The sequence below is a fragment of the Methylocystis sp. genome (genome assembly GCF_050251305.1).
In the GTDB taxonomy this organism is placed as follows: Bacteria; Pseudomonadota; Alphaproteobacteria; order Rhizobiales; family Beijerinckiaceae; genus Methylocystis.
The window spans coordinates 1-56,789 of record NZ_JBFWNB010000018.1; the positions used below are offsets into that span (position 1 = coordinate 1).

General features: G+C 65.2%; 52 protein-coding genes (1 of these 52 running past the window's edge). 34 read left to right on the forward strand and 18 right to left on the reverse strand.

What is annotated here, in order from left to right; all coding sequences use genetic code 11:
• Positions 1-491: 491 nt before the first annotated feature.
• A complete protein-coding gene (locus tag AB7F41_RS08160) occupies positions 492-1,460 on the forward strand; it encodes a glycosyltransferase family 4 protein (protein ID WP_428380625.1) in 969 nt (322 codons plus the stop codon).
• 37 nt (positions 1,461-1,497) lie between these two features.
• Here AB7F41_RS08160 and pnp read toward each other — a convergent pair whose 3' ends face one another.
• From pnp to AB7F41_RS08180, 4 genes are all read right to left on the reverse strand, one after another.
• The gene (pnp, locus tag AB7F41_RS08165) at positions 1,498-3,654 is read right to left on the reverse strand and encodes a polyribonucleotide nucleotidyltransferase (RefSeq protein ID WP_428380627.1); all 2,157 of its coding nucleotides are present in this window, start codon (positions 3,652-3,654) and stop codon (positions 1,498-1,500) included.
• A gap of 197 nt (positions 3,655-3,851) precedes the next feature.
• A complete protein-coding gene (gene rpsO / locus AB7F41_RS08170) occupies positions 3,852-4,121 on the reverse strand; it encodes a 30S ribosomal protein S15 (RefSeq protein ID WP_428380629.1) in 270 nt (89 codons plus the stop codon).
• A gap of 146 nt (positions 4,122-4,267) precedes the next feature.
• Complete coding sequence (locus tag AB7F41_RS08175; RefSeq protein WP_428380631.1) at positions 4,268-4,720, reverse strand: PAS domain-containing protein; 453 nt, start codon at positions 4,718-4,720, stop codon at positions 4,268-4,270.
• A gap of 16 nt (positions 4,721-4,736) precedes the next feature.
• Entirely contained in the window at positions 4,737-5,258 is a 522-nt protein-coding gene (locus AB7F41_RS08180) for an SRPBCC family protein (RefSeq protein ID WP_428380633.1), read from the reverse strand.
• A 213-nt stretch (positions 5,259-5,471) separates the two neighbouring features.
• Here AB7F41_RS08180 and AB7F41_RS08185 point away from each other — a divergent pair, with 213 nt between their 5' ends.
• Both AB7F41_RS08185 and AB7F41_RS08190 read left to right on the forward strand, forming a co-directional pair.
• The gene (locus AB7F41_RS08185; RefSeq protein ID WP_428380634.1) at positions 5,472-6,287 is read left to right on the forward strand and encodes a sterol desaturase family protein; all 816 of its coding nucleotides are present in this window, start codon (positions 5,472-5,474) and stop codon (positions 6,285-6,287) included.
• 96 nt (positions 6,288-6,383) lie between these two features.
• On the forward strand, positions 6,384-6,977 hold the full coding sequence (locus tag AB7F41_RS08190; protein ID WP_428380636.1) for a hypothetical protein: 594 nt from the start codon (positions 6,384-6,386) through the stop codon (positions 6,975-6,977).
• Between the two features lie 3 nt (positions 6,978-6,980).
• On the opposite strand, the gene AB7F41_RS08195 is transcribed toward AB7F41_RS08190, so the two are convergent.
• The 3 genes from AB7F41_RS08195 to AB7F41_RS08205 form a co-directional block, all read right to left on the reverse strand.
• On the reverse strand, positions 6,981-8,759 hold the full coding sequence (locus AB7F41_RS08195; RefSeq protein WP_428380637.1) for a sodium:solute symporter: 1,779 nt from the start codon (positions 8,757-8,759) through the stop codon (positions 6,981-6,983).
• 78 nt (positions 8,760-8,837) lie between these two features.
• The gene (locus tag AB7F41_RS08200; protein WP_428380638.1) at positions 8,838-9,440 is read right to left on the reverse strand and encodes a MotA/TolQ/ExbB proton channel family protein; all 603 of its coding nucleotides are present in this window, start codon (positions 9,438-9,440) and stop codon (positions 8,838-8,840) included.
• 42 nt (positions 9,441-9,482) lie between these two features.
• The gene (locus tag AB7F41_RS08205) at positions 9,483-10,304 is read right to left on the reverse strand and encodes a hypothetical protein (RefSeq protein WP_428380640.1); all 822 of its coding nucleotides are present in this window, start codon (positions 10,302-10,304) and stop codon (positions 9,483-9,485) included.
• Positions 10,305-10,467: 163 nt separating this feature from the next.
• Between AB7F41_RS08205 and AB7F41_RS08210 the strand changes: the two genes are divergently transcribed.
• The 20 genes from AB7F41_RS08210 to AB7F41_RS08305 all read left to right on the forward strand — a co-directional run bounded on the left by AB7F41_RS08210 (position 10,468) and on the right by AB7F41_RS08305 (position 31,497).
• Positions 10,468-11,541, forward strand: coding sequence for a pseudouridine synthase (locus AB7F41_RS08210; RefSeq protein ID WP_428380800.1), 1,074 nt, complete (start codon positions 10,468-10,470; stop codon positions 11,539-11,541).
• A 159-nt stretch (positions 11,542-11,700) separates the two neighbouring features.
• Entirely contained in the window at positions 11,701-12,513 is an 813-nt protein-coding gene (locus AB7F41_RS08215; protein WP_428380642.1) for an ATP12 family chaperone protein, read from the forward strand.
• A gap of 185 nt (positions 12,514-12,698) precedes the next feature.
• Entirely contained in the window at positions 12,699-13,064 is a 366-nt protein-coding gene (locus AB7F41_RS08220) for an NADH-quinone oxidoreductase subunit A (protein WP_428380643.1), read from the forward strand.
• Positions 13,055-13,645 carry a NuoB/complex I 20 kDa subunit family protein gene (locus AB7F41_RS08225; protein ID WP_428380644.1) on the forward strand — a complete coding sequence of 197 codons (591 nt, stop codon included), beginning with the start codon at positions 13,055-13,057 and terminating at the stop codon, positions 13,643-13,645. Before AB7F41_RS08220 ends, AB7F41_RS08225 begins: the two co-directional genes overlap by 10 nt.
• 168 nt (positions 13,646-13,813) lie before the next feature.
• Complete coding sequence (locus AB7F41_RS08230; protein WP_428380646.1) at positions 13,814-14,416, forward strand: NADH-quinone oxidoreductase subunit C; 603 nt, start codon at positions 13,814-13,816, stop codon at positions 14,414-14,416.
• Between the two features lie 11 nt (positions 14,417-14,427).
• Positions 14,428-15,648 (forward strand): NADH-quinone oxidoreductase subunit D, encoded by a 1,221-nt coding sequence (locus AB7F41_RS08235; protein ID WP_428380648.1) that lies wholly within the window; start codon positions 14,428-14,430, stop codon positions 15,646-15,648.
• Complete coding sequence (gene nuoE, locus AB7F41_RS08240) at positions 15,648-16,262, forward strand: NADH-quinone oxidoreductase subunit NuoE (protein ID WP_428380650.1); 615 nt, start codon at positions 15,648-15,650, stop codon at positions 16,260-16,262. Before AB7F41_RS08235 ends, nuoE begins: the two co-directional genes overlap by 1 nt.
• A gap of 20 nt (positions 16,263-16,282) precedes the next feature.
• Positions 16,283-17,587, forward strand: a complete 1,305-nt coding sequence (gene nuoF / locus AB7F41_RS08245; protein WP_428380652.1) for an NADH-quinone oxidoreductase subunit NuoF — start codon at positions 16,283-16,285, stop codon at positions 17,585-17,587.
• A gap of 34 nt (positions 17,588-17,621) precedes the next feature.
• Positions 17,622-19,682, forward strand: coding sequence for an NADH-quinone oxidoreductase subunit NuoG (gene nuoG, locus AB7F41_RS08250; protein ID WP_428380654.1), 2,061 nt, complete (start codon positions 17,622-17,624; stop codon positions 19,680-19,682).
• A gap of 35 nt (positions 19,683-19,717) precedes the next feature.
• Entirely contained in the window at positions 19,718-20,743 is a 1,026-nt protein-coding gene (nuoH, locus tag AB7F41_RS08255) for an NADH-quinone oxidoreductase subunit NuoH (RefSeq protein WP_428380802.1), read from the forward strand.
• Between the two features lie 7 nt (positions 20,744-20,750).
• Positions 20,751-21,239, forward strand: a complete 489-nt coding sequence (nuoI, locus tag AB7F41_RS08260; protein ID WP_428380656.1) for an NADH-quinone oxidoreductase subunit NuoI — start codon at positions 20,751-20,753, stop codon at positions 21,237-21,239.
• Positions 21,240-21,294: 55 nt separating this feature from the next.
• Complete coding sequence (locus AB7F41_RS08265; protein WP_428380658.1) at positions 21,295-21,897, forward strand: NADH-quinone oxidoreductase subunit J; 603 nt, start codon at positions 21,295-21,297, stop codon at positions 21,895-21,897.
• Positions 21,898-21,912: 15 nt separating this feature from the next.
• Positions 21,913-22,221 carry an NADH-quinone oxidoreductase subunit NuoK gene (gene nuoK, locus AB7F41_RS08270; RefSeq protein WP_428380804.1) on the forward strand — a complete coding sequence of 103 codons (309 nt, stop codon included), beginning with the start codon at positions 21,913-21,915 and terminating at the stop codon, positions 22,219-22,221.
• Positions 22,222-22,228: 7 nt separating this feature from the next.
• Positions 22,229-24,265, forward strand: a complete 2,037-nt coding sequence (gene nuoL, locus AB7F41_RS08275) for an NADH-quinone oxidoreductase subunit L (protein ID WP_428380659.1) — start codon at positions 22,229-22,231, stop codon at positions 24,263-24,265.
• Positions 24,265-25,773 (forward strand): NADH-quinone oxidoreductase subunit M, encoded by a 1,509-nt coding sequence (locus tag AB7F41_RS08280; RefSeq protein ID WP_428380661.1) that lies wholly within the window; start codon positions 24,265-24,267, stop codon positions 25,771-25,773. Before nuoL ends, AB7F41_RS08280 begins: the two co-directional genes overlap by 1 nt.
• 13 nt (positions 25,774-25,786) lie before the next feature.
• Positions 25,787-27,220: an NADH-quinone oxidoreductase subunit NuoN gene (gene nuoN / locus AB7F41_RS08285; RefSeq protein ID WP_428380663.1), complete on the forward strand. Its 1,434-nt coding sequence runs from the start codon at positions 25,787-25,789 to the stop codon at positions 27,218-27,220.
• Between the two features lie 15 nt (positions 27,221-27,235).
• Positions 27,236-28,039, forward strand: a complete 804-nt coding sequence (locus AB7F41_RS08290; protein ID WP_428380665.1) for a biotin--[acetyl-CoA-carboxylase] ligase — start codon at positions 27,236-27,238, stop codon at positions 28,037-28,039.
• On the forward strand, positions 28,036-29,706 hold the full coding sequence (locus AB7F41_RS08295) for a ribonuclease J (RefSeq protein WP_428380667.1): 1,671 nt from the start codon (positions 28,036-28,038) through the stop codon (positions 29,704-29,706). Before AB7F41_RS08290 ends, AB7F41_RS08295 begins: the two co-directional genes overlap by 4 nt.
• A gap of 132 nt (positions 29,707-29,838) precedes the next feature.
• Complete coding sequence (locus AB7F41_RS08300) at positions 29,839-31,032, forward strand: DNA cytosine methyltransferase (RefSeq protein ID WP_428380669.1); 1,194 nt, start codon at positions 29,839-29,841, stop codon at positions 31,030-31,032.
• A 57-nt stretch (positions 31,033-31,089) separates the two neighbouring features.
• Positions 31,090-31,497, forward strand: a complete 408-nt coding sequence (locus AB7F41_RS08305) for a very short patch repair endonuclease (protein WP_428380671.1) — start codon at positions 31,090-31,092, stop codon at positions 31,495-31,497.
• Positions 31,498-31,586: 89 nt separating this feature from the next.
• On the opposite strand, the gene efp is transcribed toward AB7F41_RS08305, so the two are convergent.
• Entirely contained in the window at positions 31,587-32,156 is a 570-nt protein-coding gene (gene efp / locus AB7F41_RS08310; RefSeq protein ID WP_428380673.1) for an elongation factor P, read from the reverse strand.
• A gap of 97 nt (positions 32,157-32,253) precedes the next feature.
• On the opposite strand from efp, the gene epmA reads away from it, so the two are divergent.
• The 4 genes from epmA to AB7F41_RS08330 all read left to right on the forward strand — a co-directional run bounded on the left by epmA (position 32,254) and on the right by AB7F41_RS08330 (position 37,217).
• Complete coding sequence (gene epmA / locus AB7F41_RS08315; protein ID WP_428380675.1) at positions 32,254-33,297, forward strand: EF-P lysine aminoacylase EpmA; 1,044 nt, start codon at positions 32,254-32,256, stop codon at positions 33,295-33,297.
• Positions 33,298-33,430: 133 nt separating this feature from the next.
• A complete protein-coding gene (locus AB7F41_RS08320) occupies positions 33,431-34,906 on the forward strand; it encodes a hypothetical protein (RefSeq protein WP_428380677.1) in 1,476 nt (491 codons plus the stop codon).
• 181 nt (positions 34,907-35,087) lie between these two features.
• Positions 35,088-36,908: a translational GTPase TypA gene (gene typA / locus AB7F41_RS08325; protein WP_428380806.1), complete on the forward strand. Its 1,821-nt coding sequence runs from the start codon at positions 35,088-35,090 to the stop codon at positions 36,906-36,908.
• Between the two features lie 27 nt (positions 36,909-36,935).
• Positions 36,936-37,217: a hypothetical protein gene (locus tag AB7F41_RS08330; protein WP_428406503.1), complete on the forward strand. Its 282-nt coding sequence runs from the start codon at positions 36,936-36,938 to the stop codon at positions 37,215-37,217.
• A 124-nt stretch (positions 37,218-37,341) separates the two neighbouring features.
• On the opposite strand, the gene AB7F41_RS08335 is transcribed toward AB7F41_RS08330, so the two are convergent.
• Positions 37,342-38,355 (reverse strand): ribonuclease T2 family protein, encoded by a 1,014-nt coding sequence (locus AB7F41_RS08335; protein WP_428380681.1) that lies wholly within the window; start codon positions 38,353-38,355, stop codon positions 37,342-37,344.
• Positions 38,356-38,526: 171 nt separating this feature from the next.
• Positions 38,527-39,549 (reverse strand): RluA family pseudouridine synthase, encoded by a 1,023-nt coding sequence (locus AB7F41_RS08340; RefSeq protein WP_428380682.1) that lies wholly within the window; start codon positions 39,547-39,549, stop codon positions 38,527-38,529.
• Between the two features lie 102 nt (positions 39,550-39,651).
• Here AB7F41_RS08340 and AB7F41_RS08345 point away from each other — a divergent pair, with 102 nt between their 5' ends.
• The gene (locus AB7F41_RS08345) at positions 39,652-41,007 is read left to right on the forward strand and encodes a TIGR03862 family flavoprotein (protein WP_428380808.1); all 1,356 of its coding nucleotides are present in this window, start codon (positions 39,652-39,654) and stop codon (positions 41,005-41,007) included.
• On the opposite strand, the gene AB7F41_RS08350 is transcribed toward AB7F41_RS08345, so the two are convergent.
• Positions 40,935-41,414: a DUF411 domain-containing protein gene (locus AB7F41_RS08350; protein ID WP_428380683.1), complete on the reverse strand. Its 480-nt coding sequence runs from the start codon at positions 41,412-41,414 to the stop codon at positions 40,935-40,937. The genes AB7F41_RS08345 and AB7F41_RS08350 overlap by 73 nt on opposite strands.
• Before the next feature lie 76 nt (positions 41,415-41,490).
• Here AB7F41_RS08350 and AB7F41_RS08355 point away from each other — a divergent pair, with 76 nt between their 5' ends.
• Complete coding sequence (locus tag AB7F41_RS08355) at positions 41,491-42,306, forward strand: creatininase family protein (RefSeq protein ID WP_428380685.1); 816 nt, start codon at positions 41,491-41,493, stop codon at positions 42,304-42,306.
• Between the two features lie 3 nt (positions 42,307-42,309).
• On the opposite strand, the gene AB7F41_RS08360 is transcribed toward AB7F41_RS08355, so the two are convergent.
• Positions 42,310-43,878 (reverse strand): glucan biosynthesis protein, encoded by a 1,569-nt coding sequence (locus AB7F41_RS08360; protein WP_428380687.1) that lies wholly within the window; start codon positions 43,876-43,878, stop codon positions 42,310-42,312.
• Positions 43,879-44,536: 658 nt separating this feature from the next.
• On the opposite strand from AB7F41_RS08360, the gene AB7F41_RS08365 reads away from it, so the two are divergent.
• The gene (locus AB7F41_RS08365) at positions 44,537-45,682 is read left to right on the forward strand and encodes a type III PLP-dependent enzyme (RefSeq protein WP_428380689.1); all 1,146 of its coding nucleotides are present in this window, start codon (positions 44,537-44,539) and stop codon (positions 45,680-45,682) included.
• A 266-nt stretch (positions 45,683-45,948) separates the two neighbouring features.
• Positions 45,949-46,533, forward strand: a complete 585-nt coding sequence (locus AB7F41_RS08370; RefSeq protein ID WP_428380691.1) for a GNAT family N-acetyltransferase — start codon at positions 45,949-45,951, stop codon at positions 46,531-46,533.
• 2 nt (positions 46,534-46,535) lie between these two features.
• Here AB7F41_RS08370 and AB7F41_RS08375 read toward each other — a convergent pair whose 3' ends face one another.
• The 4 genes from AB7F41_RS08375 to AB7F41_RS08390 form a co-directional block, all read right to left on the reverse strand.
• Positions 46,536-47,141 carry a phosphatase PAP2 family protein gene (locus AB7F41_RS08375; RefSeq protein ID WP_428380692.1) on the reverse strand — a complete coding sequence of 202 codons (606 nt, stop codon included), beginning with the start codon at positions 47,139-47,141 and terminating at the stop codon, positions 46,536-46,538.
• 108 nt (positions 47,142-47,249) lie between these two features.
• Positions 47,250-47,771, reverse strand: coding sequence for a hypothetical protein (locus tag AB7F41_RS08380; RefSeq protein WP_428380694.1), 522 nt, complete (start codon positions 47,769-47,771; stop codon positions 47,250-47,252).
• A gap of 69 nt (positions 47,772-47,840) precedes the next feature.
• Positions 47,841-49,655 carry an aminopeptidase P family protein gene (locus AB7F41_RS08385; protein ID WP_428380696.1) on the reverse strand — a complete coding sequence of 605 codons (1,815 nt, stop codon included), beginning with the start codon at positions 49,653-49,655 and terminating at the stop codon, positions 47,841-47,843.
• A 192-nt stretch (positions 49,656-49,847) separates the two neighbouring features.
• Positions 49,848-50,750, reverse strand: coding sequence for a 50S ribosomal protein L11 methyltransferase (locus tag AB7F41_RS08390; RefSeq protein WP_428380698.1), 903 nt, complete (start codon positions 50,748-50,750; stop codon positions 49,848-49,850).
• Between the two features lie 102 nt (positions 50,751-50,852).
• Here AB7F41_RS08390 and AB7F41_RS08395 point away from each other — a divergent pair, with 102 nt between their 5' ends.
• Both AB7F41_RS08395 and AB7F41_RS08400 read left to right on the forward strand, forming a co-directional pair.
• A complete protein-coding gene (locus tag AB7F41_RS08395) occupies positions 50,853-51,833 on the forward strand; it encodes a hypothetical protein (protein WP_428380700.1) in 981 nt (326 codons plus the stop codon).
• Between the two features lie 75 nt (positions 51,834-51,908).
• Positions 51,909-52,727, forward strand: coding sequence for a hypothetical protein (locus AB7F41_RS08400; RefSeq protein ID WP_428380702.1), 819 nt, complete (start codon positions 51,909-51,911; stop codon positions 52,725-52,727).
• A gap of 1 nt (position 52,728) precedes the next feature.
• On the opposite strand, the gene AB7F41_RS08405 is transcribed toward AB7F41_RS08400, so the two are convergent.
• Entirely contained in the window at positions 52,729-54,933 is a 2,205-nt protein-coding gene (locus AB7F41_RS08405; protein WP_428380704.1) for a hypothetical protein, read from the reverse strand.
• Between the two features lie 329 nt (positions 54,934-55,262).
• Here AB7F41_RS08405 and hpnH point away from each other — a divergent pair, with 329 nt between their 5' ends.
• Entirely contained in the window at positions 55,263-56,414 is a 1,152-nt protein-coding gene (gene hpnH / locus AB7F41_RS08410; RefSeq protein WP_428380706.1) for an adenosyl-hopene transferase HpnH, read from the forward strand.
• Here hpnH and AB7F41_RS08415 read toward each other — a convergent pair.
• Positions 56,355-56,789 carry the 3' portion of a phosphorylase gene (locus AB7F41_RS08415; RefSeq protein WP_428380708.1) on the reverse strand. It continues 297 nt past the right edge of the window, so only the last 435 of its 732 coding nucleotides appear in the window; the start codon falls outside the window, past its right edge — the gene reads right to left on this strand; its stop codon occupies positions 56,355-56,357. The genes hpnH and AB7F41_RS08415 overlap by 60 nt on opposite strands.

Sequence of the window (56,789 nt, forward strand, 5' to 3'; positions counted from 1 at the left end):
ACGCTTGGCGCTCGTCCGCGTTCTTGGCGCGCACTCTGGAGAAGAGCAAGATGGAGCCGCAAATTGATTACGAAAGCCAAGTCGCTCTTTATCTGGCGGCGCAGATTCAGGAAGAGAACCTCGAAATAAATCGAAAAAGAATGGCCGAGGCGTTCGATCCTGTGACGACTTTCGTCTATCTCAAATGCAGAGAATTATATTGGACCGTGACCCGACGGCTCGGCCTTGCGCATCTGCACGATGGATCGAGGCCTCGGCCTGTCGAGCCCCGCCCGACTTTACCAAGAGATCTCGAGTGGGATGACGCGTGTCGTTCAATTTCCTCCTGCCGTGTGTTCATTGACGTCACGCCGACGCGACGGCTTGGAGGGAAAACTGGCGTTCATCGGGTTGTTCGCGAGATCGCCAGAAGATCGATCCGGGATGGATTTGCGCTTCCCGTCGTTGTCGAAAATGGCGAACTTCGTTCGTACTATGAGCATCCGTCGCTTATGAACCCGATCAAGTTCAGGGCAGGCGACAAATTTGTGCTGCTCGATGCAAGCTGGGGATTGCTCTCCGAACATCTGCCGTTCATCGAGGATCTCGCCGATGTCGGCGGCCAGCTCATAACGGTTCTGTACGACCTGATCCCTGTGGTCCATCCGCTCAGCGTCACGCCGCGCATGACTGACGAATTCAACGAGTGGTTCGAAAAAATCGTTTTGAAGAGCGATCGCATCATCGGCGTCTCAAAAACCACTGTGCTGAATTTTGTCGCTCACGTCATGCGCAAAAATCTCGCCACAAAGCCCCATCTTCGCGTCGGCTTGTGGCGACTGGGCGCGGATTTCGACGATGAGGATCACGATCCGATCTCCGCCGCCGTCAAAGCCGTGACGGAAAGCGAGACGCCGTTTTTTCTCAGCGTGGGCACTCTCGAGCCACGAAAAGGGTATCCGGTGGCGCTAGACGCCTTCGAACGGCTTTGGTCGCAGGGAGTCGACGCTCGATACGTCATCATTGGCCGAGCAGGGTGGCAAAGCGAAGCTCTCGAACATCGCATCAAGCAACATTGCGAATATGGCGGACGTCTTCTCTGGCTCGATGACGCGAGCGACGCTGACCTTCGTCACTGCTATGCCCACGGGCGGGCGTTGGTGTATCCATCGATGATTGAGGGATTTGGTCTTCCGCTCGTTGAAGCCGGTCGTTACGGACTTCCGGTCGTCGCCTCGGATTTGCCAGTGTTCCAGGAAACCGGCGGACCCCACGTCCGCTATTTCAACTTGCTGGACTCGGTCGACCTTGCCAAGAAAATCGAAGATCTCTGTCGCGAGCCGACCACAAAGGAAAAACTGCCGACCTATTCGTGGGACGATTCCGTGCGCAATCTCGCCGATCTGGTCTTGAACGACGCCTATCAGACGCGCATCCAGGTCTGGCCTCCGCGCAGGATCAGCAGTCCGGCGCTTATTTGATGGGCGGGCGGCTTCGGAAAGCCGCCCGGCCGGAGTCCTATTCTCCGCCGCTCGCTGCGGCCGCTTCCCTCTCGGCCTTTTCCTTGGCCTCGAGGTCTTCGCCGGTCTCCTGATCGACGGCGCGCATCGACAGGCGCACCTTGCCGCGGTCGTCGAAGCCGAGAAGTTTGACCTTCACGCGGTCGCCTTCCTTGACGACGTCGGTCGTCTTGTTCACGCGCTGCTTGGAAAGCTGCGAAATGTGAACGAGTCCGTCCTTGGCGCCGAAGAAATTGACGAAGGCGCCGAAGTCGGCGGTCTTCACCACCGTCCCCTCATAAATCATTCCGACCTCGGGATCGGAGGCGATGGATTTGATCCAGTTGATCGCCGCCTTGATCGAATTGCCGTCCGAGGAGGCGACCTTCACCGTGCCGTCGTCCTCGATATTGATCTTGGCGCCGGTCTTCTCGACGATCTCGCGGATGACCTTGCCGCCTGAGCCGATGACGTCGCGGATCTTGTCGGTTGGAATCTTCATCGTCTCGATTCGCGGCGCGAATTCGCCGAGCTCCGCGCGCGAACTCGCGATCGCCTTCGCCATTTCGCCGAGAATATGCATGCGGCCGTCCCGAGCCTGAGCGAGCGCGACCTTCATGATCTCCTCGGTGATTCCTGCGATCTTGATGTCCATCTGCAGCGAGGTCACGCCATTGCCTGTGCCCGCGACCTTAAAGTCCATGTCGCCGAGATGATCCTCGTCGCCGAGAATATCCGAGAGCACGGCGAAGCGTTCGCCTTCGAGAATCAGGCCCATCGCGATGCCGGCGGTGGGCGCCTTGAGCGGCACGCCGGCGTCCATGAGCGCGAGCGACGTGCCGCAGACCGTCGCCATGGAGGACGAGCCGTTCGACTCCGTGATCTCGGACACGACGCGCAGCGTATAGGGAAACTCGGCGGCGGCCGGCAGCATCGGGCGGATGGCGCGCCAGGCGAGCTTGCCGTGGCCGATCTCGCGACGGCCGGGCGAGCCCATGCGGCCCGTCTCGCCGACGCTATAGGGCGGGAAGTTGTAGTGGAGCAGGAAGCGCTCCTTATAGGTGCCCTCGAGCGAGTCGACATATTGCTCGTCTTCGCCCGTTCCGAGAGTCGCGACGACGAGCGCCTGAGTCTCGCCGCGGGTAAAGAGCGCCGAGCCGTGGGTGCGCGGCAGAACGCCGACTTCGGCGACGATCGGACGCACGGTTTTCACGTCGCGGCCGTCGATGCGCAGGCCGGTGTCGAGAATATTGTTGCGCACGACCTTGGCTTGAAGCTCTTTGAAGGCTTCGGAGATCTGCTCCTTGGAAAATTTCGGCTCGCCGCCTTCGGGCGCGAGGGCCGCCATCACCTTCGCTTTGGCGGCGTCGACCGCGGCGTAGCGCTCCTGCTTCACCGTGTGCTTATAGGCTTCGCGCAGATCGGCTTCGGCGACCTCCGAGATCGCCTTGGCGATTTCGGTCGTGTCGGGCGTCGCCAGGTCGCGCGGATCCTTGGCGGCGCGTTCGGCGAGGCGGATGATGGCGTCGAGCACCGGCTGGAAGCCGCGGTGGCCGGTCATCACCGCTTCCAGCATCGTCTCTTCGGAAAGCTCCTTGGCCTCCGACTCGACCATCAGCACGGCGTCATGCGTGCCGGCGACGATGAGATCGAGATCGGAAAGCTTCATCTCCTCGATCGTCGGATTGAGCTTCAGCTGACCGTTGACGTAGCCGACGCGCGCGCCGCCGACGGGCCCCATGAACGGCACGCCGGACAGCGTCAGCGCCGCAGAGACGGCGACCATGGCGAGGATGTCAGGATCGTTTTCGAGATCATGCGACAGGACGGTCACGATCACTTGCGTGTCATTGCGATAGCCGTCGGGGAACAGCGGGCGGATCGGCCGGTCGATGAGGCGCGACACCAGCGTTTCGCGTTCGGAAGGACGGCCCTCGCGTTTGAAGTAGCCGCCGGGGATGCGGCCCGCCGCGAAGGCCTTTTCCTGATAATTGACTGTGAGCGGGAAGAAGTCCTGCCCCGGCTTCGGCGCCTTGGCGGAGACGACGGTGGCGAGCACGGTGGTCTCGCCGTAGCTCGCCATCACGGCGCCGTCGGCCTGACGCGCGACCTTGCCGGTCTCGAGCACGAGCGTGCGCCCGGCCCAATCGAGTTCTTCGCGGTGAATCTGGAACATGCTGGTCTTTCTCTGATGAACCCGCGGTTCGTCATGAGCAAGACGGCGAGAAGCTGCGGCAGCGATGTTTCTAAAAAGCGTCGACGCAGCGTCCGGCGATCCTGCCATGACTTTACGCGTTGGTCGTGGCGAGCGTCCCTAGACGCTCCGTAGTGGAAAAGCGGCGCATGGGCGCGCCGCTTTCGCTAATGCTTTGTTTAGCGGCGGATCCCCAGCCGCTCGATCAGGCTCTTATAGCGCGCTTCGTCGCGCACCTTGACGTAGTCGAGCAGCTGGCGGCGCTGGGAAACCAGCTTCAGGAGCCCGCGACGCGAGTGATTGTCCTTCGCGTGGGTCTTGAAGTGTTCGGTGAGATTGACGATTCGCTCGGTGAGAATCGCCACCTGCACCTCAGGCGAGCCCGTGTCATTGGCCTTGGTGGAATATTCCTTGATGAGCGCCTGTTTGCGCTCCGCCGTGATCGACATCGGTTGTCCTTGTCTTTCGGGGTGATCCGCGCTCCGCGGCCCGGGCCGGGATGTCGTCCAGCGAGGTCGCGCGAAAACGGAGCCGCCCCGGCGAACCGGGGCGTGCGCTGGCCTTATAGCAGAAATGCGGGAGATGGATAGAGGCCTTACGCCTTCTCCAGCGCCTTCAGTCGCGCCCCAAGCTTGTCGATTTCCGCTTCCGCGCGGACAAGCTCGGTCACGTCATATTGGACGCCGAGAAAGTAGATCACCGCGCCGCCATTATCCAGTAACGGCGTGATATTGAGCTTGTTGAAGAATAACTCGCCGTTTTTCCGATAGTTGCGCAGCGTCACTTCAATGTGTTGCTGCTTGCGCAAGGCCTCTCGCAGGGGCGCAAGCCCTTCCTGATCGCGGTCGTCGCCTTGCAGAAAACGGCAATTGCGGCCGATGATCTCCTCCTGGCCGTAGCCGGTCATGCTTTCGAACGCCTTGTTCGCATAGACGATCGGCGCGTCGGGTTGATCCGGGTCCGCCAGCGTGACGCCGTTGACGCATGAATCGAGAATCTGCGTCAGAATCTTCGGGATGATCCCGCCATCTTTCTGAACAATGAACATCGCTCGGACCTCAATGTCATTTTGACGCGCCTGCGGTTTCCGCCGACGGCGCGCCGGTTTCGAGAAGCGCCCGGATATTTTCGACGATCTGCTCCGCGCCGTCCTGCAATGCGGCGCGAATCAATTTCACGAAGGGTCGCATCGAAATTTCGATCTCGCGCAATTCGAAGGTGAAAATCAGCATCGTCCCATCCGACTGGCGCTCGAATTCATAGAAGGATGAGAAGGGTTCGGAGAGTCCTTCCAATGCGAGACGGCGCGGGCGTTCGACGGCCACGATTTCAAATGTGCTCTCGCTGCGAATGCCCCGCTCGATCGTGACTTGACGCGCGGTCATCCCGACGCGCGCCGGCGCGCGTTCACTTGGCTCCAGCTCCACGACCTGCGGACACCAGCGCGGGTAGTTTGCGAAAAAATCGCGAGCGACAAAGTCGAACGCATCGTCACGCGGCCGGGAAATCGCGGTTCGGGCGACGCCGCTGACCGCTGACGGCCGCGGCGCGCTCAAGCCTTGGAGATTGACGTTAAGTCCCAGCATGCGACGCCCCGGCTCAAAACAGGGTGGGCTCCCTCGGACGAGCTAGGCTTTTTCGGGCGATGGGCAAGGGCGATCGGGACGACATCGTCCGCGTCGTCCGAAAACGAGGGCAAGTTGGCGAACATCGACGGTCTTCAGGGCGGAAAAAGCGCCAATCTCTTCCCTCGGGTCAGCGTTTGCTTCAACGGCCCATTCCAACCGGCGAGGTCGGCCATGAGCGGTGCGCCAAATATCGAAAACCAGTTGCTGATCGCGGTCTTCGGTCTTTTCTCGATCCTGCTGGTCGTCGAGAAATTCCGTCCTTACAAGAAATTCGCGGTTGCGGGATTGAAGGCGTCATTCTCCACCAACGCCTCGGCGTTTCTGATCAACAACGTCATCATGAATCTCCTGTCCGTTTCCAGCCTGCTCGTCGTCGCCGCGAATTATTCGAGCTACGGCTTGCTATCGCGTTTGCCCGACGGGGCTTCGAAATGGATCGCAAGCTTCGTGTTGTTCGATTTCGCAGTGTACGCGTGGCATTTTCTCGGCCACAAATGGGAAGCGCTCTGGCTGTTTCACAAGATTCATCACAGCGATAAGAGCTTTCACGTCACGACCGGGCTGCGGTTTCACGTTTTTGATCAGTTGCTGGAAGTCATCGTGAAATGCGTCTGCGCCGTCCTCATCGGCGCGCCGGCGCATGTCGTGGTGTCCTGCGAGGTTGCGCGCATGTTCTTCGTGCTGTTTCACCACGCCAACATCACGATTCCCGGCGAGAGGATTCTGTCCTATTTCATCATCACGCCGTCGTTGCACCGCGCGCATCACTCGACGCTGCGCAGCGAGCACGACAGCAATTATGGAATCGTCCTTTCGATCTGGGACATCATCTTTGGCACGCGCAAGGTTCTGACGCCAAAATCCATCGGCCTCGAGCTGATCGAGGCGGAAAACTTCATTCAGCTCTTCAGTTTGGCCTTTCTGACCGAGCGACGGCTCGCGCGCATCGTGCATCTCGTTCCGCGAAAGTCGCAATCTCAGGCTTAGGCTGCGTGCGCCTGCGCAAAGCGCGCCCGGTCTGAAACGCGCAAGATCGCGACGATCGACGCCGGGCCGCATCCGCGCTGTTTCTCGAGAGCCCTGATGAAACGCATCGCCAAATATTGTTCGCTGCTTGTCGTCGCGAGCGGCTTCGCGCCCGCCGCGGCGCAGGACATCTCCTCCGCCTACACCAAGCTCGACGTGCGCCGCGACTGCAAACACCGGCCGGGGACGGCGATCGAGGACTATGGCGAGTGGCGCTGCAAGGGCCATGCGGGCGCGCCCATGTGGCTCGGGGCGGGCGACCAGCGCATGTATGTCAGTTTCGGAGCGAAGGCCAAGGACGAACCGGCGGCGGGTCAGACGCTTGCGCCCTTCAACGATTTCTATAAGGGCGTCGTCGAATGGCGGCTCTCCAATGGCAAGCCCTTCGCCGGGATCATGCGCTGGAACGTGAAACGCGCCGCCGACATGGAGAACCGCGAAATACGCGGCCGCGCCTTGGTCGTCACGCGCCTGCCGCCGGGCGCCGTCTGCCACGTCGGCTATGTCGACGCGCTCGCCAACCCGAACGCCAACGAACTGGCGCGCGAGATCGCCGACCGGCGCGCCCGCGACTTCGTCTGCGGCGTGGACACGCCGGTCGTCCTCGGCAAGATCACGCCAGGCGAGGACGTCTTCGGCGCAAAGCCGTGAGCGCTAGGCGCCTTTGTCGGGCTGCAGCATCTGCGCGTCGCCCCGCAGCATGCGGGTGATGAAGGCCCGGGCCGCCGGCTTGTCTTCGCGCGACGCCAGCCCCGCCATCAATCCCAGCCCGCCGCCGAGCGTGACGCCGGCAAGCGCGCAGAGCGCATAGGCTTCGAAGCGATTGGGCGAACCCGCGGCGGCCAGCGCGCCGAACAGGCCGACCGCGCCGCCGCAGAGCGCGAGGATCGCCTCTCGATCGCCCGCGCGCGACCAGAAGGCGAGGGCGAGAGACGGCGCGAGGCAGGCGGCGGAGACGGCGAGCGCCGCGGCGACCAGCGCGCCGGGCGTGAAGACGCCCGCGACCGCCGCGACGTAAGCGAGCGTCGACACCGCGACGAGAGTGACGCGATTGACCGCGAGGCGGCGGCTCGTGAGGTCGATCTCGCCGCGCAGACGATACAGCGCGTCATGGCCGAAAGCCGTCGCGCAGGCTTGCAGGCCGGCCGTCGCGAGCGCCAGCCCCAGCGCCACAAGCGCGGACGCGATAAGCCCGGAAGACGCCGCGCCGAGCTCGGCGATCTGCGGAAGCGCGCCCAGCAGAAAATCGCCGTCGACCGGCCGAATGTCCGACGCGGCGAGCGGCGCGCCGAGCGCATGTCCCTTCCCCGCGCAGGCGCGCTGCGCCTCCGAAGGGCCGCGCACATAGAAGCCGCAAATGCTGATGAGGCCGCGCTCGCTGGCCTGATAGATCGCCTGCGGCAGCCGCTCCGGCGACTGTCCGACCGTCGCGCGGGAGAGCGACAGCGCCGATGCGGCGATCGCCGCCGCCGCCAGCAGCGCGATGACGAGGCTCCAGAAGAGAGCGGCGATTCCGGCGCGGCGCGCGCTTCGCTTGTCGATCGTCGTCACCGAGGCTGCGAGCACCGGCGCAAGCGTCGCGACGCCAAGCGCCGCGGCAATCATCGTCGCGACATCAATCGGGAGGCCGAGGCGCGTCGGCGACACCCGCCAGCTCTCCAGCAGCTGCGCGGCTTCGGTCGAGGCGGGGCCGCCGAAGATCAGACCGCTCGGGAGCGCGTCATGAAGACTCAGCGCGGCGATCGGCCAGCCGAAACCCAGCAACGCGACGCCGGCGGCCGCCGCCGCCGCCCACATGACGCCCGAAAGCCCGCCAGGACCGGCGATGATAAGGCTCGCCGCGGCGATGAGAAACGCCGCGAAACTGCGATTGGCGCCGGTGAGGTCGACCAGCGCGTTGACGGCAAGCAGGCCGCCGGCGGCGGCGAGCAGCGTCGACGCCAGCGCCACCGCGCCGATGAAGCCGACCCTGGCCGCGGCGCTGGGAAAGCGGGCGCAGAGGATTTCGGAAATCGAAAAGACCCCGGTCTTGCGCAGCAGCGGTCCCAGATAGAGTCCCGCTACGGCAAGGCCGATGAAGACTCCGGCGATCGCCCCCACAGTCCAGCCATGTCCGGCCAGCCGCGCGCCGAACGGCAGCATCAGGGCGACGATGATCGCGGCGTTGGCGAAGCCGGCGTACGCGGCGGGCAGGGCGCGGCCGGCGGTGTAATAGACCGACACCCGCATCGAATGCAGCAGGAAGCCGAGGGTCGCGAGCCCGAGGATGGTGAAATACGGCGGCGCAGCGCCGACGAAGCGCTCCGGCGCGCCGACGCGGTCGAGAAGCGCCGCGAATGCGAAAGCCAGGAGAAAGCTCGCGGCCACAAAGGCGATTCGGGCGTCGAGATTGGCTCTTTCGAGCGCCGCCTGCTCGCTGGACCGATCGCTCATCATTGGCCTCGTTGAATCGGAAAGAGCGCGAGTCTAATTGAGGACGCTCCCTCGGCCAAGATGGCGCGCATTCACGCGCTAAGCGATCGAACGCGCATAGGTCGCGATATAGCGCGTCATCTTTTCCTTTAGTCGCCCGAAAGCCACGCCCATGCGGTTGTAGCCGATCGCGGCCGGGATGGCGGCGGCGAGCCCATACGCCGTCGCCGCGAGCGCGTCGGCGATGCCAGGAGCGACGACCGCCAGACTCGTGTCCTGGGTCTCCGCGATCCCGGCGAAGCTCGACATGATCCCCCAGACCGTGCCGAAGAGGCCCACGAACGGCCCCGCCGAGGCGACGATCGCCAGAACGGGAAGCCCGCTTTCCGCGTCGAGCATGAATTCGCGCGCGGCGCGGTTCGTCTGCTGCAGAACGCGGTCGCGCCTTTGGTGAATCGTTTCGTTGGGCAGTTCGACTTCGGTCGCCTCGCGGGCGGCGTCGGCGATCGGCCAGAGGACGCCAATGTCGCCGCCGGCGCGCGCGCGATCCAGCGCTTTCGAGATCCGGAGAAGAACAAAAACGCCGTCGATGAGGAGAACCCAGGTCCAGACAGCCGCCGCGAGAAGGAAGGCCATGACCAGTTTGCTGACAGGTCCGGCATAGAGAAACATGCCGATCGGCGACATGGGGGCGAGATTCATTGCGCGTCTCTCCTGCGGCTCTTATGCGCCAGGCTCTAGCCTCTATCGAAAGGTGATTCCTTGCCGGGCGAACACGGCCCCGCAGCTGCTCGGCCCGCGGGAGGCCGCGACGATGCGCCGCGCGAGCGCCGCATGTGCGGCGCTGCCCCCGGAAGCTGAAATGCCCGAAATGCCGCCGCCGGAATTCACATAAAAGGTGACATTCACCGTTCCCGGCCCGAGACTCGTCGTAGCCGGCGTATGTCCGCGGATTGAGGAGGCTATTTGCGCCAGGCAGGTCGCCTGCGAAGCGCCGGAGCCGTCGCCGCGTCCGCCCGGCAGTCCGAAGCGGCCGCCGACGCGCGATCTGCCTGCGCCCTGACCGGTTCCTCCCGGAAGGCCGTAGCGCCGTCCGGTCTCGGTCTGGCGGCTGCGCGCGTTTCCGGCCTCGCGTTCCTTTCGGGGCTTTCGTTCGGCCTTCTTGGGCTTCTCGACCTTTTCTTTTTTCTCGGTCTTTTTCTGCTTTTCCGGCGCTTGAACCGCGTCCGGCTCCATGATCAAGGGCGGCGGCGGCTCGTCTGAAATCAGCTCGTCCATGCCCTCCTCAGTGAGGGCCGCCGTTTCGATCGGCAGCGGATCGTCGAGCGAATCTCCCTCCGGCGCCGGATCTCCGGCCTCCAGAGACACGCCTTCGGGGATGAGGTCCGCGCTTATGCCGCCGAGATCGATGACCGGAGACGCCGGCCAATAAATCCCGGAAGCGAAGAAGGCGAGGAAAATCCCGACGACGGAAGCGGTCGAAGCGGCATACAGCCAACGGGGTCTAAGCGGCGGGCGTTCTTGAACGTCCGCGCCTGTTTTGGGACTCGTCGAAATCTTATTCACTTTGGGAGCGCTCCGCCGCCGATGCGCCATTTATGATCTGCATCATACGCGGGAAGTTCGGCGCTTCAAGCGGTCACGCAACAGTGCGGCTTTGTGCAGCGCCCGCAAAATCGCCTGTGGCGTCCTGATCGACATGCGGCGAGCTTTGGCCGATAAGCCCGTCATGGCCTCCAGTCCGAACTCCTCTGCGCCCGCCGCCGCGGGCGGCGTCTCGACCGCCGTCGTCACGGAAGACGAAGCGGGGATGCGCGTCGATCGCTGGTTCAAGCGTCGTTATCCGACGCTCGCTCTGTCGCATCTCGCGAAAATCTGCCGCAAGGGCGAGGTGCGGGTCGACGGCAAGCGCATCGAAACGTCGACGCGGCTGGAAGAGGGGCAAAAGGTTCGCGTGCCGCCGTTGAGAATCGAGGCGCCTGCGGCCCCGGCGGTCCGCCGCGCGCGGCCGGACGACGCGCGCGCGCTGCAGGCGATGACGCTCTTCGAGGACAAAGACGTCCTCGTGCTCAACAAGTCCTATGGCCTGGCGACTCAGGGCGGATCAGGCCAGACCCGCCACATCGACGGCATGCTGGAGTCGCTCGCCAAGGGCGATACGCGCCCCGTGCTGGTGCATCGCCTCGACCGCGACACCTCGGGCGTGCTGCTCGTCGCCAAGAATCGGCGGATGGCCGCCGAACTTGGCGAGATTTTCCGGTCGCGGCAGGCGAAGAAGATCTATTGGGCGCTCGTCGAGGGTGTGCCGAAGCCCGCGCAGGGCCGGATTTCGCTCTATCTGGCGAAAGGCGCCGGCATGGAGACATCCAGAGGCGGCGCGAGGGAGCTCGAGAAAATGCGCGTCGCCAAACATGGCGAGTCCGACGCCCAGCATTCGCTGACCTATTACGCCATCGTCGACAAGGTCGCGCCGCGCTGCGCCTGGCTGTCGATGAAGCCGCTCACCGGCCGCACGCATCAGCTGCGCGCCCATGCGGAGGCGATCGGCCATCCGATCTTCGGCGATCCCAAATATGGCCATCGCGCCGAGGACGAGGTTCGCCGGCGCGATCCGCTGCGGGCGATGCCGGACGGGCTCGATCGCAAACTCCACCTCCTCGCGCGCCGCCTCACGCTGCCGCATCCGGGCGGCGGAACTCTGGACGTGACCGCGCCGCTGCCCGATCATATGCGGAAGAGCTGGGAGCTGTTCGGCTTCGACGCAAAGCGTCACGATCCGATCGAGGACGCGCCGGACGCTTGAGGCCTGTCGCGGACGGGCATTTCGGCAGGCAGCAGCCTGACGGGGAATCCGGAGCGGATCCAGGAACGCTGAGATCGCTCTCGATTCCCGATCGCGCGCTGACGCGAGCGTCGGGAATGACGCGCGTTGAGCGGTGGGGCGAACGCTAGGGAATGACAAATGTCAAACGAACCGACCGGCCTCGACGCCGATTTCTTCGTTGCCGCCGAGGAGCGCGACCCGGTCAAGGCCGCGCGCGACCCGGCGCGCGCCCTGCCAAAGCGCTTCTATAAGGAGGCGGCCGCGGGGCCGGCGGAGGGCGGCTACGGCGTTTTTCTTGACGGCCGGCCGGTCAATACGCCGGCGCGGCGTCGTCTGGTCGCGCCGTCGCCGCCGCTCGCCGAGGCGGTCGCCGCCGAATGGGCCAGCCAGGGCGAGACGATCGATCCGGCCACGATGCCGCTCACCAAGCTCATGAACACCGCCCTTGACGGGGTGGCGACGCAGATGGCCGAAGTCGAGGCCGAGGTCGTCAGATACGCCGGCTCCGACCTGATATGTTACCGCGCCGGGGAGCCGGAAGGCCTCGCTGCCGCGCAAAGCGCCGCCTGGGACCCCCTTGTCGCCTTTGCGCGCGAAACGCTTGGCGCCAAGCTCGCGCTCGCCGAAGGCGTCATGTTCGTCGAACAGCCGCAGGAGGCGCTCGACGCCATTGCGCGCGCCGTGCGCGACTATGTGGGGGAGGGTCCGGGCGCGCCGCTCAGGCTCGCGGCGCTGGACGTCATGACCACGCTGACGGGGTCTGCGATCATTGCGTTTGCGACAGCGCTTCGCCGCTTGGATGCGGACGCAGCCTGGGAGGCGGCCAACGTCGACGAAGACTGGCAGATGCGCGCCTGGGGCGAGGACGCCGAAGCCCTGGCGCGACGGTCGGCGCGCTTTCGGGAGTTCGCGGCGGCGGCGACTTTGTCGCGCGAATCCGCCGACGACTGACGGCCGCGCAATTAAGAGGCGCCTGCGCCCAAAGCTGCGGCCAATTCGCCGTCGGAGCGCTTCCTCTCTTGCTTTGCACAATGGCCTTTGTTACGGAACGCGCGGCCTGGAGTCGTTCTAAGGAAAACCGCCAAGGAAACGCTCCCGCGACCGGCCCTCGCCCCGCCGAAGTCGGACAAGACTCGATGCCCCTGCTGCTCGAACAATATCTGCCGCTGGTGATCTTCATCGCGCTTTCGGCCGTGATCGCCGGCGCGCTGCTCGTTGCGCCCTTCCTGCTCGCATTCAAGGCGCCGGACCCCGAAAAGCTCTCCGCCTATGAATGCGGCTTCAACCCATTCAATGACGCGCGCATGAAATTTGACGTGCGCTTCTATCTGGTCTCGCTTCTTTTCATCGTTTTCGATCTCGAAGTGGCCTTTCTCTTTCCCTGGGCGGTGGCCTTCAAGGAAGCGGGCGCCTTCGGCTTCTGGTCGATGATGGTCTTCCTGGGCGTGCTCACCGTCGGCTTCGTCTACGAGTGGCGCAAGGGAGCTCTGGAATGGGATTGATCGAGAAGGAAGGCGCGCGCCAGACGCTGATCGCGCCGCAGCCCAAGGGGCTGATCGATCCGCGCACTGGCAAGCCTGTCGGGTCGGACGATCCGTTTTTCCTGCATCTCAACGACGAACTCGCCGACAAGGGGTTTTTCGTCACCGCGACGGACGACGTCATCAATTGGGCGCGCACTGGTTCGCTGATGTGGATGACCTTCGGCCTCGCCTGCTGCGCGGTCGAGATGATCCAGGCGGCGATGCCGCGCTATGATCTGGAGCGCTTCGGCTTCGCGCCGCGCGCGAGCCCGCGCCAGTCCGACTGCATCATCATCGCGGGCACGCTGACGAACAAAATGGCGCCGGCGCTGCGCAAGGTCTACGACCAGATGCCGGAGCCGCGTTACGTGATCTCGATGGGCTCCTGCGCCAACGGCGGCGGCTACTACCACTATTCCTATTCGGTGGTGCGCGGCTGCGACCGCATCATTCCGGTCGACGTCTATGTGCCGGGATGCCCGCCTTCGGCGGAGGCGCTCGTCTACGGCATGCTGCTGTTGCAGAAGAAAATCCGGCGCACGGGCACGATCGAGCGCTAGCACGCGAATTGAGGGGTTGTTGTCCGCCCTCGTCTTTCGAGACGCCCGTTTGCGCGGGCTCCTCAGCGATGAGAGCGGGTTCGGGTCAAACAATTCCGCATCCCAATGGGACGGCGCAGCCGTTGTCTCGAAGGGCGAGCGAATTGCGCCAGGCCAAGGAATCATACGATGTCGGCTGAGTTGGAAGCTCTCGGCGCTAAAATCAGCGGCGCCTTGCCCGGCGCGATCGCGGGCGTTATGGTCGCTTTTGGCGAACTCACGCTAACCGTTGCGCGCGACCGTTGGCTCGACGTCGCGACCCATCTGCGCGACGATCCTGACTGCCTTTTCGTGTGCTGCATCGATGTGACGGCGGCGGATTTTCCCGAGCGCGCGGAGCGGTTCGAGGTCGTCGCGCATCTGCTCTCGCCGAAGCACAATCGCCGCATCCGCATCAAGACGCCGGCGTCGGAAGAAACGCCTGTCGCCTCGCTCACCGCGCTCTATCCCGGCGTCGACTGGTTCGAGCGCGAAACCTACGATCTCTTCGGGGTGATCTTCTCCGGCCATCCCGATCTGCGTCGCATCATGACCGACTACGGCTTCGACGGTCATCCGCTGCGCAAGGACTTCCCGATGACGGGCTTCGTCGAGGTGCGCTACGACGACGAACAGAAGCGCGTCGTCTACGAGCCGGTGCGGCTCAGCCAGGAATACCGCAACTTCGATTTCCTTTCGCCGTGGGAGGGCGTGCAGTACGACCTGCCCGGCGACGAAAAGGCGAGCAAGTGAGCGCGTTGCAGATGAACGATCAAACACCCTCGCCAGCGAAGCCGGAATCGCAGGGCCTGCGCAACTTCAACATCAACTTCGGACCGCAGCATCCGGCCGCGCACGGCGTGCTGCGCCTGATTCTGGAGTTGGACGGCGAAGTCGTCGAGCGCGTCGATCCGCATGTCGGCTTCCTGCATCGCGGCACCGAAAAGCTGATGGAGGCGCGGACCTATCTTCAGAACGTGCCCTATTTCGATCGGCTCGACTATTGCGCGCCAATGAATCAGGAGCATGCGTTCTGCCTCGCCATCGAGCGTCTGCTCGGCGTCGAAGTTCCGCGGCGCGGCCAGCTCATCCGCGTGCTTTACGCCGAAATCGGCCGGCTGTTGTCGCATCTGCTCAACGTCACCTCGCAGGCGATGGACGTCGGCGCGCTGACCCCGCCGCTCTGGGGGTATGAAGAGCGCGAGAAGCTGATGGTGTTTTACGAGCGCGCATCGGGCGCGCGCATGCACGCCAATTACTTCCGGCCCGGCGGCGTCGCGCGCGATCTGCCTGACCAGCTCGTCGAGGACATCGGCGCCTTTTGCGATCCGTTCCTCAAGGTCGTCGACGATCTCGACGAACTCTTCATCGGCAATCGCATCTTCAAGCAGCGCAACGTCGACATCGGCGTCATTTCGCTCGAAGACGCCTGGAAGTGGGGCTTCTCCGGGGTGATGGTGCGCGGTTCGGGCGCCGCCTGGGATCTGCGGAAGGCGCAGCCGTACGAATGCTATGAGGAGATGGAGTTCGACATCCCGGTCGGCAAGCATGGCGACTGCTACGACCGCGCCGTGATCCGCATGGAGGAAATGCGGCAGTCGACGTCGATCATGAAGCAATGCGTCGAGAAGCTGATGCGCGCCGAAAACCGCGGCCCGGTGCTGACGCCCAATCACAAGATCACGCCGCCCTCGCGCGGCCAGATGAAGCGCTCGATGGAGGCGCTGATCCATCACTTCAAGCTGTTCACCGAAGGCTTCCACGTGCCGCAGGGCGAGGTCTACGCCGCGGTCGAGGCGCCGAAGGGCGAATTCGGCGTCTATCTGGTCTCGGACGGCGGCGACAAGCCTTATCGGTGCAAGATTCGCGCGCCGGGCTTCGCGCATTTGTCCTCCATGGATTTTCTCTGCAAGAACCACATGCTCGCCGACGTCTCGGCGATCCTGGGGTCGCTCGACATCGTGTTCGGGGAGGTCGATCGCTAATGTCCGTCCGTCGTCTCGCCGAAGATCAGCCCGCGGGCTTCGAATTCACGCCCGAGAACAAGGCCTGGCTCGAGAAGCAGATCGCCAAATATCCCGACGGCCGACAGGCGTCCGTCGTCGTGCCTGCGCTGTGGCAGGCGCAAAAGCAGAATGACAATTGGCTGCCGCAGGCGGCGATCGAAGGCGTCGCGGCCACGCTCGGCATGGCGAAAATCCGCGTGCTCGAGATCGCGACCTTCTATTCGATGTTCAATCTGGAGCCGGTCGGCAAATATTTCATCCAGCTGTGCGGCACGACTCCCTGCCTGCTCGCCGGTTCGGATGAAATCATCGAGGTGCTGCACCGCCGAGTCGGCCCGCAGCGGCGCGTCACCGACGACGGGCTGTTCTCCTGGCTCGAGGTCGAGTGCCTCGGCGCCTGCTGCAACGCGCCGATGGCGCAGATCAACGACGACTATTACGAAGATCTGACGGCCGAGAATTTCGAGAAGCTTCTCGACAATCTCGCCGCGGGTCGTCCGGTGAAGACCGGCTCGCAGATCGGCCGCGTCTCTTCGGAGCCGATCGGCAAGCTCACGAGCCTGACGTCGTTTTACGGCGACGGCGCGAAGTAGCGGAGGGAAGAGGAAAAGTCATGCTTTCCGACGCGGATCGAATTTTCACCAATCTCTATGGCCTGGGCGACAGATCGCTCGCCGGCGCGCGCAAGCGCGGCCAGTGGGACAACACCAAGGCGCTGCTGGACAGGGGGCGCGACGCGATCATCAACGAGATCAAGGCGTCGGGGCTGCGCGGGCGCGGCGGCGCGGGATTCTCGACCGGCCTGAAATGGTCCTTCATGCCGAAGGAGATCGATCCCAAGCGGCCGCATTATCTCGTCATCAACGCCGACGAATCCGAGCCCGGCACCTGCAAAGATCGCGAGATCATGCGCAACGATCCGCATACGCTGATCGAAGGCGCGCTCGTCGCGAGCTACGCCATGGGCGCGCACGCCTGTTACATTTACATTCGCGGCGAGTTTATCGCCGAGCGCGTCGCGCTCCAGAAGGCCGTTGACGAAGCCTATGACGCGCGGCTGATCGGCAAGGACAACGTCCACGGCTATCCGTTCGATCTCTACGTCCATCACGGCGCCGGCGCTTATATCTGCGGCGAAGAAACCGCGCTGTTGGAAAGTCTCGAAGGCAAGAAGGGCATGCCGCGGCTGAAGCCGCCATTCCCGGCCAATGTCGGCCTCTATGGATGTCCGACGACGGTCAACAACGTCGAGTCGATCGCCGTCGCGCCGACCATTCTGCGGCGCGGCGCCGCCTGGTTCGCGGGCATCGGACGGCCGAACAACACGGGCACGAAGCTCTTCTCGATTTCGGGCCACGTCGATCGCCCGTGCAATGTCGAAGAAGCGATGTCGATCACGTTCCGCGAATTGATCGAGACCCATTGCGGCGGCGTGCGCGGCGGCTGGGACAATCTGCTTGCGGTGATTCCCGGCGGCTCCTCGGTGCGCTGCGTGCCGGCGGATCAGATCATCGACTGTCCGATGGATTTCGACAGTCTCGTCAAGCTCGGCTCGGGCCTCGGCACGGCGGCGGTGATCGTCATGGACAAATCGACCGACATCATCCGCGCCATCGCGCGCCTCGCATATTTCTACAAGCACGAGAGCTGCGGCCAATGCACGCCCTGCCGCGAGGGCACCGGCTGGATGTGGCGCGTCGTGCAGCGCATGGTGGAAGGCCGCGCGCACAAGAAGGAGATCGACATGCTGTTCGACGTCTCCAAGCAGATCGAAGGCCATACGATCTGCGCGCTTGGCGACGCAGCGGCGTGGCCGATTCAGGGATTGATCACCCATTTCCGCGACGTGATCGAAAAACGCATCGATCAATATGCGGCCAATCCGCATCCCGATCCGATCCGCGTGGCGGCCGAGTAATGATCGAATTCGTCGAGACTCCGGAGAGATCGAAGTGACCAAGATTCTCGTCGATGGCGTCGAAGTGGACGTGCCGGGCGATTTCACGCTGCTGCAGGCGTGCGAGCAGGCCGGCGTCGAAGTCCCGCGCTTTTGCTATCACGAACGCCTGTCGATCGCCGGCAATTGCCGCATGTGCCTGGTCGAGGTGAAGGGCGGGCCGCCGAAGCCGCAGGCGTCCTGCGCCATGTCGGTGAAGGATTTGCGCCCCGGTCCAAACGGCGCGCCGCCGGAAGTTTTCACCAAATCGCCGATGGTCAAGAAGGCGCGCGAAGGGGTGATGGAGTTTCTGCTCATCAACCATCCGCTCGATTGCCCGATCTGCGATCAGGGCGGCGAATGCGATCTGCAGGATCAGGCGCTCGTCTTCGGCGTCGACAGTTCGCGCTTCCACGAGAACAAGCGCGCGGTCGAGGACAAATATATCGGCGTCCTGGTCAAGACCGAGATGAACCGCTGCATCCATTGCACGCGTTGCGTCCGCTTCACGGCGGAGGTCGCGGGCACGGGCGACATGGGCGCCATCGGCCGCGGCGAAGATATGGAGATCACCACCTATCTCGAGAGCGCCATGAGCTCCGAGCTGCAGGGCAATGTCGCGGACCTTTGTCCGGTCGGCGCGTTGCTGCCCAAGCCGCAAAGCTTCCGCGGCCGTCCCTGGGAGTATCAGAAGACCGAGACGATCGACGTCATGGACGCGCTGGGCGCCGCCATCCGCGTCGATTCGCGCGGACGCGAAGTCATGCGCATTCTGCCGCGGATCAACGACCTCGTGAATGAGGAGTGGATCTCCGACAAGACGCGCCAGATCGTCGACGGCCTCAAGACGCAGCGCCTCGATCGCCCCTACATCCGCGAGAACGGCCGTCTGCGGCCGGCCTCCTGGCAGGAGGCGCTCGCCGCCGTCGTCGCCAAAACCAAGGCGACCCCGGCGTCGCGGATCGGCGCGCTCGTCGGCGATCTCGCGGCGGTCGAAGAGACCTTCGCGCTGAAGCTGCTCATGGAGCGGCTGGGGACGCCGAACGTCGACTGCCGCCAGGACGGCGCCAAGCTCGATCCGAAATTCGGCCGCGCGTCCTATCTCTTCAATGCGACGGCGGCCGGAATCGATCAGGCCGGCGCGGCCATCATCATCGGCGCCAATCCGCGCAGGGAATCGCCCGTCCTCAACGCGCGGCTCCGGCGGCGCTGGCTTAAGGGCGACTTCAAGATTTCGCTGATCGGCGAACGCGCCGATCTCACCTATGGCTACGACTATCTCGGCGCCGGCCCCGAGTCGCTGTTGCAATTCATCCGGACCGCAACGCCCGTCGAGAAGCTGCTGGTCATCGTCGGACAGGGCGCTCTGGCGCGCGACGACGGCGAGGCGGTTCTCACCCTCGCCGCTCAGGCGGCGCAGAAGCTCGGCGGCGTCAGCGACGGCTGGAACGGCTTCTCGGTTCTGCATACGGCGGCCGCGCGCGTCGGCGCGCTCGACGTCGACTTCACGCCGGGCGCCGACGGAATGGACGCGCGGGCGATGACGAAGGCCGGCGCGCTCGATCTCCTCTTCAGCCTCGGCGCCGACGAGCTCGCGATCGAACCCGGCGCTTTCGTGGTCTACATCGGCACGCACGGCGACCGCGGCGCGCATCGCGCCGACGTGATCCTGCCCGGCGCGGCCTATACGGAAAAGTCCGGCCTCTACGCCAATACGGAAGGCCGCGTGCAGCGCGCGTTCCGCGTCGTGTTCCCGCCCGGAGAGGCGCGCGAAGACTGGGCGGTGCTGCGCGCGCTTTCGGGCGCGCTCGGCGATCCGCTGCCCTTCGACTCGCTTGCCGCGCTGCGTCGGCGGCTCCTCGAAGCCCATCCGCACTTTGCGGAGGTCGACGAGATTGCGCCGGGCGATCCCGCCAAGGTCGCAGCGCTCGCCGGTCATCCGGCCGTCGCGATGAAGGACCCCTTCGCGCCGGCGATACAGAACTTCTACTTCACAAATCCGATCGCCCGCGCGTCGGCGGTCATGGCGGAATGTTCGGCGCTGGCGCAAAGCCGGCTTGCGCAAGCGGCGGAATAGGAGCGTTGGACGTGAGCGACGGTTGGGCGAGCGCCATTTCAGATTTCTTCATCGCGAATCCGCTGCTTCTCGCGCTCGTCAAGAGCGTTTTGCTCGCGGTCGTGCTGCTCATCTATGTGGCCTATGTGATTCTCGCGGACCGCAAGATCTGGGCGGCGGTGCAGCTGCGTCGCGGGCCCAACGTCGTCGGGCCATGGGGGCTTCTGCAGAGTTTCGCGGACTTCATCAAATTCGCGCTCAAGGAGCCGGTGATCCCGGACGTCGCCAACAAGGGCATCTTCCTGTTTGCGCCGTTCATCATGGCGACGCTCTCGATCGCCGCCTGGGCGGTCATTCCCGTGGCGGACGGTTGGGCGGTCGGCGACATCAATGTCGGCATTCTCTATATTTTCGCGCTGTCCTCGCTCGGCGTGTATGGCGTGATCATGGGCGGCTGGGCGTCGAACTCGAAATATCCGTTCCTGTCGGCGCTGCGCTCGGCGGCGCAGATGGTGTCCTACGAAGTCTCGATCGGCTTCGTCATCATCACGGTGCTGCTCTGCGCCGGTTCGCTCAATCTGACGGACATCGTCAACGCGCAGGACACCGCCTATGGCATGGCCGGCTGGTACTGGCTGCGCCTCTTCCCGATGTTCATCATCTTCTTCGTTTCGGCGCTCGCCGAAACCAATCGTCCGCCCTTCGATCTCGTCGAGGCGGAGTCGGAACTCGTCGCCGGCTTCATGATCGAATATTCGGCGACGCCGTATGTGCTGTTCATGCTCGCCGAATATGTGGCGATCGTCACCATGTGCGCGCTGCTGACGATCCTGTTCTTCGGCGGCTGGCTGCCGCCGATCAGCATCGCGCCGTTCACCTACGTTCCGGGCGTCGTCTGGTTCGTGCTGAAGGTGAGCTTCTTCTTCTTCTTCTTCGCCATGGTGAAGGCGTTCGTGCCGCGCTATCGCTACGATCAGCTGATGCGTCTGGGCTGGAAAGTCTTCCTGCCGATCTCCCTCGCCATGGTCATCATCGTCGCCGCCGTCCTGCAGTTCTGGCCGGCGGGACCGGCAGGCAGTTGAGGCCGTCATGAAACTCGATCAAGCCGCCAAGTCGCTCTTCCTTTCGGAATTCGTCGGCGCGTTCCTGCTGTCGATGCGCTACTTCTTCAAGCCGAAGGCGACGCTCAACTATCCGCATGAGAAGAACCCGCAGTCGCCGCGCTATCGCGGCGAGCATGCGCTGCGCCGCTATCCCAACGGGCAAGAGCGCTGCATCGCCTGCAAGCTGTGCGAGGCGATCTGCCCGGCGCAGGCGATCACCATCGAAGCCGGGCCGCGGCGCAACGACGGCACCCGCCGCACGACGCGCTACGACATCGACATGGTGAAATGCATCTATTGCGGCTACTGTCAGGAAGCCTGCCCGGTCGACGCGATCGTCGAGGGGCCCAACTCGGAATTCTCGGTCGAGACCCGAGAGGAGCTCTACTACACGAAGGAGCGTCTGCTCGCGAACGGCGACCGCTGGGAGCGCGAGATCTCGCGCAACATCGCACTCGATTCGCCCTATCGCTGACGTGAGCCAATTGAGCCGCGACGGCGTCGCGCGCTCATGAGAAAAGGATGAGGACGTGGCGACCGTATTTTTCTATCTCTTCGCGACGATCATGATCGCCTCGGCGAGCGTGGTGATCCTGGCGCGCAATCCGGTGCACTCGGTGCTCTTCCTCATCCTCGCGTTCTGCAACGGCGCGGGCCTGTTCCTCCTTGCCGGCGCCGAATTCCTGGCGATGATCCTCATCGTCGTCTACGTCGGCGCGGTCGCGGTGCTGTTCCTGTTCGTCGTCATGATGCTCGACGTCGACTTCACCGAGCTGAAGCAGGGCTTCATCAAATATCTTCCGATCGGCGCGGCGGTCGGCGTCGTCGTGCTCGCCGAATTGGGCATGGTGGCGGTCGGCTGGAGTGTGGCGCCGACGGCGCGTGAGGCCGTCGCCAATCCGATCATTCCGCAAATGAGCAATACCGCGGCGCTCGGCCAGATCCTCTACACCAAATATGTGATCTTCTTTCAGGCCTCGGCCCTTGTGCTGCTCACCGCCATGATCGGCGCCATCGTGCTGACGCTCCATCACAAGCCCAACATCAAGCGGCAGAAGATCGAAGAGCAGAATGCGCGCACGCGCGAGAATGTGATCGAAATCAAGAAAGTTCCGTTCCGGACCGGCGTCTAAACGAGGGCATCCATGCTGACCATCGGCCTTACGCATTACCTCGTCGTCGCGGCGATCCTGTTCACGCTCGGCGTCGCCGGCATCATTCTCAACCGCAAGAACATCATCGTCATCCTCATGTCGATCGAGCTGATTCTTCTTTCGGTCAATCTGAACTTCGTGGCCTTCTCGCAGTCGCTCGCCGATCTCACCGGTCAGGTGTTTGCGCTCTTCGTGCTCACCGTGGCGGCGGCCGAGGCGGCGATCGGTCTCGCGATCCTCGTCGCCTTCTACCGCAACCGCGGCACGATCGCGGTCGAAGACATCAATACCTTGAAGGGCTGACCCCAGGATGATTTACGCCATCGTTTTTCTTCCGCTCGTCGGCTTCCTCGTCGCAGGCGCGTTCGGACGCTGGATCGGCGCGCGCGGCGCCGAGCTCCTCACGACGAGCCTGCTGATGGTCTGCGCCGTCCTGTCGTGGATCGTCTTCTTCCACGTGGCGCTCGGCGAGGCGCACGGCTACGCGCCGGTCATCGCCAACTGGATGACCGTCGGCGCGCTCAAGGTCGATTGGGCGCTGCGGGTCGACACGCTGACGGCGGTGATGCTCGTCGTCGTCAACACGGTGTCGAGCCTCGTGCATCTCTATTCGGTCGGCTACATGCACGAGGATCCGGATCGTCCGCGCTTCTTCGCCTATCTGTCGCTGTTCACCTTCGCGATGCTGATGCTGGTGACGGCCGACAATCTGGTGCAGATGTTCTTCGGCTGGGAAGGCGTCGGCCTCGCCTCTTATCTGCTCATCGGCTTCTGGTATCAGAAGCCTTCGGCCAACGCCGCCGCGATCAAGGCCTTCGTCGTCAACCGCGTCGGCGACTTCGGCTTCGCGCTCGGCATTTTCCTGGTCTTCCAGCTGACCAAGTCGCTCGGCTTTGAAGAGGTCTTCGCCGCCGTTCCGGGACTCGCCGGCAAGACGATCCACGTCTTCGGCATGGACGTCGACGCGCTGACCATGGCGGCCTTCCTGCTCTTCATCGGCGCGATGGGCAAATCCGCGCAGTTCTTCCTGCACACATGGTTGCCGGATGCGATGGAAGGCCCGACGCCGGTCTCGGCGCTCATTCATGCGGCGACGATGGTGACCGCCGGCGTGTTCATGGTGGCGCGGCTCTCGCCGATTTTCGAACATGCGCCCGACGCGCTTGCCTTCGTCACCATCATCGGCGCGGTGACCGCCTTTTTCGCCGCGACTGTCGGCCTCGTTCAAAACGACATCAAGCGCGTCATCGCCTATTCGACCTGTTCGCAGCTCGGCTACATGTTCGTCGCGGAAGGCGTCGGCGCATATTCGCTCGGCATCTTCCATCTCTTCACCCACGCCTTCTTCAAGGCGCTGCTGTTTCTGGGCGCAGGCTCGGTCATCCACGCGATGCACCATGAGCAGGACATGCGCAACATGGGCGGCCTGCGCAAGGACATTCCCTTCACCTTCGCGATGATGACCATCGGCACGCTGGCGCTGACGGGCTTCCCCTATACGGCCGGCTATTTCTCCAAGGACGCCATCATCGAGGCGGCCTTCGCCGCCGGCGAACATCGCACGACCGCGATGATCGGCTTTGTCTCGACGGTCGTCGCCGCCGGACTGACCTCCTATTATTCCTGGCGTCTCGTGTTCATGACGTTCTTCGGCCATCGCGCGGCGCATGCGGTCGCGGTCGATCATTCGGACGGCGCGACGGCGGCCGCGGACGATCATGGCCACGGACACGACGATCACGCGCATGACGATCATGGACATGACGATCACGGCCATCATACGCCGCATGAGTCGCCGCTGGTGATGCTGATCCCGCTGGCGGTGCTCGCCGTCGGCGCGCTTGGCGCGGGCTATGTCTTCGAGCCCTATTTCGCCGGCCACGACTATACGGAATTCTGGAAAGGCGCGCTGTTTAGCGGCGAGCACAATGAGATCCTGCACGAGATGCACGACATCCCCGCATGGGCCGCCTATTCGCCGACCGCGATGATGGTCATGGGCTTCCTGATCGCGCTCTATGTCTATGTGCTGAAGCCCGGAACCGCGCAGGCGCTGGCGAGGGTCTTCCCGCGTCTCTACAAGTTCCTGCTCAACAAATGGTATTTCGACGAGCTCTACGACTTCCTGTTCGTTCGGCCGGCTTTCGCCATCGGCCGGCTGTTCTGGAAGCGCGTCGACGGCGCGATCATCGACGGTCTGGGACCTGACGGCGTCGCGGCGCGGGTCGCCGACGGCGCGCGATTCGCCGTGCGATTGGAGACCGGCTACGTCTACCATTACGCCTTCGCCATGCTCATCGGCGTCGCGGCCGTCGCCACTTACTTCATCGCCGGAGGATTGCGCTGATGTTCGGTTTCGGCATTCTCTCCGGCGTCACCTTCCTACCGCTGGTCGGCGTCGCCTTCCTCCTCACCCAGAAGAGCGACGATGAAGCGAGCCTGGCGAATATCCGGTGGGCGACGCTCGCGACCACGCTCGCGACCTTCGCATTGTCGCTGGTCGTCTGGTCGACGTTCGATACGACGAGCGCGGCGTTCCAATTCGTCGAGGAGAAGAGCTGGTTCGGCTCGGGCCTCGTCTACAAGATGGGCGTCGACGGCTTCTCGATGCCGTTTGTTCTGCTGACGACCTTCCTGATGCCCTTCGCCATCCTCGCTTCGTGGGATTCGGTCCAGAAGCGCGTCAAGGAATATATGATCGCCTTCCTCGTGCTCGAGACGCTGATGGTCGGCGTCTTCTGCGCGCTGGACCTCGTGCTGTTCTATCTCTTCTTCGAGGGCGGCCTGATCCCGATGTTCCTCATCATCGGAATCTGGGGCGGCAAACGGCGCGTCTATGCGAGCTTCAAATTCTTTCTCTACACGCTCGTCGGCTCGCTCCTCATGCTGGTCGCGATCCTCGCGATGTATGACAAGGCCGGCACGACCGACATCACCGTCCTGTTGAAGACCGATTTCCCCAAAGAGATGCAGACCTGGCTCTGGCTCGCCTTCTTCGCATCCTTTGCGGTGAAGATGCCGATGTGGCCGGTGCATACCTGGCTGCCTGACGCCCACGTCGAGGCGCCGACGGCCGGCTCTGTCATTCTTGCGGCGATTCTTCTGAAGATGGGCGGCTACGGCTTCATCCGCTTCTCGCTGCCGATGTTTCCGGACGCGTCCACCAATTTCGCGCCGCTCATCTACGCGCTTTCGGTGATCGCGATCGTCTACACCTCGCTTGTCGCGCTGGTGCAGGAGGACATCAAGAAGCTCATCGCCTATTCGTCGGTCGCGCATATGGGCTATGTCACCATGGGCCTGTTCACGCTGAACGCCCAGGGCGTGCAGGGCGCGATCTTCCAGATGATCTCGCACGGCTTCGTCTCCGGCGCGCTGTTCCTGTGCGTCGGCGTGATCTACGACCGCATGCATACGCGCGAGATTGCCGCCTATGGCGGCCTCGTCAATCGCATGCCGATCTACGCCTTCGTCTTCATGCTCTTCACCATGGCGAATGTCGGCCTGCCTGGAACGACCGGCTTCATCGGCGAATTCCTGTCGCTGACCGGCGCATTCCAGGCCAACAGCTGGGTGGCGCTGATCGCGACCAGCGGCGTCATTTTCTCGGCCGCCTATGCGCTCTATCTCTACCGCCGCGTCATCTTCGGCGTCCTGGAGAAGGCGAGCCTCAAGACCATCACGGATCTGACGCCGCGTGAGATCGCCATCTTCACGCCGCTGGTGCTGCTGACGATCTACTACGGCGTGCAGCCGCAGCCGATCCTGAACGCAACGCAGGCTTCGGTCGACAATCTCATCCAGACTCATACGGCGCTCATCGACGCGATTAAGCTCGCGGCCGCCGGCCATTGACGGATCGCTGACGATGCCCTTCTTCGTTCAACTCGCGCACCATTTCCTCCCCGAGACCATTCTCGCGGTCGGCGTCATGGTTCTCATCCTGATAGGCGCCTGGCGCGGCGAGCGCGGCTTCGGTCTCGTCGACGAAATGGCCGTCGGCGTCCTGAGCCTCGCCCTGGTCACGATCGCGCTGTCGAGCACGCCCGACACCAGCGTCTTCGACGGCGCCTATGTCGACGATGGCTTTTCGCGCTTCATGAAGGCGCTGACGCTGATCGGCGCGATCGCCTCCATTCTGATGTCGGTCGATTGGCTGCAGCGCAACGGGCTCGAGAAATTCGAATATCCCGTGCTGATCATGCTCTCGACGCTCGGCATGCTGCTGCTGATCTCGGCCGACAATTTGATCGCGCTCTATCTCGGCCTCGAGCTGATGTCGCTAGCGCTCTATGTGATGGCCGCCTTTGCGCGCGACGACGGGCGGTCGTCGGAGGCCGGGCTGAAATATTTCGTCCTCGGCGCGCTCTCGTCCGGCATGATGCTCTACGGCGCGTCGCTGCTCTACGGCTTCGCCGGCACGGTGTCCTTCGCCGGCATCGCCGCCGCCGCTTCGAATTCGGCGCCGATCGGGATGATCTTCGGACTTGTCTTCGTCCTGGCCGCCCTCGCGTTCAAGATGTCGGCGGCGCCGTTCCATATGTGGACGCCCGACGTCTATCAGGGCGCGCCGACGCCGGTCACCGCCTTTTTCGCTTCGGCCGCCAAGATGGCGGCGGTGGCGATCACCGCGCGCATCGTCGTCACGGCCTTTCCGGGCGTGAAGGATCAGTGGCGCCAGATCATCATCTTCATCTCGATCGCGTCGATGCTGCTCGGCTCGTTCGCGGCGATCGGCCAGGAGAACATCAAGCGGCTGATGGCCTATTCCTCGATCGGCCATATGGGCTTCGCGCTGATCGGCCTCGCCGCCGCCGACGAGGCGGGCGTGCGCGGGGTGGCGATCTATCTCGCCATCTATCTCATCATGACTCTCGGGACCTTCGCCGCGGTTCTGGCGATGCGCGTCCAGGGCAAATTTGCCGAGAACATTTCCGATCTGGCCGGCCTGTCCCGCACCAATGGCTGGATGGCGTTCTTCCTGGCCATGCTGATGTTCTCGCTTGCCGGCGTTCCGCCGCTCGCGGGCTTTTTCGCCAAATATTACGTGCTGCTCGCGGCGGTCGACGCCGGCCTTTTCGGCCTTGCGGTGATCGGCGTTCTGTCGAGCGCGGTGGCCGCCTACTACTATTTGCGCGTCGTCAAGGTCATGTATTTCGACGACCCGGCGCCGGCTTTCGATCGCGCGCCCATGGCGGTCCGCGCGATTCTCGCCGCCTCCACACTGGCGCTGATGGGCTTTTGGGTCTATCCCACGCCGGTCATGGATGCGGCGGCGGCGGCGGCCAAATCGCTTTTCTAGGAAGGAAATTCGCGCGTGGAGTTGGGATCATCGGCGCGCGCCCATGGCGTGCGCCTCCTCGCGCTGGAAAGCGTCGATTCGACCAATGACGAAGCCCGCCGGCTGATCGAGGCGGGCGAGCGGGGACCGCTCTGGATCGTCGCCGCGCGGCAGACGCGGGGGCATGGGCGGCTCGGACGCGCGTGGATTTCGCCCGTCGGCAATCTTCACGCGAGCTTTGTTCTCAGCGATTTCGGCGAGAACGCCGTCGCGCCGCAGCTCGGCTTTGTCGCTGCGGTCGCGGCGCTGCGCGCCTTGCGCAATTCGGCGGGCGCAGCCGCCCGCTTCGCAGTGAAATGGCCGAACGATCTGCTGCTCGATGGAGCCAAGCTCGGCGGCATCCTGCTCGAGAACGTCAGCGTTCCGACCGGCGACGCCCGCGCGCCGCGCGCCTCGGTCGCAATCATCGGGATCGGCGTCAATTGCGCGGCGGCGCCTGGCGGTCTTCCGTTCGACGCCTGCGCGCTTGCGTCGATCGGACCGGACGCGCCCCTCGCGGCGACGCTCTTCACGCATCTCTCCGACGCGCTCGTCGAAACCCTTGAGCTTTGGCGTCGCGGCGAGGGCTTCGCCGCCATACGGGAGGCCTGGCTGGCCGACGCCGCCTATATCGGCGATCGGATCCGCGTCGAGCTGCCGCGCGAGACCGTCGAGGGACGCTTCGAGACGGTCGACGCGACCGGACGGCTCGTGCTGGCGACGCGCGACGGCGCGCGGGTGGTCGAGGCCGGCGACGTGTCGCTCGGCCCACGACAGACCACGGCGGGAGGCGTCGCATGACGACGCCCGACGCCGATCTCGTCTTCCTGCCGCTTGGCGGACTCGGGGAAATCGGCATGAACATGGCCCTTTACGGCTATGGGCCGTCGCAGAAGCGAAAATGGCTGATGGTCGATTGCGGCCTTGGCTTTCCCGGGCCGGAACTGCCCGGCGTCGACCTGGTCTTTCCCGATATCGCTTTCGTCGAGAAGATCGCGCGCGATCTCGTCGGCATCTGCATCACCCATGCGCATGAAGACCATATCGGCGCGCTCGCGACATTGTGGCCACGGCTCAAATGCAAGGTCTTTGCGACGCCCTTCGCCGCCGGCCTGCTCGAAGTGCGGCGGCTGAACGAGCCCGGCGCGCCGAAGATCGACATCGCCCTGACGCATGCCGGCGCAAAGCTCGACCTCGACCCGTTCCAGGTCGAATATGTCGCCGTCGCGCATTCGATTCCGGAAGCCAATGCGCTCGCCATCCGCACGCCGCTCGGCCTGCTGCTGCACACCGGCGACTGGAAGATCGATCCGGAGCCTGGCGTTGGAACCCGCATCGACGAAGCGCGGCTGCGCGCGCTTGGCGACGAGGGCGTCATGGCGCTGATCTGCGACTCGACGAACATCCTGCGCGAGGGCGACAGTTTCTCGGAATCCGATGTCGCGCGCACGTTGCGCACGCTGATCGACGAGGCGCCGGGCCGGGTGCTGGTGACGACCTTCGCCTCGAATGTGGCGCGGCTGCGCGGCATCGCCGAGGCCGCGCAAGCCTGCGGGCGCACCGTCGTCGTTGCGGGCAGGGCGATGGATCGCGCGATCCAGGTCGCGCGCGAGTGCGGCTATCTCGACGGATTGCCGGGATTTCACGCGCCGGAACTGCTGCCGACGCTGCCGCGCGACAAGACGGTGGTCATCGCGACGGGCAGCCAGGGCGAGACCCGCGCCGCGATGGCGCGCGCCGCCGCGAACGATCATCCGGCGATCAAGCTTGTCGCCGGCGATCGGGTGATCTTCTCGTCGCGCGTCATCCCCGGAAATGCGCGCGAGGTCTTTCGCGTCATCAACAATCTTTGCGACATCGGCGTCGAGGTCATCACTGACCACGATCACCTCGTGCATTGCTCAGGCCATCCGCGCCGCGGCGAGGTCGCCCAGATGTATGAATGGATTCGGCCGCAGATCGCCGTGCCGGCGCATGGCGAGGCGCATCATCTCACGGAACATGCGGCCTTCGCCAAGGCGCATGGCGCCTCGCTCGTCGTCTCGGCGCGCAATGGCGACATCGTGCGGCTGGCGCCCGGCGCGCCGGGCGTGATCGGCGAGGCGCCGCACGGACGTCTGATGAAGGACGGCGATGTCGTCATTGCTGAAGATGACAGCGCCGTGCGCGACCGCGCGCGGCTTTCGTTCGCCGGGGTCGTTTCTATCGCGCTCGCCGTCGACCGTAAAGGCGACCTGATCGGCGATCCGGACGTCGTCTTCGCCGGCGTGCCGAAACGCGGCAAATTCGGCGAGGACATGGGCGAAGTCATCGACGAGGCGCTTTTCGCCGCCTTCGACGGCCTGTCGCGCGGCCGGCGGCGCGACGCCAACGCCGTTTCAACGGCGATCGAGCGGGCGGTGCGGGGCGCCGTCTCGTCCGTGTGGGGCAAGAAGCCCACCGTGCATGTGATGGTGGTCGCGACCTAGACGACCATGCCTCCCCCTTGCGGGGAGGCGGCTCGCCGAAGGCGAGCGGGTGGGGATGCGCGCGCATCCTCCTTGCGTCGCTTCGCCGTCAATCGCTTCCGCGTTATGCTCGCCCAACGAGACGAATCGCGCATGGACGGCAGGCCGACCTATTACGAATTCTTCGCCGGCGGCGGCATGGCCCGCGCCGGGCTCGGCGAAGGCTGGCGCTGTTTCTTCGCCAATGATTTCGATCGCAAGAAGGCGGAGAGCTATCGCGCCAATTGGGGCGGCGACGAGCTTCATATCGGCGACGTGCGCGAGATATCCACAGCGCAATTGCCCGGCCGCGCCGATCTCGTCTGGGCGTCTTTCCCCTGTCAGGACCTGTCGCTCGCCGGCGCCGGCGCCGGATTGAAGGGCGAGCGGTCCGGGACCTTCTGGCCTTTCTGGGATTTGATGAAGGCATTGCGCCAAGAGGGGCGCGCGCCGTCGATGATCGTTCTCGAAAACGTCTGCGGCGCGCTCACCTCGCATGGCGGCAAAGATTTCATCGAAATTTGCGCGGCGCTGGCGAAGGAGCGTTACCGGTTTGGCGCGCTCGTCATCGACGCCGCGCTGTTCGTTCCGCAATCGCGTCCGCGACTGTTCATCGTCGCCGTGCGCGAGGATGTGGCGATCCCGATCTCGCTCGCCATCCGTCACGGCGCGGCGCAGGGCGACGAAACCGATTTTGGACTGCGTCAAGCGGCGCGCAGAAAAGTTTTCCATACCCGCGCGCTGATGGCGGCGCATGAGAAACTGCCGCGAAAGCTACGCGATAACTGGCTGTGGTGGGACCTGCCGGCGCCTCTCCAACGCAATGCGACGCTGCTCGATGTGATCGAAGAAGCGCCTTGCGACGTCGCCTGGCATAGCGCCGCCGAGACGCAAGCGCTCATCGCCATGATGAGCGACGTCAATCTGGCGAAGATCGCCGAGGCGAAACGCGCCGGCCAAAAAATGGCGGGCGCGCTCTACCGCCGCACCCGCTATCAGAACGGCGTCAAAATCCAGCGCGCCGAGGCGCGTTTCGACGACGTCGCCGGCTGCCTGCGCACGCCGGCCGGCGGCTCCAGCCGGCAGTATGCGCTGATCGTCGACAAGGGCCGGGTGCGTTCGCGGCTGATGTCGGCGCGCGAGACGGCGCGCCTGATGGGTCTGCCGGAAGATTACCTGCTCCCCGCGACCTATAGCGACGCCTATCATCTGACCGGCGACGGCGTCGTCGTTCCAGTCGTGCGGCACATTGCGGCGAGCCTGTTGGAGCCGGCGCTGAATGCATGCTCCGTGCAGGCGGCGGCTTGAACCCCCTCTCCCGCAAGCGAAGCGCAGCGGGGGAGGGCCGGGGAGGGGGCGTCAGGCTTGACCAAGACCGAAACGCGCGAGCAGCGCTCCGCCATCATGCGCGCGGTGAAGGGCCGCGACACCTCGCCCGAAATCGCCGTGCGGGCGATATTGCGTCCATTCGCGCCGGGCTATCGGCTGCATCGCAAGGACGTTCCGGGCAATCCGGACATCGCCTTCGTCGGCCGCAAGCGCGCGATCTTCGTTCACGGCTGCTTCTGGCACGGTCATGATTGTCCGCGCGGCGCGCGCACGCCCAAGGCCAACGCCGACTATTGGCGCGCGAAAATCGCGAAAAATGTCGCCCGCGACGCCGCGCATCGCGAAAAGCTCGCGGCGCTGGGCTGGCGCGCGCTCACGATCTGGGAATGCGAGCTGAAGGATTGCGCCGCGGTGGAAAAGCGTCTGCGCGAATTCCTGAACTAGAGCGCAATGTCAACCTGCGTCATGGCCGGGCTTGTCCCGGCCATCCACGGAAGCAGCGCGTATGTCAGGCGTGGACGGCTGGATCGCCCTCAGTCCTTGGCGCGCTCGACATAGCCGCCGTCCTCGGTCTGGATCACGACGCGGGTGCCGGTCTGGATGTGGGGCGGCACCATCGCGCGCGCGCCATTGGAAAGTTTCGCCGGCTTATAGGATGAGGACGCGGTCTGCCCCTTGAGCGCCGGCTCGGTCTCGACGACCTCGAGCGTCACGCGCGGCGGCAACTGGATTCCGACGGGGGCGCCGTTGAACATGGACAGGATGCAGACCATGCCTTCCTGCAGCCACTGCGCCTGATCTCCGATCGTGTCGGCGGAGACGGCGACCTGCTCGTAGCTCGCCTGATTCATGAAGTGGTAGCCGTCGTCGTCATTGTAGAGATAGCTGAAATCCTGATCTTCGACGAAGGCGCGCTCGACCTGTTCGGTCGTCTTGTAGCGGTCGGAGACTTTGACGCCGTCCGACAGGCGGCGCATGTCGATCTGCGTCGTCGGCGTGCCCTTGCCGGGGAAAAAACTTTCGGCGGTCAGGACGACGTAAAGCTGCCCGTCGTCTCTCTCAATGATATTGCCTTTGCGAATCGAACTGGCGATGACTTTCACGTCGGTATCCCTTATTGCCGGCTTGGATGATGAACGGCGGTAAGACCATATTTCGGGCGCGCCGGCAATCCGGGGCCGAGCCCCCGCGGGAGGCCTCATGACGCACGCGTCGCCTTGGTGGGCTCGGGATGTTTACGCCGACCGCAAGCCCTTTCTCAAGGCGCGCGCCGCGATCGTCGCGGCGGTCCGACGCCTCTTCGCCGCCGAGGGCTTCGTCGAGGTTGAAACGGCGGCGCTTCAGCTCTCGGGCGGCAATGAAACGCACCTCTCGGCCTTCGCGACGGAGCTGATCGGCCCGGGCGGCGAACACAGCCGGCTCTATCTCCATACGTCGCCGGAGTTTTCCTGCAAGAAGCTGCTGGCGGCGGGCGAGGAGCGGATTTTCACCCTTGCGCGGGCGTTCCGCAATCGCGAGCGCTCCGCCCTGCATCATCCTGAATTCACCATGCTGGAGTGGTACCGCGCCGAGGCGCCGACGCTGCGGTTGATGGAGGATTGCGCCGGGCTGCTGGCGAGCGCGGCGCGGGCGGCCGGCGCGGCCGATTTCGCATGGCGGGATCGCGTCTGCGATCCTTTCGGGGAGCCGGAGATCGTCAGCGTCTGCGACGCCTTCGCGACCCACGCCAGCATCGATCTCGAAACGCTGCTTGAGGACCGCGACGGGCTGGCCCGCGCCGCGGCGCGCGACGGCGTCAGGGTCGCCGAAGACGACGGCTGGTCGGATCTCTTCAGCAAGATCATGTCCGAAAAGATCGAGCCCATGCTTGGCTGCGAGCGGCCGACGATCCTGACCGACTATCCCTTAAGCGAGGCGGCGCTCGCCCGCGCCAACGCCGACGATCCGCGTTTCGCCGACCGTTTCGAACTCTATGTCTGCGGCGTCGAACTCGCCAATGGCTTTGCCGAACTGACGGATGCGGCGGAGCAGCGCCGCCGGTTCGAGGCGCAGATGCGGGAGAAGCGCCGCATCTATGGCGAGGCCTATCCGATCGACGAGGATTTTCTCGCCGCCCTGGCTGAGATGCCGCCGGCGTGCGGCGTCGCGCTCGGGTTCGATCGGCTGGTGATGCTCGCCGCCGGGGCCGAACGCATCGAGCAGGTGCTGTGGACCCCCGTGGCCGAGCGCGGAACGGCGCTCTAACTCTCATTCAAACAAACGACGCGACGCCAGCGCGCAAGTCATACACTGGCGGGGACGTCCATATTGGCGCCATTTGGCGGCGGCCGGCGGCGATACGCGCTCGCAAGCCGCGCATGATGTCATGGAGGGCGCAATGCGCCTCAATATATTGCTTACGTCTCTCATAGCGATCGCCATGACGATCGCGGCCGCCGCCTCGGCGCAGCAGAAGGAGCCGCCGGCCGCGCCTTCTGCGCCGGTGACGACCTTCGACGACAAGCTCGTGAAGATCGCTGAGCAGGCGCCCGGCTTCGGCGGCATGTACTTCGACGAAAAGGGCGCGCTGCAGGTCTATATGAAAAACGCCGCCGACCTGCGTGGGGCGGATGCGATGAAAACCGCGCGCGCGCAAGTCGCGTCGGCGATCGTCAGCGTGCTCGGCGCGGACTTCCTCGCTCCAAACGCCGCGCGTAAAGGCCGCGCCCAGCAGCCCAACATCATCAAGGGCGACTACGACGTCGTCGAACTCGCCAGATGGAAAAAGAGCCTCGGCCCAGCGCTCGATGGCCAGGAGATCGTCTTCGTCGATCTGGACGAGCGCCGCAATCGCGTGACCGTCGGCGTCGTCGGCGATCCGTCGCGCCAAAGATTTGAGGCGCTGGCGAAATCGCTCGGCGTCCCCTTCGACGCGCTGATCATCGAGGAGACGCAGCCGATCCGCTTTCACGCGTCGTTGCGCGACAAGAGCCGGCCGGTGCGCGCCGGCGTTCAGATCGAAATCGACACCGGCGTTTTCGCCTACAAGATCTGCACGCTCGGATTCAACGTCGTGCGCAATGACCGCGACGGCTTTATCACCAATTCGCACTGCACGAAGAACCGCGGCGTCAGCAATGACGACGATATCCATCAGCCGAACGATCCGTTGTTGTCGGGCAACAAGATCGGCGACGAGGATAGAGATCCGCCATATTTCACCGGCGGCGCGTGCCCCTCGGGACGGAAGTGCCGCTTCAGCGACAGCGCCTACGCCGACTACCGCATCGACCGCGGGCCCTTCGAAATCGCCCGCACGACCAACAATGTCGGCTCGCTGACGATCAATAATTTCCCCGGCGTCTTCAGGATCATGAGCGAGACGCCGGACTCTATCGTCGGCGCGAGGCTGAACAAGGTCGGCCGCACGACCGGCTGGGCCTTCGGCGACGTGCGCGCGACCTGCATCGACGTCAATGTCGCGGATACCGACATCAGGCTCCTGTGCCAGAGCCGCGTCGCCCGGGTGAGCGGGACCAACAAGCTGACCGATCATGGCGACAGCGGCTCGCCCGTGTTCTCCATCCTGCCCACGGCCAGCCAGGCGAGCCTGCACGGCATTCTCTGGGGCGGCCCGGACGACGGCAGCTCCTTTGTTTTCAGTCCGATGAGCCTCATCGAGCAGGAACTGGGGCCGCTGACCACCTTCACCGCACAGCAGCCGCCGCCTCCGCCTCAGCCCGAGCCGACGCCGCGCGAGCAGTGCCTGCGGGACTGCAACGCCGAACGGGACGCCTGTCTCGCCGACGGCGGCCTGGGGTCGCAATGCATCCCCGCCTGGCGCCGCTGCCGGGAGCAGTGCCCGGCCAGCTAGCCGCGGGCCGGGGGGCTGTCGCCCGGCGCACGGCCGCGCTCAGGCCGTGGCGGCGTCGCTTCCAAAATCCCCCGCCTTGAGGTATGAGACGCTGCATCGCAACAACAGGCAGCGTCTCTTGGTTCCGGCCGCCCATCGGCGGCCGCCGAGACGGCTGTTTTACCTGGTCGGCCTTAGAAACATGCAGCTGCGCAATATCGCCATCATCGCCCACGTCGACCATGGCAAGACCACGCTCGTCGACCGTCTGCTTCAGCAATCGGGCGCCTTTCGCGACAACCAGCGCGTCGCCGAACGCGTCATGGACTCGAACGATCTCGAAAAGGAGCGCGGCATCACCATCATGGCCAAGGCGACGTCGATCGCCTGGAAGGATGTGCGCATCAATATCGTCGACACGCCCGGCCACGCCGATTTCGGCGGCGAGGTGGAGCGGATTCTCTCCATGGTCGACGGGGCCATCGTCCTTGTCGACGCCGCCGAAGGCCCCATGCCGCAGACGAAATTCGTCGTCGGCAAGGCCTTGAAGATCGGCCTGAAGCCGATCGTCTGCGTCAACAAGGTGGATAAGCCCGACGCGCGGGTGAGCGAAGTCGTCAACGAAGTCTTCGACCTTTTCGCCGCGCTCGACGCCACCGACGAGCAGCTCGACTTTCCGATCATCTACGGGTCCGCCAAGCAGGGCTGGATGGCCGAGGAGCCGACCGGCCCGCAGGACGGCATGGCGCCGCTCTTCGATCTCGTGCTCAAACATGTGCCGGAGCCCACCGTCGAGGAGGGCGGCTTCCGTATGCTCGGCACGCTGCTCGAAGCCAATCCCTATCTCGGCCGCATCATCACCGGCCGCGTGTTCTCCGGCTCGGTGAAGCCGAACCAGCCGGTGAAGGTGCTCGACCGCACCGGCAAGATCGTCGAGCAGGGGCGCGTCTCGAAGATTCTCGCCTTCCGCGGCATCGAGCGCCAGCCGATCGAAGAGGCGGAAGCCGGCGACATCGTCGCCATCGCCGGCCTCGAGAAATTCAACGTCGCCGACACGCTCTGCGCGCTCGACGTGAACGAGCCGCTGCAGGCGCAGCCGATCGATCCGCCGACGCTCTCCATGACCTTCCTAGTCAACGACAGCCCGCTCGCCGGCACGGAAGGCGACAAGGTCACGAGCCGCATGATCCGCGCGCGTCTCCTCAAGGAGGCCGAAGGCAATGTCGCGCTGCGCGTCGAGGACGCGCCGATGGGCGACGCCTATATCGTCTCCGGCCGCGGCGAGTTGCAGCTCGGCATTCTGATCGAGACGATGCGCCGCGAAGGTTTTGAGCTGGGCGTGTCGCGTCCGAAGGTCGTCTACAAGAAGGACGCGAACGGCGACATTCTCGAGCCGATCGAAGAGGTCGTCATCGACGTCGACGAGGAGCACTCCGGCGTCGTCGTGCAGAAGATGAACGAGCGCAAGGCCGAGATGATCGAGATGAAGCCGTCGGGCGGCAATCGCCTGCGGCTCGTCTTCCATGCGCCGACGCGCGGCCTCATCGGTTATCAGGGCGAGCTTCTCACCGACACGCGCGGCACGGCGATCATGAACCGCCTGTTCCATGAATATGCGCCGTTCAAGGGCGAGATTCAGGGACGCCGCAACGGGGTGCTGATCTCGAACGATCAGGGCGAGGCCGTCGCCTACGCGATGTGGAAGCTGGAAGACCGCGGCCCGATGATGATCGAGCCGGGCTGGAAGGTTTATCGCGGCATGATCGTCGGCGAGCATACGCGCGACAATGATCTCGAGATCAATGTGCTCAAGGGCAAGCAGCTGACCAACATCCGCACGCAGTCGAAGGACGAGGCGGTGCGCCTGACGCCGCCGATCCAGATGACGCTGGAGAAGGCGCTCGCCTATATCGAGGACGACGAGCGCGTGGAAGTGACGCCGAAGTCGATCCGGCTGCGCAAGGTGTTTCTCGACCCGAACGATCGCAAGAAGGCGAAGGGCAAGGCCGCGCTGGTGGAGTGAGCGAGCCGCTGAAGAAGGCAAAACGCGGTGGAGATGATGCTTGCAACCATCGACGCGCTTTTTACGTTCGGATATTTCCTCGGTTGGTCACTCATCTGGTTTCTCAGTTTCGGTCGCTGCCGGCCGCAGCGTGTCTCGGAAGATCTGATGAAGCTCAAGCCGCTTAGCTGGTTCAGGTTCAAAGACGAAGACGGCGTTGTCGTTCTAAGCGAAGGGCTGACCGCGATGATCGGCGCCACGATCATCGTGCTGGCGTTTGCGGCTTGTTATGTCAGTCGGTTCGGCTTCAGTTGGGTGGGCTTCGGCTGAGGCCGTGAGCCATGTCCGACTGTTGTCGTCTTCTCGAGCGTCATGCCCGCGCTTGTCGCGGGCATCCACGCGCCGCCGCTGAGCGCGTGCTGGATGCGAGCCGTCAAAAAGCTTCAACCCGTTTTTACTGCAGCCCCACGGGGTCGACGACGCCGCGCGGGCAGCCGGGGTCCGTCGCCGGCGCTGCGGCGATGAGGTCGGCGAGCCTGCTGTCGGGCTTGACGTCGCCGACCAGTCCGATGGTCATCTCGACAATCAGATTGCGGCCGCCGTCTCTCTTGCAGGCGACGCGCACGCGATCGGCGGCGCCGTCGCCGAATGTCTCGTTGAACGCCGCCTTGAGCTGATCGCGGGTCACTTCATCGCCGATATGCATCGCGAAAAGCTCCCGAACCTTGGAGCCGTTCAGCTGCGACACCAGCGCGAGCGTCCGCGAGAAATAGGCGTCCGCCGCGCCGCCCGGAAAGCAGGTGCCGTGTTTGATCCACTCGTGCCGTTCGAGCAGCGACATCGTTCCCGGCATGACGTCCGACAGCGCATGCCTCGTCGCGTCGGAGAGTTCGGGCGCGGGCAGGCTGCTCCATCTGTTGTGCTTGTCGATCGCGATAATGTCCGCAGCGACGTTGCAGTACGATTGCTTCGGCCAAAGCCCGTGCAGCGTGAAATGCGTCGCGTCGAACCGGTCGGGCTTTTGCGTTTCGCATTCCTTCTTGTCGGGCTTGCCTTCGCAAAAAGCCGGCTGCCAGCTCACGGCAAGGATGTAGTCGGGCTTTTGCGCCGCTTGTCCGCCGCCGCTTCCGTCGCCTTGCGCGTCTGCGCCGCCATTCCCCTGCTGGCCGCCGCCCTCGGCGAGCATCGCTTCGCCGCATCCGACGGCGACCCATCTGCGCTTGGGATCGGCGCCCGGAACCTCAATGAGATAATGCGTCGCGTCCGGCTTGTTCTTGGCGCGCAGGTTAAAACGTTGATCCGGCGCGACGCTGACATCGCCCGGATTGGCGCCGGTTCGGATCGATTGGACCGCGGGACAGGATTGACGGGCGATGAAGGTCCCGGATGCGGGCGTCTCGGCCGTCGCGCCAACGGCGAGGAGCAGAACTGACGAACAGGACAGGGCGTAAAGAGCGAATCCGCGCAAGGCGATGACTCCAAAAAAATAAAAAACGCGCTGGAGGGTAGCGCCGGGCGACGCGCCTGAGCAAGCATCGCCGCATTTCAGCCGTCATGGCCGCGCTTGTCCCGGCCATCCATGTCGAGAGGCGGCGCCACGCTGCGAGATGCGCGCAGCGGCGCCGGTTTTTTCAGCGCTTCAAGCGCTCGCCAGCGCTTCCCGCAACGCCGCCAAATCCGCCGGCAGGTCGCTTTCGAACAGCATTTCTTCGCCGGTGATCGGATGTTCGAAGCCGAGCGTCGCGGCGTGCAGCGCTTGGCGGCCCAGCTGTTCGACGATCTCGCGCGCAGCGGGCTGCAGTTTCGCGACCTTGGTCTTGAAGCCGGCGCCATAGGTTTTGTCGCCGATCAGCGGATGGCCGATATGCGCCATATGCACGCGGATCTGATGCGTGCGGCCGGTCTCGAGCTGGCAGCGCAGCAGCGCCGCGACGCCATACTCCTCGGCCTTCTCCCAATGGGTGATCGCCTCGCGCCCGCGCGCTTCCGGCACCACCGCCATTTTCTCGCGCTGCGTCGAGTGGCGGCCGAGCGGCGCGTCGACCGTCCCATGCGCGCGGTCCGGAACGCCCCAGACGAAGGCGAGATATTCGCGCGTCAACGGCAGCGTGCGGCCGTGATCGGCGAACAGCCGCGAGAGCCCATGATGCGCGGCGTCGGTCTTGGCGACGACCAGAAGGCCGCTGGTGTCCTTGTCAATGCGATGCACGATGCCCGGCTTCTTGACGCCGCCGACGCCGGAAAGGCTCTCGCCGCAATGCGCAATCAGCGCATTGACCAGCGTGCCGCTCTCATGCGCGCTCGCCGGATGCACGACGAGGCCGGCGGGCTTGTCGATCACCAGAAGATGCGCGTCCTCATAGACGATGTTGAGCGCGATATCCTCAGCCTTAGGTTCGGCCGGCGCGGGCGGGGGAATGTCGAGCGCGACCGCATCGCCCGCCGCGAGCTTCTTCGCCGGATCGCGCGCGGTCTCGCCGCCGATCGCCGCGCGGCCGTCCTCGATCAGCCCTTTGATGCGGCTGCGCGAGACATGCGCGGCGACGATCTCCGGCTGTTCGGCGAGGAAGCGGTCGAGACGGCCGCCGGCGTGTTGCGGCGCAACGATAAATTCGAAACGCTCGGCGGGTGCGTCATTTTGAGGCGGAGCCATGGCGGTCATTGCGCTTTTTTTCCGCGCGCCGGCGCGCGCATGATATGAGGGCCACGGAAACGCAGGCGTGGCGCGAGCGAAGGCGCGAACCTTCGCCATTCTGCGCATCGAATAACGCCGCCCAAGGGAGGCTCTTCCATTAGCGACGCCGAGGCTCCGTTCTGCGCCGTCATTGGCGCGGGCCCCGCCGGACTTTTCGCCGCCGACGCTCTCGCCCGCGCCGGCGCGCGTGTGGTCATCTATGAGCACAAAGCGAGCCCCGCGCGCAAATTTCTGATGGCTGGGCGGGGCGGGCTCAACATCACCCATAGCGAAGGCCTGGAGCGCTTCATCTCGCGGTATGGCGCGGCGGCTGCGCGGCTCGCGCCCTTCATCCGTGCCTGGTCGCCGCAGGCGCTGCGCGACTTCTGCGCCGAGCTTGGCGAGACGACCTTCGTCGGCTCCAGCGGCCGGGTGTTTCCGGCAAGCTTCAAGGCGACGCCGCTGCTGCGCGCCTGGCTCGCGCGCCTGTCGCGGCTCGGCGTCGTCATCACGACGCGGCACGCCTTTGCGGGTTTCGCCGAATCAGGAGCATTGCGCCTCATTGGTCCCGACGGCGAATTCACCCGCAAGGCCGACGCGCTGGTGCTGGCGCTCGGCGGCGCCTCCTGGCCGCGGCTCGGCTCCGACGGCGCCTGGGCCGCCCCGCTCGGCGCGAGCGGCGTGCGCGTCACGCCGCTCGCGGCCGCCAACAGCGGCGCCCTGATCGACTGGAGCGTGATCTTTCGCAGCGATTTCGAGGGCCAGCCGATCAAGACCACATTGCTGCGCCACGGTGCGTCGGTGGCGCGCGGCGACGTCGTCATCACGCGCGCCGGACTTGAGGGCGGGCCGGTCTACGCGCTCTCCTCGCAGTTGCGCGAAGCGACGCAGAAAAACGGCGAGACGACGCTGTCGATCGATCTGCGCCCGGACACGAGTCTCGAATGCCTGACGCGCAAGCTGTCACGCCGTTCGCAGAAGCAATCGCATGCGACCTTCCTGCGCAAGGCGGGATTCTCGAAAGTCGAGATCGGACTGTTGCGCGAGGCGCGCCGGGAGGGGTTGCCGCGCGACGCGGAAAGCCTCGCCGCCCTGATCAAGAACGCGCCGCTGACCGTCGTCGGCGTCGCCGGGCTCGAGCGCGCGATCTCGACCGCCGGCGGCGTCTCCTTCGAGGAGCTTGACGAGAATCTGATGCTCAAGAAGCTGCCGGGCGTTTTCGTCGCCGGAGAGATGCTCGACTATGACGCCCCCACGGGCGGCTATCTGTTGCAGGCGGCCTTCGCCACCGGATTGGCGGCCGGGCGCGGCGCCGCGCGCTATCTCGGACTTTCGCCCGATCAGGCGGCCGCGCCGACCGGGACCGGGGCCGATCACGCCGGCTTGTCGCCCCGCCAGTCGCCGAACGGGCGCGCGCCGGAAGCGTCGAACAAATACAGCCTGTAGACCTCCGGCGCGCCGCCCTCCATGCCGGGGGAGCCCGCCGGCATGCCGGGCGCGGCGAGGCCGACGGCTTTCGGACGTTCCTTCAACAATTGCGCGACCGCCTCCGGGGGAACATGGCCCTCGACGATATAGCCGTCGATTTCCGCCGTATGGCAGGAGGCGAGCTTCTCCGGCACGCCGAGGCGCTTTTTCACCGCCTCAATGTCCGCCTCGACGATCTCCTCGACGACGAAGCCGGCTTCGCGCATGCGCGCCGTCCATGCGCTGCAGCAGCCGCAGGTCGGGCTCTTGTGGACGACGACCTTCGTTGCGCCCTCCGCGCGCGCCCATCCCGGCAAAAGCGCGAACGCTCCGGTCGCGGCGGCGAAGATGAACGCCTGACGGCGCGTGGTCTGCTTGATGGTCATGGCTGCTCCTGTGCTTCATGCATCAATATAGTCTCACGCCGCGGCTTGCGCATTTCCCCTTCGGCCCGGGGCGCATATGCTGGCCGTCATGCTGCCCTCGCCCTTCTGGTCGGAACTCTCCCTGCGCGACATGCGCGCGCATGACATGTCGCGCGTCATCGCCGTTTTGCCGATTGCGGCGGTCGAGCAGCACGGGCCGCATCTGCCGCTGGGCGTCGACGCGATGATCATGGAAGGCTGCGTCGAGCGAGTCGCGGCGCGACTGCCCGAAGATCTCGACGCCGTGTTTCTGCCGATCCAGAGCGTCGGCGTGTCGACCGAGCATCGCGACTTTCCCGGCACGCTGACGCTCAGATATGAGACCGCCGCGCGCCTTCTTGCCGAGGTCGCCGAGAGCGTCCTGCGCGCCGGGGTGAGAAAGCTCGTGCTCCTGAATTCGCATGGCGGAAACTCGGCGCTTGTTTCGCAGACGGCGCTCGAGCTGCGCGCCGGTTTCGGCGCGCTGGCGGTCATCGCCTCCTGGGCGCGGTTCGGCTATCCGGACGGATTATTCTCGGCAGCGGAGCTGCGGCACGGCATCCATGGCGGCGAGATCGAGACGTCGCTGATGCTCGCCTTCCGGCCCGAACTCGTCGACATGGCGCGCGCCAAGAACTTCCCGCCGGCGACGCTCGACTTCGAGCGCGATTTCGCCTGGCTGCGCGCCGATCGCCCCGCCGGCTTCGGCTGGATGGCGCAGGACCTCTCGCCGGCCGGCGCAATGGGCGACGCCTCAAAGGCGAGCGCCGACAAGGGCGAAGCGGTGGCGGACTACTGGGCGACGGCGTTCATCGAGCTGCTACGCGACGTGGAGGCCTTCGATCTGTCGCGGCTAAAGAGCATGGACGACTGAGGATCACGTCGCCGGCGCCGTCCAAGGATAGGTCCAGGTCTCGGTCAGCGTGCGCCCATGCGCGCGCAGAAACAGGCGGAGGTCGGCGGTTTGGCCGGGCTTCACCGCGACGTCGAAATGCGCGCGCAGTCCCTCGATATGCTGGTTGGCGGCGACGCTCGCGCGCAGCAAGCGCCCGGCGTTGGTCGTCGCGACCGCTTCGACCTGACTGGGATCGGCGACGAAATAGGCGAGATCGCCGCCGGCGAAATCGACAATGAAGCGATGCGCCTCGGGATCGAGCGGCTCGGCCGAGCCGAGCGCGCGCGCCGGCGCCTCGAATGTGTTGACGACGACGCCATTGGGCGCGAGCCGCGGCATGTCGAGCCCGGCGGTGATTCGATAGGCGTAGACGAAGGGCGCGCCGGGCTCCGGCGGCGTCGCCGGGGTCCAGCTGGCGACGATGTTGTCGTTCGTTTCGTCATGCGTCGGCAGTTCGATCAGTTCGACGCGGCCCTCTCCCCAATTGTCGGCGGGTTCGACGAAATAGCTGGGGCGATTTTCATAGGCGAGGTCGAGGTCCTGATAGGATTCGAACGTCCGGTCGCGCTGCAGAAGGCCGAAGCCGCGAACGTTGTTGTCGAGAAAGGACGAGATCCGCGGATGCGGCGGATTGCCGAGCGGGCGCCAGAGCCATTCGCCCGCGCCATTGTGAATCAGCAGCCCGTCGGAATCGTGCAGTTCGGTGCGAAAGCCGTCGCGCACGCGCCGGTCGTTCTCGCCCGTCAAATACATGGACGTCAGCGGCGCAAGGCCGAGTTTGAGTCCGGCGCGGCGTGGAAAAAGCGTCGCCGCTGTCTGGAGCGTGCTTTCCTGACCGACGAAGAGTTCGAATTTGAACGCGCCCGTCGCCGCCTTGCCGTCGAGCAGCGCATAGAGCGTCGCGTGATTGCCGCCCTTCTCCGGCGTTTCGATCCAGAATTCGCGGAAGAACGGAAAGGTCTCGGCGTCGGAGCCGGCGTTGACGCAAAGCGCCCGAGCGGACAGTCCGTATTTCTGGTCGCGGCCGAGAAAGCGGAAATAGCTCGCGCCGAGGAACGAGATCACCTCGTCATGGACATGCGGCTCGTTGACCGGGAAATGCAGGCGGAACCCGGCGAAGCCGGTGTTGACGGGCGGCGCTTTGTCCAATTTGAGGCGGCCGTAGTCGAAGAGCGCCGGAGAATAGGGAATCGGCGTCGCGATGCCGTCGCGAATCGTATTCACCGTCACCGGACGCCGATAGAGAAAGCCGAGATGGAAGGTCTCGAGCCGGAAGCCGCCGTCCGCGCCGCCGAAGACGTCGTGATCGCGCTTGAAGCGAATCGTTCGCCACGTATCGAAGTCCAGCGCGTCGAAAGGATCCGGCAGTCGCGGCGGAACCGCGGCGTCGAAGGGCGCGAGCGCAAGGTCGTGCGCCCGCTGCACCACATTGTCGAAGCCGAATCGCGGCGCCGGAAGATCGCTCGCCGCCCGCGTTGAGCCGTTGAGCGCAAATTGCGCGGAGATCGCAGACAGAGATCCTGCGAATTGGCGCCGTGTCAGTCGCGTCATTCCCGAATCCGACCCAGGATCTTGCCTTCGCTGATGGATGTTTGCCCGCTGCTCTATCTCTATCGTTGCAGCCGCGCAAGAAGCAGGCGGGTCGACGCGCGGCGGCGCGCCAATATGCATCGCGCGCCGAAAAAATAGTCGCCGGGCGCAAAAACCGCTTGTAACGGCGACGAAAGCGCGTATCTAAGTCCTTGCCCAAATCGCACGTGCCTGTGGTCGTGTGTCGGTGGGCGGGGATCCGGACAAGAGGCCGGTCAACCGCCAGCATAGAACCGGCAGCCGGAGGCGAACCGGCGAACTCCGTCTCTGCGGAGGATCGCGACTTAAAGCAACGACGGACCGGGCTTTTTCGTCTCTGTCGACCCTCCAAAGGTCGGCGTACCGAAGAGGCTTGTCTTTCTTGCCGGGCGTGCGGATCGGGATTCTCCCTTTCCAATCGATGGCTGTCCTAGCGGAAGCGTGCGCGCTCATGCGCGCATTATTGCGCGTCGGTCAGTCAACGGCGCATCAACCGGCCGTTTGAGCGCTTCGCGCTCACACGGCCTGGACCGCTGAAACCGACGTTCGTCGCGTCTCCATCGCGCGCGAACGAACGGAGCGGCGCGTCCGTTGACGCTCAAACGATCTGGGCGCGGTTCGCCGCGCAAGGGGGCCACACATGACCGACCGCATCCTCGAATTCCTCGCCGAGCGCCGACGCAATGGCCGCGACACTGGGCCTTGCCTCGTCGTCGATCTCGACGTGGTGCGCGAAAACTATCTCGGTTTCGCCAAGGCGCTGCCCGACACGCGCGTGTTCTACGCGGTGAAGGCCAATCCGGCGCCGGAAGTGCTCTCGCTGCTGGCGTCGCTCGGCTCGTGCTTCGACACGGCCTCCGTCGTCGAAATCGAGCAGGTCCTCGCCGCCGGCGCGACGCCTGACCGAATCAGCTTCGGCAACACGATCAAGAAGGAGCGCGACGTCGCGCGCGCCTATGCGCTCGGCGTGCGGCTCTTCGCGGTCGATTGCGAGGCGGAAGTCGAGAAGATCGCCCGCGTCGCGCCCGGCTCCAAAGTGTTCTGCCGCATTCTCTGCGACGGCTCCGGCGCCGAATGGCCGTTGTCGCGCAAGTTCGGCTGCGCCCCCGAGATGGCGACGGCCGTTCTGGAGCATGCGCATCAACTGGGCCTCAACGCTTACGGCGTTTCGTTCCATGTCGGCTCGCAGCAGACGAATCCGCGCATGTGGGACGGCGCGCTCAAGGCGGCGTCCGACATTTTCCGCGAACTCGCGGAGCGTGGAATCAATCTGCAGATGGTCAATCTCGGCGGCGGCTTTCCGACGAAATATCTGAAGAACATCCCGGCCGTGAAGCAATATGGCGCCGCCATCTTTCATGCGCTGTCGAAGCATTTCGGCAACCGCATTCCGGAGACGATCATCGAGCCGGGACGCGGCATGGTCGGCAACGCCGGTCTCATCGAAGCGGAAGTCGTGCTGATCTCGAAGAAGTCCGAGGACGACAGCGAGATCCGCTGGGTCTATCTTGACATCGGCAAGTTCAACGGCCTCGCCGAGACGACCGACGAGATGATCCGCTATCCGATCCGCACGCCGGCGGACGGCGCGCCGACGAGTCCCTGCGTCATCGCAGGTCCGAGCTGCGACAGCGTCGACGTGCTCTACGAGAAGCAGCCCTACCAGCTGCCGATCTCGTTGGAGATCGGCGCGAAGGTGCTGATCGAAGGCACCGGGGCCTATACGACGACCTATTCGGCGGTGGGCTTCAATGGTTTCCCGCCGCTCGAGACGCATGTGATCTGAGTCGGCTCTGCGCGTTTGCGCAGCGAATGCGTCATGGCCGGGCTTGTCCCGGCCATCCACGCCAGGAGAACGCGGACATCGACAGGAAGCGGGAAGTCTCGCTTCCATTTGATGCGCGCCGCAGCGTCTCCACGTGGATGCCCGCGCCAAGCGCGGGCATGACGGCAAGACAGCGGGAACCCGTTTCCCAATAATCCCAGTCCCGTTCGGCGGGCGCGTCCTGCGCCAGGCGCGAGGGTCGCTTGTCCTTCCGAGGGGAGGAAAAGATGGCCTTTGACTTTGCATGCCCCGATCACGTCGTCGCGCCGAACGCGTTCGCCGCCTTCGCGCCATTTGCGATGCGCGACGAAGCGCCGGGCGACGTCGCGGCCCGCGAAGCCTTGCTGGATGACGCCTTCGGTCCGGCTCGGTTGCTCAAAACATGCCAACGTCTGCGCGACGGGTCAGCGCCGGTGCCCGGCCTGGCGCTCGTCGCGACCGACGGCGTCGGCGCGCTTATCGGCACGTTGCGCCTATGGCCCGTCCTCGCTGGCGGCCGCGACGCGCTGCTGCTCGGTCCGCTCGCCGTCGCGGCGGACTCCCGTTCGCTCGGCGTCGGCGGCGCGCTGATTCGCGAGTCGCTGGCGCGCGCGGGCGATCTCGGCCATCGCGCCGTGCTGCTCGTCGGCGATGCGCCCTATTACGCGCGTTTCGGTTTCGAGCGGCGCTTCACGGAGCGGTTGACGATGCCGGGGCCCGTCGAGCGCGCGCGTTTTCTGGGCGTTGAGCTTGTCGAAGGCGCGCTGTCCGGCGCCCGCGGCCGGGTGATTCCGGGTTCCGTGCCTGCGATCGGCTTGCCGCAGGCGGCCTAGGCTCACCAATAGGCGAGAACGCCCATCGCCAGCGGGTAGGAGAGGCCGGCGCCGAGCGCGACGCCGGCGGCGACGTCGCTTGGATAATGATGCGCCGTCGCGATTCGCGACCAGGCCATCGACAGGACGAGCAGCGCCGCCGAAAGCGTCGTCGCCGGCCAGGCGATGACGATCGGCGCGAGCACGCCCGTCAGCGTCATGGCGTGGCCGCTCGGAAAGGAATGGTCGTCGAGCGTTTTGAGCAGAGAGGGCAGCCGCGCGTCGACGTGGAACGGCCGCTTGCGGCAGAAGCGGCGCTTGATGATCGGGTAGAGCATATGCAGCAGCGCGGCGTTCAGTCCCGCGAGCGCCGCGACATGAAGGCCGCGCCAGCCGAGGCCGACGACGACGATCGGCAGCAGGATGAGATAGATCCAGCCATTGCCGAGCTTGCTGATGGCGACGGCGAGGAACCTGCCGATCGCCGGGCGCGCCGTTCGCGAGAAGAGATGAACCGCCGCGAGGTCGAGCTGAAGAAAGCGCTGGCCCCATGCGAGGGCGACGTCTGCTTGCGGCTCCGATGACGCGTCTCGCGTCAGCTTCGCCAGCTGGTCCGATGTGAACGCCATGACGCAAGGCTACGCGTGCGAGGCTGCGGTTTCGCGACGCCGAGGCTGCGTTTCGATGACGGTGGGATAGAGGTTGCGTGACGGTAAAGTGATGCTTTGATGACGGCGCTAGGCGGCCGGCGCGTGCTTGGCGAATGCGCGCCGAAAGTCCGCGTCGAAGGCGTCGGCGTCGACGTTGACCGTTTCGATCTCGGCGCCGTCTTCGGCGACGCCGGAAAAACGATATTGCGGGTTTGAAAATTCCAAACCTTCTTCGTCTTCGGCGGGCTCGTAGGGCAGCGCGATCTCGACCATCAGCTGCCGATTCAGCGACAGCGCGCGGCCGACCACGGCGTCGACGCGGCCGTCCTCGCTGCTGAAATAGCCGTCGAGAACGATCATGCAGATATCGGCGTTGCGCGCTTCGTCCTCCAGCCATTGCAGCGCCGCCTCGACGCTTTCGGCGATGTCGATCTTGCCCGCATTGCTGACGGCGAACTGCTGCGGCTGATCGACGCCGGCTTCGGACCGCGCCACGCCGAATGGCGTCAGCAAATGGCCGCGCGCGAGCGTCGTGACGGCTTTGGCGAAAGCCTCGCCGGCCAATGCGGCGATGGGATCATTCGGGTTCGCTGCAGGGTCAAGGCTCATGGCGGTCTTCTCCGAGCGACCGGCGCGCGATGCGAAATCAACGAAGCGAAGCGCGCCGCTTGAGCGCGTTCACAACGTCTTTGTCGCCTGTCGCAGCCACCCGCGCGTCCGGGCGTCGACGAGCGGCGACAGGGTCTTGCGCACGCGGGCGTGATAGGCGTTGAGCCAGCCGATCTCTTCCGGGGCCAGCAGTTTCGTCTCGACGCAATTGAGATCGAAAGGCGCGAGCGTGATGGTTTCGAAGCCATACATCTCGCGTTCGGCGCCCTTGATCTCGCGCGTCTCGACGATGACGAGATTTTCGAGCCGGATCCCATAGTCGCCGGCGCGGTAATAGCCGGGTTCGTTCGAGAGGATCATGCCCGGCTGCAAGGGCGTCGCGCTGAGCTTCGAGATGCGCTGCGGCCCCTCATGCACGGAGAGATACGAGCCGACGCCGTGCCCCGTGCCATGGTCGAAGTCGAGGCCCGCCTCCCAGAGCGCGCGCCGGGCGAAGGCGTCGAGCTGCGCGCCCGTGACGCCCTTCGGAAACACGGCGCGGGCGATGGCGATATGGCCCTTGAGCACGCGCGTGAAATGTTCGCGCAATTGCTTCGACGCCGGGCCGACGACGACCGTGCGCGTCACGTCGGTCGTGCCGTCGAAATATTGCGCGCCGCTGTCGACGAGATAGACGCCGCGGCCGATCTTGAGATTGCTTCTCTCGGTCACGCGATAATGCGGGATCGCCGCATGTTCGCCGAAGGCGGAGATCGTCGGGAAGGAAATGTCGCGCAGGTCGCCATTCTCGCGGCGGAACGTCTCCAGCGCTTCGGCGGCGGAAATTTCGGTCAGTCCGCCCTTTGGCGCGGCTTCGGCAAACCAGGCGAGAAAGCGCGTCAGCGCCGCGCCGTCGCGAATATGCGCTTCGCGCGCGCCTTCGAGCTCCCGCGCGTTCTTGATCGCCTTGGGCAGCGTCGCCGGATCGTCGGCGAGACGCGGTTTGCCGCCCGCCGCGCGCAGGGTTTCGACGAGCTTCATCGGCGCCGTCGCCGAATCGAAGAGGATCGTCGCGCCGCGCTTGCCGGCCGCCATGAGATCGCCGACGAGCGCTTCGGGCGCCTTCAGCGTCAGAAATTTTTCCAGCGTCGCGCGCACTTTCGGCGCGAGCTTTTCCTCGTCGATGTAAAGCGCAGGCGCGCCATCTCTGGACAGCAGCGCGAAGCTGAGCGCGATCGGCGTATGCGCCACATCGGCGCCGCGAAGATTGAACGCCCAGCAGATCGCATGCGGATCGGACATCAGCGCGGCGTCGGCGTCTTTCAGCGCCGCGCGCAGCTTCTTGATCTTCGCGCGCGCGCTTTCGCCTGCGTAGCGGGCCGGATGAATCGCAACCGCGCCTTTCGGCTCGGCGGGGCGGTCGGTCCACAGCGCATCGATCGGATTGGCGTCGAGCGGAACGAGTTCGATCTTGCGTTCCGCAAGCGTCTTCGTGAAGCGCTCGATCTGCGTGCTGGTGTGCACCCAGGGGTCGTAGCCGATGCGCGCGCCTTCGCGCGCATGTGCGCTGAGCCAGGCCGCAGGACCGATCTCGGCGATGTCGAGCGGCTTGAACAGCTTCGCGTCGATCTCGCCGCGCACCTGAATAACGTAGCGGCCGTCGACGAAGATCGCGGCGTCTTTTTCCAGCACGACGGCGAAACCGGCCGAACCGGTAAAGCCCGTGAGCCAGGCGAGGCGCTCGGCGCATTTGGGAACATATTCGTTCTGATGGGCGTCGGCGCGCGGAACGAGAAAGCCGTCGAGCCCCTGCCGTCTCAGCTCGGCGCGGAGCGCCTTCAGGCGCACGGCGCTGTCGCCGCTCGAGGCGTCGTCGACGAAGGTCTGAAATTTTGCTTCGAACATGCGCACAACCTATGCATGTCGCACGCCATGGGCAATGGCTCGAACGTCGACTTGCCCCTAGCCCTCCGCCGCGTCGCGGGAGAGGAAGCGGGTCGCGAGAGCCGGAGCAGGCTGCGCGTTGGAAAGGTTTTGGCGTAGCGGCTTGGAGCGTGCCCTCTCCCGCTTTAGCGGGGGAGGGACAGGGAGGGGGCGCTAGCCAAGCCCGCCGCGCCTGAGAACCAGAGTCGCCCAGCCGTCGATGTCGCCCCGCGCGGCGAGGAAAAAGCCTTGGGCGCGATAGGCGTCGAGCACGCCGGCCACGTCGCGCGCCAGCAGCCCCGAGAGCACAAGCTCCGCGTCAGACGCCGCCGCGCTGGCGATCTGAGGGGCGAGCAAACGCAAAGGCTTCGCCAGAATATTGGCGAAGATCAGATCGTAGCGGCCGCGCAGCGACGGGTGGCGCAGCCCGGCGGCGACCACGGGGCGCACATAGGGGCCGGCGCCATTGGCGCGGGCGTTGGCCCCGGCGGTCTCGACGGCGATCGGATCGATGTCGCTGCAGGCGACGCGCTGATGGAAGATCAGCGCGCTGGCGATCGCCAGAACGCCGGTGCCGGTTCCGACGTCAAGGATGCGCTCCGGGCGTCGGCGTTTGGCGATTCGATCGAGCGCCTTCAGACAGCCCAGCGTCGTGCCGTGATGGCCGGTGCCGAAGGCGAGCGCCGCCTCGATTTCGACGCCGATGTCGTTGGCGCGCCGCCGGCAGCGATCGTGCGCGCCATGCACGAGGATCCGGCCGGCGCGCACCGGGGCGAGCCCCGCCAGGGCGCTTTCGACCCAATCCTCCTCGGCGACGGTCGAGAACCGCGCGGCTTGTGCGGTCTGGGCGTCTGCGGCTGTTTCGATCAGCGCCAAAATCTGCGCTTCGTCGGGCGCGCCCGCGAAATAAACCTCGACCGACCAGCGCGGGCCGCCGTCAAGCTCGAAGGCCGCGGCGGCCGTTTCCGTCGGATCGAAGGTCTCGACGATGAGATCGGCGATGGCGCGCGCGCGTTTTTCGTCGCAATCGAGGCGCAGCATGTGGCTGGCGTTATTGGGCGGAAGGCCTTCAAGCATGCGCGCGCTTAGCACGGCCGCGGCGCGCGCGTCACCTTTCGCCGGGCGCCGGCCGCCTGTATTGTCGCGCTAAAGGCGGACGCCAGAGAGCTGAAGGCGTGAATGACGGAACGAGTTTCGATTTGTCTGATTGGTCCGAAGAAGGGCGGCAAGTCTTCGCTGCTCGCCTCGCTCGTCGATTGCGTCGCGCAGAGCGCCTTCGGCTATTCGCCGCGGCTGCGCCCGGCGCTGCAGCCGATCACCGGGCCCGAATTCTACGCCGAGAGCGTTGAACCGAAGAAATCCGACCTGCTGAACGTCGAGCAGGGCGATTACGAGCGGCTGCGGCGGGAATTTATCGAGGGCGGCGTCGCCACCGACACGCTGGACACCTACGAATATCGCTTCCGCCTGACGGTGAACGGGGAAGCGCCGCCGGCGGCGCTGCTGCGCGGTCCCTGGCTGCTCGAAATCATCGACTCGGCGGGGGAGATCGCCGTGCCGCCGGACGGCGCGGAAGTGGCGATTCTCAACGACGTCAAAGCGAAGCTCGCAAGACAGATGCTCGGCTCCGAGGCGATCGTGATCGTGCTGCCGCTGGTGCGGCTTGAGGATTCCGGCTGGTCCGGCAATCTCGCGCGCCTCATCGACCGGCTGGCGCTCGCGCCCGAAAAGAAGCTCAGACGGCTCGTCGTCGTCTTCTCGCAATATGAGCGCTTGTTCGCCCGCCTTGGGCCGAGCGCCTTCACCTACGCCTGCGATCCCGCCGTGGCGCTGCATGCGTTGCGCAAATCGCTGCGCGGCGTGCAATGGATGGATCGGCTGCGCGCCCTGGAGACTCCGAACGGCGGCGGCGTCGCGGTGCGTTTCTCGGTTTGTTCGTCTTACGGCTTCGTCAAGCGCTTTCAAAATCCCAACATCGATCCGCATCAGCCGGGCGAGCGGCGGTTTCGTCGCGCGGGCCTCGAAGGCGCGCGCGCCTATGGCGAGTATTGGCGGCCATTTCTCACCGCCGAGCCGTTTCTATACGCCGCTCTCGGCCTCGACAGCGCCTTCACCTTTTCTTACGCGCAGCTCGACGCGCGCGTCGACGAGGTCGCGTAAAGCGGATTTCGTCAATTCTTGCTTAAGGCTCTGCGCCTAGGGTGGCCCCGGACTTTCCGCGCGAAAGGACGGGCGATGCGCAGCACTGCGCCGATAGGCGAACAGACGGCCGAAATCTCTCTCGAACGTCTGCATTATGGAAAGCTCGCTTCTGGCGCCGCGCTGAGCGTTCCGGCGTCGGAAGGCTATGGCGTGACGCTGCGCAGCAGCAATCTGCAGCCGGCCGACGATCGGTTGATGTCGCCGCCGCAGCTGATGGCGCTTCGGCGCTTCGATCCCGACCTTGTCGATTCCGCCGCGCGCCTGCGTGGCGCGCTGCTCGTGCGCCTGTCGCCCGAGCCGCAGTCGAGCCGCGCGATCTTTCTGCGTGCCCGCTTTCGCCCGGAAGACGGGGACGGCGGCACTGGACGCCTCTATCAGCAGAGCGCGGTGTGGAGCGCGCCCGCCGCAGAATGGCGCCGGCATCCGGCGGCCCTTCTGGCCATGGTCGGGGCCGAGCTCGACGCGATTCCAGACCTCGTGAGCGACGACGAGGACGCGCGATTCAGCGCGGAGCCCGCGCGCTACATCGTCCGTCTCCTTGATCCGCAGGACGTCTGGAGCGCGCTCGAGGATTCGCTCGAACAGTCGCGCTGGGCGGCGCCGACGCTCGAATTTCTGGCGCATGGCGCCGAAACCGGCAAGGATGCGACGCTGACCTTCGGCGCCGACGATTTCGCAAGCGAAGCCGCCTTTCTCAGGGCGGTCGGCTTGGCGCTGCAGTTTCTGCCGGCGAGCTATCCGCGCTGGCGCGAGATCAGCGTCGTTTCCGGTCTGCGTCACGCGCCGCAGGGGCTTTGCCTGCGCTATCTTCCGTCGCTGCGCGCGGCGGCTCAGAACGCGGTCGCCGCCTGAGTCAGGCCGACGGACGTCTTTCCATCGGCGCCGGTTCGGCGATCAGATAACGTTCGAGCGCGCCGGAGCGCCGGCGCGGCAGAGTTCCGGCGCCGGCGTCCGAATAGTAGGCGCGCGGACCGCTGGCGGCGCCGTCGACGCCGTAATGCAGGGCGCGGGCGGCGCGCGGCTTGAGCGCCGCGAAGAGCCGCGCTTCGATCTGCGCGACGGTGATATTGTCGACGAGATAAGCGCCTTTGCGGTCGACGTGTGCGATTTCATCGCGCACGAGACGATTGAGAATGGCGACAATATTGTCGTGGACATTCGGCGGCAGCGCCGACATCGCTTCGGCGTCCGGGGCGATCTCGCTCATGTCGCCATGCACCGGACGCGCCGCGCGCAGAATGGCTTTCATCGCGCGCACGTCGACCGGCTGGTCTTCGTCGTCGGAAAGATCGATCGGCGCGGAGAACTGACGCCGCTCGCGCGCCTCATAGCCGCGCTTAAAGATTTCCGACAGGAATTTCATGATGAACAGAAAGGCGTCCTGCGCCATGGCGACGCCGATCGCCATCGTCGAATCCGGGGTGAAGCTCCAAAAGGCCTCGCGCGCCAGTTCGAATTTGTTGCGTTCGGAACTGTGCGTGCGCAGATAGGCGTCGCTTTTTCTCAGGAGTTCGCGAACTTCATCGTCCGAAAGGCCGGCCGCCTTGCCGGCGACGACGCAGGCGTCGACGAGAGTCTTCGCCTGGGTGAACCCGTTCGCCGCCGCCGTCCTGTCAGACGCCGGCGCCGCGCGGATCTTGGCGACGATCGCCGAAAGGTCGTCGCGCAGCCCGGCCTCCAGACCGCATTTCTTGTCGAAAGCGGCGCGCGCCGCGATCGTTTCGTCGCGGGCCGATAGCAGGTCGCGCGCCTCGCCCTGCGGCTCGCATGCGAAGTCGCTCGGAACGCTTGCCGGCAGCGCATTCGACTGCCGCGCCGCCGCCAGGATCGGTTCGCACAACGGCTTCGCTTCGCGCACGGCGCGCCACGTCGGGTCCATCCGCAGCTCGTCGCGGAGCGCCGCGAGGGCGCGCAATGTCGCGTCGAGGTCGAAGGCGGCTTCGCCTTTCGGCATCGGCCGCGCGGATGCGGCGCTGGCGGCCTCGGCCTTCTGCTTCAGCGTAATCGTCTGCGCGTTGAGCGCGTCGCGCCGCTTCGCCGCGTTGGCGCGATCGTTCGTCGGGCCGGCGAGAGTCTGCTTGAGCGCCGACACCCGTCGCGTCGCCTCGGCGGCCTTCTCCTTGTGGCCGCGGCAATTCGGGCCGCAGGACGCGCCGAGCCCGTCGAGTCCGTGCGCGGCGTCGATCGCGAGCTGTTCCTCCTGACGGACGGTCGCCGCGGCTGTCGCCATCTCGTCCTGCTTCGCTTTGATGACGACGTCGAGTTCGGCGATGCTGCGCTCGAGCGCCTCGATCTCGCGCCGCGCGTCCTCGAGCTCACGCATCGCCGCCTGCGCGCTCTCCATTTCCGCCGCGGCCTGGCTCGCGGCCTGCGCGACAAGCGCCTGCTGCGCTTCCTGCCGCTTTCGAATGGCGTCGCGCAGCGCCGGACCCGCCTGACGCGCGGTGTCGATCAGGCCGTTGATCGATTCGAGATAGGCCTTGTAGCTCGGCGTCTGGGCGATGCGCGACGACATCGCTTCGTAAGCGGCGGCGACGCCCTTTTTCGCCGGCAGGATCACTTCCGTCGCAAGCTCCATCGGCTGCAGCTCGGCGACGATCTTGCGCGAGGAGAGCTTGAAGATGTTGTTGTAATAATAGGTGAAGGAAAAAAAGGCGGAGATCGAGAAGACGAAGGCGAAGACCAGCGCCGTGACGCCGGTCTTGATAATCATGCGCTCGCGGGCCATGCGTCGCCGCGCGATCAGGGCGGCGAGATCGACGCCGAGCGACCAGGATGTCGCCGCGAGCATGGTGAGGACCGCCGTCGTGGCGATCAGCGTCCCGGCGATTCCGATCACGTCGCCGGGCTCCTTCTGCATGATGTCGATCATGCCGGACGACGTCGTGTAGAACACCCAGGCCAGGACGGGCAGGGCGGCGGCCATGCCGACGCGGCCAAGGTTGAGATCGCCGCTCCACAAACGCACGAGCGGCGACGTCAGCGCATCGAAAAGACCGAAGCGCTTTCGCGGCGTCGTGGACTCCGGGACGCGCGCCTGCGGCGCGGGGGCGGTCATTGTGCAGACGCTCTCGACGCTGGAACCGGCCGACTGCGCATGTCCGCTCCTCAAAGGAAGAATGATCGGGGGGTGAAGGTGCCGGCGAATTGAGACGGATTTGCGCTCCGAGCGCAAGGCGCCGGACGCTGCGGCGCCTTGCATTCCACCGGTTCTCTCGGCGCGTCCGATCGCCGCTCCGGAGCTGCGGCCGTGATGCGGCGCGGCGCCCCGCTTTCCCTCACAATTGGATTCGTGCTAGACGGCGGGTTTACTGTCTGCGGCTGAGCCGTTTGGCCGCGTTTCGCGTTGGCGGGCCTTGAACCCGTCAAGTCATCAAGGGGTCAGGCGTGGCCATTCCATTCCGTTATGTTGCGAAAATCGGCGCTTATCTGCTCAAGCAGCACCTCACGGGGGTGCGGCGCTATCCGCTCGTGCTCATGATGGAGCCGCTGTTTCGCTGCAATCTGGCCTGCGCCGGTTGCGGCAAGATCGACTATCCCGATCATATTCTCAACAAGCGGCTCTCTGTCGAGGATGCGCTGCGCTCGGTCGACGAATGCGGCGCGCCGGTGGTGGTGGTCGCCGGCGGCGAGCCGCTTCTGCACAAAGACCTGCCGCAGATCGTCGAAGGCATTATTGCGCGGCGCAAATTTGCGATCGTCTGCACCAACGCCCTGCTGCTCGCCAAGAAAATCGACCTCTTCAAGCCAAACCCCTATTTCACCTGGTCGATCCACCTCGACGGCGACCAGGAGACGCATGATCGCGCGGTCTGCCAGGACGGCGTCTACGAGCGCGCGGTCGAGGCGATCAAGCTCGCCAAGTCGAAGGGCTTCCGCGTCACCACCAACAGCACCTTCTTTTCCGACGCCGATCCGGAGCGTGTCGCGGCGTTCCTCGACTCGACGACGGCGCTCGGCGTCGACGGCATGACGCTCTCGCCCGGCTACGCTTACGAGCGGGCGCCGGATCAGACGCATTTCCTCAACCGCACGCGCACCAAGGAATTGTTCCGCGCGATTCTGCGTCGCGGACGCGGCGGCAAGGCCTGGGACTTCACCCAGTCGGGACTGTTCATGAATTTCCTCGCCGGGAATGTCAGCTATCGCTGCACGCCCTGGGGGATGCCGCTGCGCACGGTGTTCGGCTGGCAGCGTCCCTGCTATCTCCTCGGCGAAGGCTATGTGCCGACCTTCAAGCAGCTGATGGAGGAGACCGACTGGGACTCCTACGGCGTCGGCAATTACGAGAAATGCGCCGACTGCATGGTGCATTGCGGCTTCGAGGCGACCGCCGTCGCCGATTCAGTTCGCCGGCCGTGGAAAGCGGCCGCCGTCGCGCTCTTCGGCGTGCGCACCGATGGCCCGATGGCGCCGGACGTCACGCTCGAAAACCAACGTCCCGCCGAATATGTCTTCGATGAAAATATCGCGAAGCTCTCAGAGATCCGCGAGCATGAGGCGCAGCAGCGGGCTCAGCAAAGGTCCACAGCGGCGTAGCGAGATAAAGGCGGCGCGCGAGTCGAGGCCCGCGCGGATCATGCCGCCGAGTTGACGCGGCTCGCGCATGAGTTCGCGCGCGACGCCCAGCGCGCGGATGTCGCCTTCGGGCGTCAGCGCCTTGGCGACGAGAGGCGGCAGGGCGCGCGCCGCCGGATCGCTGATGGCGCGCAGCGCGACGAAAGGCAGGTCGCGGCGCCGGGCGAAATCTTCGGCAAGATGCGATTCCATGTCGACCGCGACGGCCTGCGCGCTGTCGCGCAGCGCCGCTTTGGCGCCCGGGCGCATCGCTGGCTCGTCGACGCCGACGATGGCGCCGGGAGAGACTTTGCAGCCGACGGCGGCCGCGCCCTTGATCAGCATCGCCGAGAGACG

Excerpts from the sequence above, each read along its gene's own strand:
- AB7F41_RS08160 (WP_428380625.1), top strand. The coding sequence starts at position 492 with ATGAACCCGATCAAGTTCAGGGCAGGCGACAAATTTGTGCTGCTCGAT.
- pnp (WP_428380627.1), bottom strand. The coding sequence starts at position 3,654 with ATGTTCCAGATTCACCGCGAAGAACTCGATTGGGCCGGGCGCACGCTC.
- rpsO (WP_428380629.1), bottom strand. The coding sequence starts at position 4,121 with ATGTCGATCACGGCGGAGCGCAAACAGGCGCTCATCAAGGAATATTCC.
- AB7F41_RS08175 (WP_428380631.1), bottom strand. The coding sequence starts at position 4,720 with ATGTTCATTGTTCAGAAAGATGGCGGGATCATCCCGAAGATTCTGACG.
- AB7F41_RS08180 (WP_428380633.1), bottom strand. The coding sequence starts at position 5,258 with ATGCTGGGACTTAACGTCAATCTCCAAGGCTTGAGCGCGCCGCGGCCG.
- AB7F41_RS08185 (WP_428380634.1), top strand. The coding sequence starts at position 5,472 with ATGAGCGGTGCGCCAAATATCGAAAACCAGTTGCTGATCGCGGTCTTC.
- AB7F41_RS08190 (WP_428380636.1), top strand. The coding sequence starts at position 6,384 with ATGAAACGCATCGCCAAATATTGTTCGCTGCTTGTCGTCGCGAGCGGC.
- AB7F41_RS08195 (WP_428380637.1), bottom strand. The coding sequence starts at position 8,759 with ATGAGCGATCGGTCCAGCGAGCAGGCGGCGCTCGAAAGAGCCAATCTC.
- AB7F41_RS08200 (WP_428380638.1), bottom strand. The coding sequence starts at position 9,440 with ATGAATCTCGCCCCCATGTCGCCGATCGGCATGTTTCTCTATGCCGGA.
- AB7F41_RS08210 (WP_428380800.1), top strand. The coding sequence starts at position 10,468 with ATGGCCTCCAGTCCGAACTCCTCTGCGCCCGCCGCCGCGGGCGGCGTC.
- AB7F41_RS08215 (WP_428380642.1), top strand. The coding sequence starts at position 11,701 with ATGTCAAACGAACCGACCGGCCTCGACGCCGATTTCTTCGTTGCCGCC.
- AB7F41_RS08220 (WP_428380643.1), top strand. The coding sequence starts at position 12,699 with ATGCCCCTGCTGCTCGAACAATATCTGCCGCTGGTGATCTTCATCGCG.
- AB7F41_RS08225 (WP_428380644.1), top strand. The coding sequence starts at position 13,055 with ATGGGATTGATCGAGAAGGAAGGCGCGCGCCAGACGCTGATCGCGCCG.
- AB7F41_RS08230 (WP_428380646.1), top strand. The coding sequence starts at position 13,814 with ATGTCGGCTGAGTTGGAAGCTCTCGGCGCTAAAATCAGCGGCGCCTTG.
- AB7F41_RS08235 (WP_428380648.1), top strand. The coding sequence starts at position 14,428 with ATGAACGATCAAACACCCTCGCCAGCGAAGCCGGAATCGCAGGGCCTG.
- nuoE (WP_428380650.1), top strand. The coding sequence starts at position 15,648 with ATGTCCGTCCGTCGTCTCGCCGAAGATCAGCCCGCGGGCTTCGAATTC.
- nuoF (WP_428380652.1), top strand. The coding sequence starts at position 16,283 with ATGCTTTCCGACGCGGATCGAATTTTCACCAATCTCTATGGCCTGGGC.
- nuoI (WP_428380656.1), top strand. The coding sequence starts at position 20,751 with ATGAAACTCGATCAAGCCGCCAAGTCGCTCTTCCTTTCGGAATTCGTC.
- nuoL (WP_428380659.1), top strand. The coding sequence starts at position 22,229 with ATGATTTACGCCATCGTTTTTCTTCCGCTCGTCGGCTTCCTCGTCGCA.
- AB7F41_RS08280 (WP_428380661.1), top strand. The coding sequence starts at position 24,265 with ATGTTCGGTTTCGGCATTCTCTCCGGCGTCACCTTCCTACCGCTGGTC.
- nuoN (WP_428380663.1), top strand. The coding sequence starts at position 25,787 with ATGCCCTTCTTCGTTCAACTCGCGCACCATTTCCTCCCCGAGACCATT.
- AB7F41_RS08295 (WP_428380667.1), top strand. The coding sequence starts at position 28,036 with ATGACGACGCCCGACGCCGATCTCGTCTTCCTGCCGCTTGGCGGACTC.
- AB7F41_RS08300 (WP_428380669.1), top strand. The coding sequence starts at position 29,839 with ATGGACGGCAGGCCGACCTATTACGAATTCTTCGCCGGCGGCGGCATG.
- epmA (WP_428380675.1), top strand. The coding sequence starts at position 32,254 with ATGACGCACGCGTCGCCTTGGTGGGCTCGGGATGTTTACGCCGACCGC.
- AB7F41_RS08320 (WP_428380677.1), top strand. The coding sequence starts at position 33,431 with ATGCGCCTCAATATATTGCTTACGTCTCTCATAGCGATCGCCATGACG.
- typA (WP_428380806.1), top strand. The coding sequence starts at position 35,088 with ATGCAGCTGCGCAATATCGCCATCATCGCCCACGTCGACCATGGCAAG.
- AB7F41_RS08340 (WP_428380682.1), bottom strand. The coding sequence starts at position 39,549 with ATGACCGCCATGGCTCCGCCTCAAAATGACGCACCCGCCGAGCGTTTC.
- AB7F41_RS08350 (WP_428380683.1), bottom strand. The coding sequence starts at position 41,414 with ATGACCATCAAGCAGACCACGCGCCGTCAGGCGTTCATCTTCGCCGCC.
- AB7F41_RS08355 (WP_428380685.1), top strand. The coding sequence starts at position 41,491 with ATGCTGGCCGTCATGCTGCCCTCGCCCTTCTGGTCGGAACTCTCCCTG.
- AB7F41_RS08360 (WP_428380687.1), bottom strand. The coding sequence starts at position 43,878 with ATGACGCGACTGACACGGCGCCAATTCGCAGGATCTCTGTCTGCGATC.
- AB7F41_RS08365 (WP_428380689.1), top strand. The coding sequence starts at position 44,537 with ATGACCGACCGCATCCTCGAATTCCTCGCCGAGCGCCGACGCAATGGC.
- AB7F41_RS08370 (WP_428380691.1), top strand. The coding sequence starts at position 45,949 with ATGGCCTTTGACTTTGCATGCCCCGATCACGTCGTCGCGCCGAACGCG.
- AB7F41_RS08375 (WP_428380692.1), bottom strand. The coding sequence starts at position 47,141 with ATGGCGTTCACATCGGACCAGCTGGCGAAGCTGACGCGAGACGCGTCA.
- AB7F41_RS08380 (WP_428380694.1), bottom strand. The coding sequence starts at position 47,771 with ATGAGCCTTGACCCTGCAGCGAACCCGAATGATCCCATCGCCGCATTG.
- AB7F41_RS08385 (WP_428380696.1), bottom strand. The coding sequence starts at position 49,655 with ATGTTCGAAGCAAAATTTCAGACCTTCGTCGACGACGCCTCGAGCGGC.
- AB7F41_RS08390 (WP_428380698.1), bottom strand. The coding sequence starts at position 50,750 with ATGCTTGAAGGCCTTCCGCCCAATAACGCCAGCCACATGCTGCGCCTC.
- AB7F41_RS08395 (WP_428380700.1), top strand. The coding sequence starts at position 50,853 with ATGACGGAACGAGTTTCGATTTGTCTGATTGGTCCGAAGAAGGGCGGC.
- AB7F41_RS08400 (WP_428380702.1), top strand. The coding sequence starts at position 51,909 with ATGCGCAGCACTGCGCCGATAGGCGAACAGACGGCCGAAATCTCTCTC.
- AB7F41_RS08405 (WP_428380704.1), bottom strand. The coding sequence starts at position 54,933 with ATGACCGCCCCCGCGCCGCAGGCGCGCGTCCCGGAGTCCACGACGCCG.